Below are 56,429 nucleotides of genomic sequence, written 5' to 3'. Positions count from 1 at the left end.
GCTGGCCGTGCTGCACCTGAAGGACGAACTGCTGCATCGTGGCGTCAACGAAGGGTTCTCCGGCGGTGAGAAGAAGCGCAACGAGATCTTCCAGCTGGCCGTGCTGGAACCCAGGCTGGCGATCCTGGACGAGACCGATTCCGGCCTGGACATCGATGCGCTGAAGAGCGTGGCCGACGGCGTCAACGCACTGCGCAGCCCGGAACGCTCGTTCCTGGTCATCACCCATTACCAGCGCCTGCTGGAATACATCAAGCCGGATTTCGTGCACGTGCTGGCAGACGGCCGCATCGTGCAGTCCGGTGGACCAGAGCTGGCGCTGCAGCTGGAAGAGCACGGTTATGATTTCCTGAAAAACCGCGTGGTGCCGGAGGCAGCGGTCTGATGAGCGCATTGCTGGATTCATTGGCCGCCACGTTCTGCGGCAGCGACACGCGCCGCGACGTGCTGGACGCCGCGCTGCGCGACGGCCTGCCGGGCCCACGCAGCGAAGCGTGGAAGTACACCTCGCTGCGCCAGCTGGAACGTCGCAGCTTCGCCGCCGCTCCGCTGGCCCCGCCGGCGCTGGATGTCGCCTTGCTCGATGACATTCCCGCCCCGCGCCTGGTGTTCGTCAACGGTCGCCTGCACGATGGCCTGAGCGACACCCACGGCCTGCCGGCCGGCGTGCAGCTGGAACCGCTGTCGGCCGCGTTGGCCGCCGACGAAGCAGGCGCGCGCGTGCTGGCCCGCCGCTATGAGCGCAGCGATGAGATCTTCGCCCGCCTCAACGCCGCACTGGCCGATGAAGGCGTGGTGCTGCGCGTGGACGAAGGCGTGCAGGTGGACGTGCCGCTGCAGCTGGTGTTCGCCAGCGTGGCCACCGGCAGCGACCTGGCCTGGCACCATCGCTCGCTGATCGAGCTCCGTGCCGGGGCCAGCCTGGGCATCGTCGAACACCACCTGCAGGCCGGCGATGCCGCCCACCTGGACAACAGCGTGGTGCATGTCCACCTTGCGCGCGAGGCGGTGCTCAAGCACGCCCGCCTGCAGGCCGGCAGCACCCGCCAGACCAGCTTCCTGCGCACCGATGCAGTGCTGGCGCGCGATGCGCAGTACCACCGCGTGGACCTGGAGCTGGGCGCCGCGCTCAGCCGCCACGAGCTCAACGTACGACTGGAAGGCGACAACGCACAGCTGACCGCCAATGGCGTGCTGCTGGGCACCGGCCGCCGCCACGTGGACACCCGCCTGGGCATCGAGCACATCGCGCGTGACACCCGCTGCGAGCTGCTGTGGCGCGGCATAGCCGCCAACCGCAGTCGCGTGGTCTTCCACGGTGGCATCCATATCCGCGAAGGGGCCGACGGCACCGACGCCAACCTGTCCAACAAGAACCTGCTGCTGTCGGCCGACGCCGAGATCGATACCCAGCCCACGCTGGTGATCGACGCCGAAGAGGTCAAGGCCGCGCACGGCGCCACCGTCGGCCAGCTCGATGCCAATGCGCTGTTCTACCTGCGCTCGCGCGGGTTGCCGCAGGAGCAGGCACAGGCCCTGTTGAGCGCTGCGTTCTGCCATGAGCCGCTGAAGATCCTCCCGGACGCGCTGCGCGAACAGCTGGGCCGCCGGCTGGACCGCGCCCTGTCCGAGGCAGGCGTGGCATGAACCTGTCCACGCCGCGCCCGCAGGCCGAAACCGGCGCCGCCCCGGACTGGGACCGCGTGCGGCAGGATTTCCCGCTGCTGATGCGCGAGGTGCACGGCAAGCCGCTGGTCTACTTCGACAACGCCAACACCGGCCAGAAGCCGGTGCAGGTGATCGGTGCGGTGGACGAGTTCTACCGCCGCTACAACGCCAACGTCAGCCGTGCGGTGCATGCACTGGGCACCGAGGCCACCGATGCCTACGAAGGCGCGCGCAACAAGCTGGCGCGCTTCCTCAACGTGCGCGCCAGCGAGCTGGTGCTGTGCAGCGGCACCACCTTCGCACTGAACCTGGTGGCGTATTCCTGGGCGCTGCCGCGGCTGAAGGCCGGCGATGTCATCCTGGTGTCGCGGATGGAGCACCACGCCAACATCGTGCCGTGGCAGCTGGTGGCCGAACGCACCGGCGCCACCGTGCGCGTGGCCGAGATCCGCCCGGATGGATCGCTGGACCTGGACGCCCTGCGCCGCGCCATGACCGCCGAGGTCAAGCTGTTGGCCGTTGCGCACGTCTCCAACGTGCTGGGCACGGTCAACCCGGTGCGCGAGATCTGCCGCGAGGCCCGCAAGCGCGGCATCGTCACCGTGGTCGACGGCTCGCAGGCGGTGCCGCACCGGAAGGTCGACGTGGCCGCGATCGGCTGTGATTTCTATGCCATCACCGGCCACAAGATGTGCGGGCCGACCGGCACCGGCGCGCTGTGGGCACGCCGCGAGCACCTGGATGCCATGCCGCCGTTCCTCGGCGGCGGCGAGATGATCAAGGAAGTCAGCTTCGACGGCACCGTGTTCAACGATGCCCCGCACAAGTTCGAAGCCGGCACGCCGAACATCGCCGGCTTCATCGGCCTGGGCGTGGCGGTGGATTACCTGGAATCGCTGGGCCTGGCCCACGTGGAAGCCCGCGAAGCCGAACTGCTGGCACATTTCACCGAAGAACTGCAGAAGGTCGACGGCCTGCGCATCTTTGGTACCGCTCCGGACAAGGCGGCCGTGGTGTCCTTCCTGGTGGACGGTGCACATGCCCACGACCTGGCCACCCTGCTGGACCTGGAAGGCGTGGCGATCCGTTCGGGCCAGCATTGCGCGCATCCGCTGCTGCAGTACTACGGCGTTGCCGCGACCTGCCGCGCGTCGTTGGCGTTCTACAACACGCACGAAGAAATCGAACGCTTCATCATGGCCCTGAACAAGGTCCGCAAGCTGCTCGGTTGAGGCAGACAGCGCCACGCCCGCCGTGGCCGTCGGAATCCAATGCCTGCGTGGCCCCTGCTGATTGGGCGGCAGCGGAAAGCGCGGGCCGACACGTCGTCGAACGTCATCACCGAAGCCCTCGCCCCGGCCTGGCGCGCTTGGCTGATGCGCTCACCGCTGCACGGCGGGATGCTGTGCGGGCCATCCGGCGTTCCGGGAGTTGTAACGATGATCCGTCCACTTGCCCTGCTGCTGCTGCTGTGGTCTCCCTTGGCGGCACTCGCCGCATCGTGTGAGCAGTCCTTTCAGAGGAAGGTGCTCCAGACCCGCGCGGCGGGTCGGACTGTGCTTTTCACCTTTCCCTCCGCACCGGGGCCGGCAGCAGCGGATCGGCGCGAGAGCGAGCACCTGGACTGGGTCCGCGCCAATACCCCGTGGAATGCCAGGCAGATCCTTGTGAACCACGACGATATCCTGCGCGACGCCTTGACCCGGACTCCACCGGGCAGCGCATCGCGGCCGTCACTTGAGAAATCCATCCGCAATGACGAACGCATCCTGTCCGGCGCGATCGGCCGCTTCCGTGCGCCCAGCTGCATGGACCAGGTCGCGTTCCGGGAGTTTCTGCAGCTCGTCGACCTGAGGAAGAGCCCGCAGGAGTTCCTTGCTTACGTCCACAGCCAGGGCATGGCCAAGGTGATGATCGCCGATTTCGATGACAAGCCAGACGGCGTGATCGGGGTAAGTCCTTCGCCGCGCCTGCTTGCCGAACAGGCACGTCTGCAGGCGGAGGGCTGGACCTATCATGCCCATCTGCACAACCACCCTTTCATGTTCAACAGCTCGACCGGAGACATGGGCCCCATTGCGCCCAGCGCGCCGGACATCGGAAGCTACAAGGCCGGCAATCCCGACGTCGCGTGGATCACCAATGGCGTGGAAGTCTTCGAGGTCAAACGCGCCGAGTACCAGCAACTGGAATGAACCCAGTCTGTTACCGGCTCGCTGGCGGATTTACACTGGGACGCATGACCACGCTGACCTTCCGTGCCGCCACGCCGGCCGACATCCCCGCCCTCATCGAACTTGTCACCTCGGCCTACCGCGGTGATGCCAGCCGCGCCGGGTGGACCACCGAAGCCGACATACTGGATGGGGCACGCATCGACGCCGAAGGGCTGCAGGCGGACATCGCGCGCCCGCGCTCCACCATCCTGCTCGCCGAACGCGCGGGTCGGCTGGTGGCCTGCGCCCACGTCGCCGACGGCGGTGAGCATGGCTACTTCGGCATGTTCGCCGTGGCGCCCAGCGAGCAGGGCAGTGGCCTGGGCAAGCAGGTCATTGCCGAAGCAGAGGCGCATGGCGTGCGCGAATGGGGCCTGGCCAGCATGCTGATGACCGTGATCGACATCCGCGAGGAGCTGATCGCCTTCTACGAGCGCCGTGGCTATCGCCGCACCGGCATCAAGAAGCCCTTCCCGTATGGTGACGAGCGGTTTGGCATTCCCAAGCGCGATGACCTGCAGTTCGAGATCCTGGAAAAACACCTGCAGGAGCCGGCGCGATGAGTGCTGCCTGGACCTTCGTCTGCGCCAGCACCGACCTGCTGCCGGGCGAGATGAAAAGCGTGTTCGACGAGGTCACCGGTACGCCGATCGTAGTGTTCAACCTGGACGGCGAGCTGTATGCGCTGGAAGACCAGTGCACCCATGAAGAGTTCGAACTGTCCTCCGGTGAGTTCAATACCGCAGAGGGCAGCATCGAATGCGTCCTGCATGGCGCCCGATTCGATGTGCGCGACGGGCGCGCCCTGTGCGCACCCGCCTACAGCCCTGCGCCGAAGTTCCCGGTGAAACGCGAACACGACGCGGTGTGGACGCGGGACGACCGCGATTAGGCACGGCCGGGGGGCGGTGGCGGCGCCGTGGTATGTGCCGTACCCGCGGCGGCGGCACCCTGCTCGTGCAACCACTGGGCAAGGTAGAGATCCAGCACGGGCAGCCCTACGCACGTCATCAACGCGGGCCGCGCCAACACGGCGCCGTTGCCGAGCGTGCGGTCGTGCAGGCTGCGTATCCTGAACAAGCCGCCGAGATCGGACAGGCGCAGGTTCTGCCGCGAGAAGTAGAGCGGCAGGCTCTGCGAGTTGCGATGGCACACGCTGGCCACGTCGTCGCAGATCACGGAGCCTCGCGCCAGCACCGCTTCGATGAAGGACACCGGCAGCTCGTCACCGCCAAGGTGCAGCACGGCTACGTCCGGGTGCAACCGGTCGACGGGCACGATGGGACTTCCGGCGTTGGTGGCGGTGATGACCAGATCGACGTGCCCCGGATCATCGTCGCCGCTACGCACATCCAGCCCGGTGCGGGCTGCTGCTGCGGCAGCGAAAGCCTGTGCGCTCGGCGGACGGCGGCTGCACACGTGGATCCGGTTGATCCGATGGGCGTGGTGCGCGTGGAGGTCATCAACTACGCAATCGGCGATCGGCCCCGCGCCGTACAGGCAGATGGACAACCGCTCCCTGTGGGCGAGCAGCAGGTCGACAGCGATCGAGGCGTAAGCTCCCGTCCTGCGGGCGGACACGGCCGTGCCGTCGAACTGGGCCAGCGGGGTCATGGTCAGTTTGTCGTACAGGATCAGTTGCGACTGCGCACGCGGCAGGCCCAGGGCGTGGTTGCAGGCATTGGAGCCGACGATCTTGACCGCGCAGTACCTGGCATTCGCACTCACCAGGGCATTCAATTTCCAGTTCAGCCGCTGGTTGCCCGGGCAGGATTCAGCGGCGGAACGACCCAGCAGCACCGCCAGCTCGTCATCGTGAGGCTGCAACACCACCTTGTCGCCGTAAGCGATGCCTTCGCCCATGTCGGCCATGGCACGACGGGCCAGCCTGCCGATGGTGCGGGGATCCAGGCCGGCAGCGGACCCGCTGGCGGATTCAGGGACTGTCGAGATGTCCCCTCTGTGAAGTGGAAACTGCATGCGGATGGACCGTTCACGCCGGAATTGGCTTGGGAGAGGCTAGATGCCCTCGCCCTGCAGATTCCTTGACGTAATGCCCTGTGCTGCGGGGATGCGCCGTATCAGTACGGTGTTTCAAGGTTTTCCTGACCGGAGCCGTGCCCCGACGCTCAACTGACTGCAATGGCACATGCGAATGGTTCGCGTTACTGCTACGATTTGTAACGCTATGTAACTGGACCCACGCTGCGTGAATGCTGGCCTGCCCTCTCCTGCCGCATCCTCCTCCCTTCCTGGTCAAGGGAAATGGCTGGCGTGGGCGGTGTTCATGGTGCTGCTGCTTTGGCAACCCGCCAGCTCCGGCCCAACCCCGGTGCACGCCGGTGGACACAGCGCCACGCCCCGTTCCGGCAACCCGGCGCCAGATCAGGGATTGCCTTTCGAACAGGCCTTGGCAACCGCCGAAGTGGAATCCGAGCCCGGGCGCAGCAAACCATCCGGCAGCAGTCCGAACGCGGCTACTGCCCTGCTGCAAAGCCCGCCACGCAACGCGCAGGTGCCCGGTGAGGCGCTGGCCTTCCATGCGCAACCGCCCCGTCGCCCGCTGGGCCAGGCGCCTCCGGCCCTGACCTGACGGCCGTCGCCCTGCGGCGCCGGCAATGCTCTCTTTCGCACGCCGCCGGCCGATGGCCACGCGTTGCCCAGTCATCGCCTGGCGGGTAGCTACCCGCCATCACTGAATTCCTGCCCATGACCCCGATCAAAAGCCGCAAGCACGCTTCGGCGTTCCGTCCCCTGCCGCTGGCCACCGCCAGCCTCGCTGCGGGCCTCGGCCTGGCCGCCCTGCCCTCGCTGGCCTACGCCGAAGGCAACGACGGCGCCCGCACGCTGGACAAGGTGGACGTGCATGCAACCCGCGGCTACAAAGCCGACAAAGTCGCCTCGCCGAAGTTCACCCAGTCGCTGCAGGACACCCCGCAGACCATCCAGGTGATCACCGCGGACCTGTTCAACCAGCAGGGCGCCACCACCCTGACCGAAGCGCTGCGCAACAGCCCGGGCGTCGGCACCTTCTTCGTCGGCGAGAACGGCAACACCGCCACCGGTGATGCGCTGTACATGCGGGGCTTCGACACCTCCAGCAGCCTGTTCGTCGATGGCGTGCGTGACCTGGGCTCCATCTCGCGCGATGTGTTCAACACCGAACAGGTGGAGATCACCAAGGGCCCTGCCGGCACCGACAACGGACGCTCGGCGCCCACCGGTGCGATCAACATGGTCAGCAAGCAGGCCACGTTGCACGATGAAGTGTCCGGCACTGCCAGCCTGGGCAGCGACCAGCAGCGCCGCGCCACGGCCGACTGGAACCAGGCGCTGGGGGCCACCAGTGCGCTGCGCCTGAACGCCATGTGGCAGGACAGCGACCAGCCCGGCCGCGACCACGTCAACCAGTCCCGCTGGGGCATCGCGCCGTCACTGGCGTTCGGCCTGGGCACCGACACCCGCTACGTCCTCAACCTGCTTTACGTGGACCAGGACAACGTACCCGATGGCGGCGTTCCCACCCTCGGCCTGCCCGGCTGGATCCCGCAGCCCACCCTGGAAGCGCTGGCCGGCAACCCGGTGGATCCGGAGAACTTCTACGGCACGCGCGCCGACCATGACGATGTCACCGCGAAGATGGCAACTTTCCGCATCGAACATGACTTCAACGATGCCGTGCGCCTGACCAATACCGCGCGCTGGGGCCGCACGGACCAGGACTACCTGCTCACTGCGTTCATGGGCACCGGTACCCGCGGCAGCAACGGCGCGCCCACCGGCAACATCCGTTACACCGACCGCAACGATCTGTCCACGTATACCATCGCGCGCAGCCTGCCCACGCTGAAGGACCAGCGCAATACCCTGCTGACCGACCAGCTCAACCTGCGCGCCGACTTCGCCACCGGCGCCATCGCCCACAACCTGAGCACCGGGCTGGAGTTCACCCGCGAAGAGATGGACAGCTTCGGCCAGGCCGTCACCGGCGGCAGCAGCTGGCCGGCCGCGAACCTGTACACCCCGGACTGGAACGTCGGCGGCCTGACCTGGGCGCACAACGGCGCCGATGCGCATGGCCGGACCACCACCTGGTCGGCCTACGTGTTCGACACCCTGCACCTGGCCGAAAGCCTGCTGCTGACCGCCGGCGTGCGCGCCGACCACTACGACACCCGCTACGCCAGTTCGGTGGTCTGCGGCGGCCGTGCGGGTCCAGCGTGCGGCACCCATCCAGTCGGCACGGTACTGCAGACGCCGACCCTGGAAGCATCGGACACGCTGCTGAACTGGAAGCTCGGCGTGCTGTACAAGGCCGGCGATACGGCCAGCGTCTACGCCAACTACGCGCTGTCGCAGCAGCCGCCGGGCGGCAGCAATTTCGCCCTCAGCAGTTCGGCCAGCAGCCTGGACAACCCGCGCCTGGATCCGCAGGAAGCAAAGACCTTCGAAGTCGGCAGCAAGTGGGCCTTCCTCGATGACGCGCTGGCACTGAACCTGGCGATCTTCCAGACCGACGTGGAGAACGAGATCAATACCCAGGTGCTGGACGATGCCGGCAACCCGACCCAGACCGGCAGCAAGCGGGTCAAAGGCGTGGAGCTGTCCGCGGTGGGCCGTATCACCGACAACTGGTCATTGTCAGCCGGTTACAGCCACCTGGATACCGAGGTCAAGGAAGGCGCCAACGTGGCCGCAGACGGTACCAGGAACCTGACCTACACCCCCGACGACGCCTTCACTGCGTGGAGCACCTATCAGCTGCCGTTCGGGCTGACGCTGGGCGGCGGCGTGCGCTACAGCAGCGCCATGCACCGTGGCACCGATGGCGCGGTCGGCACGCCCTCCTTCACCAAGTCGTACACCGTGTATGACGCCGTGCTTTCGTACGCGGTGAACGAAGCGCTGGTGCTGCGCTTGAACGCGTACAACGTGTTCGACAAGCAGTACGAGGCTGCCATCAACAAGAGCGGCTACCGTTACACCCCGGGTACCCCGCGTACGTTCCTGCTCAGCGCGGATTTCCGTTTCTGAGCCGACGGCGCGGGAAGCCGGATGCTTCCCGCGCCCTCTCCCTTATCGGACGAACATCATGCTGCTGCATATTCCCAACGTGCTCACCGCCGAGGAACTCGGCCAGCTGCAGGGGCCGCTGGACCAGGCCGAGTGGACCGACGGCCGCGAGACCGTCGGCCGGCAGGGTGCACAGGTCAAGCGCAACCAGCAGCTGCCCGATGGCTCGCCGCTGAAAGCGCAGTTGGGCGAGAAGGTGCTGGCGGCCCTGCAGCGCAACCCGCTGTTCTTCGCCGCCGCACTGCCGTTGAAGATCCTGCCGCCACGCTTCAACCGTTACCAGGGTGGCGGTACCTATGGCTTCCATGTCGATGGCGCGGTGATGGCCCATGGCGCGCAGGGGCACCTGCGTTCGGACGTGTCCTGCACCCTGTTCCTGTCAGCACCGGAAGCCTACGACGGGGGCGAGCTGGTCATCAGCGATACCTACGGCGAGCACGAGGTGAAGCTGCCGGCCGGCGACCTGATCCTGTATCCCTCCAGCAGCCTGCACCAGGTCAACCCGGTGACCCGCGGTGCACGCATCGCCTCGTTCTTCTGGGTACAGAGCATGGTCCGCGACGACAGCCAGCGCCGCCTGCTGTGGGAGATGGACACCTCCATCGAGCGGCTGCGGCAAAGCCAGGCCGATGCCGCCGCCGTGCTGCAGCTGAGTGGGGTGTACCACAACCTGTTGCGCCGCTGGAGCGAGGTCTGACCCGCCGCTGCGCCGCTTGTTGAAGCTTTCGCAAACCGTTCTCATTTGCAACGGCGAACGACTCTCACTACAATCACGCCCTGTGCACGCCGCGCTCCGCCGGCGGCCACTTTTCCGGGGCCCACCTTGCGTCATCCGCACCGCCACCATCAGCTCGGCGCCGCCATGCGCGGCCAGCGTCCTGCGCTGGCCAGCCTGCTGGCATGGGTAGCGATGCTGGCGATGCTGCTGGGCTCGCTGCCGCTGCTCGCACCGAGCGCCGACCCGAATGCGCCGTCGGCGCTGCTGCAGGCGCCGCTGCCGGTGGAAGACCGCGGCGGTGGCGAGCTGCCGCTGTACGAACAGGCACCGGCCAAGCTGCGCCGTGCATCACTGGCCGACGAAGCCCCTGCGGCGCAGAGCACGCCAGACCGGACCGGTGCCATCGCCGTGCTGGGCTGGACCGTGCTGGCGCGCACGCCCAGCGACGCAGCTGAGCGTTCCCACGACTGGCGCCATGCCAGCGCGCAACCGCCACGCGCCGATGCGCCCGGACGCCGCCAGCAACGCGGCCAAGCGCCCCCGCTGGCCTGATCCACCTTCCGCGTGGGCCCTGCGCTGATCGACTTCACCCTGGCCCTGCGTGACCGTGCGCAGCGCCCCCGGGGCGTGCGCGTCGATCGCTTCTGTCGCATTCGTCACCTGTCGGCCCGGACCGGGCCCTTCGCACCGCACCGCGCCTCCGGCGTCGGCCGCGGCGCTTTCCAGCACCCTTTGGAGTTACTGCCATGGCCCAGCGCCATCGTCTGCGTTCGCCCGCTTCCCGCACCGTCCTGTTCAGCGCCCTGCTGTGCGCCCTGGCCGCCCCGGCCTTCGCCGAAGTCGCCGCGCCGCGCACCCTGGACCAGGTGGTGGTCACCGCGTCCGGCTTCGAACAGAAGATCACCGATGCGCCGGCCAGCATCTCGGTCATCACCCGCGAAGAACTGGCTACGCGCCCGTACATGACCCTGCTCGATGCGGTGCGTGACCTGGAAGGCGTGGACGTGGGCGAGACCCGCGACAAGACCGGCCAAGGCTCGGTTTCCATGCGTGGCATGGGCTCGGATTACACCCTGTTGCTGATCAACGGCCGCCGCCAGAACAACCACGGCGACATCTACCCGAACAACTTCGGCGGCAACCAGTTCAACCACATCCCGCCGCTGGATGCGATCGAGCGCATCGAAGTGATCCGCGGCCCCGCCTCCACCCTGTACGGCGCCGATGCGATGGGCGGTGTGATCAACGTGATCACCAAGCGCGCGCTGGACAGCTGGCACGGTTCGGCCACCATCGGCCGCACCTTCGAAACCGATGACCAGTTCGGCGATGACAGCACCGTCGATGCCTTCATCACCGGCCCGCTGCTGCCGGGCGTGCTGAACCTCAGCGCGCGTGCCAGCTGGTATGACCGCAAGGCGTCCAACCCGGTGTATTCGCCGTCCACCGATCCGGCCGGCGTGGAGCACACCCGCCCGCTGGGCTTCGGTGCCGGCGGCAAGACCGTGGACAACACCAACAAGTCCGGCGGCGTCAGCCTGGAGTGGAATGCCACCGATGCCCAGCGCATCACCCTGGACTTCGATACCTCGCGCCAGGAATACGACAACTCGATCAAGATCAACGACGCCGGCGTGGAGGAGTACCCGGTCGGCACCGTCGATGGCATCGCCTCGATCTGGCGCGGCAACTCCACCACCTGCATCACCCGCCGCAACTGCACGCGCGCCGATCCGCGCGTCGGCTACAGCGCCAGCCAGGAGTTCACCCGCGATGCGTGGGCACTGACCCACGAAGGCGACTGGAGCTTCGGCCGCAGCCTGGTGTCGCTGGCCCACGTGGCCACCAACAACGATGGCCGCACCATGCCGTTCACCGTGGACGAGCGCCGCCAGCTGCTGCAGATGCTCAACGGCACCGGGGCTTATGTCGGCCAGACCGAGGCGCAGCGCCGCGCCGCCGCCGAAGCCGCCTTCCTGCCGCGTCCCAAGCGCACGCTGGAAAGCGCGCAGTACACCCTGGATGCCAAGCTGGACATCCCGTTCCAGGCTGCCGGCGAACACATCGCCGTGGTCGGCGCGCAGGTGATCCGCGGTGAGCTGACCGACGGGGTGTTCGGCATGGAAAGCGGCAATCCCGGCCAGGTCCAGGACCACAACATGTACTCGCTGTTCGCCGAGGACACCTGGAACATCACTGCACCGTTCGCGCTCACCTACGGCCTGCGTTTCGATGACCATGAAGTGTTCGGCAACCACCTCAGCCCGCGCCTGTACGGTGTGTACACGCTCAACGAAGCGTGGACGGTCAAGGGCGGCGTCAGCACTGGATTCAAGACCCCAAAGACCACCCAGCTGTACGACGGGGTGACCGGCTTCGGTGGCCAGGGCACGTCGCCCATGTACGGCAACCCGGACCTGCAGCCGGAAACCAGCACCAGCACCGAACTGGCGGTGTACTGGCAGCACCCGCAGGGCCACAGCGCCAACGCCACCGTGTTCCACAACAAGTTCGACGACAAGATCGCCTCGCAGCCGTGCGGCCCCGGTTTCGCGCTGGCCTGCAGCAGCAGCGGCGAGTACGCCGAACTGGGCTATGCCAGCAGCTCGCGCACGGTGAACATCGACGAGGTGGTGATCCAGGGCGCGGAAGTGGCCGGCCGTTGGGAGATCAGCGAACGCTTCGCGCTGCGCGCCAACTACACCTATACCGACAGCGAACAGAAGAGCGGCGCGGAGAAGGGCCTGCCGCTGGGCAACAGTGCCAAGCACATGGCCAACGCCACCTTCGACTGGCAGGCCAGCGAGCGCTTGAACGTGTTCCTGACCGGTGAAATGCGCTCCAAGCGCTACCGCGGGGTCAGCGCCATCACCAGCCAGCCGCTGTACTACAAGGATTACACCGTGCTGCACCTGGGCGCGTCCTACCAGGCGACCGAATGGCTGACCGTCAATGCGCGCATCAACAATCTGCTGGACCGCGATTTCACTACCTACCAGGCCACCTTCACCGACCTGGATGGCAACGGTGCCTATGCCGATGGCGGCAACGAAGTGCTGTTCGAGGATGACTACAACAACAAGGACAAGGCCCGCAGCGTGTGGGTGAGCCTGAACGTCTCGTTCTGACGGGCTGGGTAGTGCCGGCCGCTGGCCGTCATTACCCCTCCAATTGCGAACAATTCTCATCAATGCTGTAATGCCCCCTCTCCCTGAGCCCTGCCCATCTGCGTGAGCCGTTCCGTCTCTTCTACCGTGCAGCAACAACAAAGCCGCGGTTTCTGGCTGCGCACGCTGCATCAATGGCACTGGATCAGCTCGGCCGTCTGCCTGATCGGCATGCTGCTGTTCGCCGCTACCGGCATCACGCTGAACCACGCGGCGAAAATCGAAGCGACCCCGCAGGTGGACAACCGCCAGCTGGACCTGCCGGCCGCGGTGCTGGCACAGCTGGGCACGCGCGCCGACGGCAACGCGCCGTTGCCGCGTCCCGCGCGCCAGTGGCTGGATGCAGAACTGGACATTTCCATCGGCGGCCGCGCCGCGGAGTGGTCGCCGCAAGAGATCTACCTGTCGCTGCCGCGTCCCGGCGGCGATGCGTGGCTGAGCATCGACCGCGAAAGCGGCGCGGTGGAGTTCGAATCCACCTCGCGCGGGGCGGTGTCCTACCTCAACGACCTGCACAAGGGGCGCAATGCCGGCCCGGCGTGGGGCTGGTTCCTGGATGTGTTCGCCGTGGCCTGCCTGGTCTTCTGCATCACCGGCCTGTTCCTGTTGCACCTGCATGCGCGGCAGCGGCGCATGACCTGGCCGCTGGTCGGCCTGGGCCTGATGATCCCGCTGCTGATCGCCCTGTTGTTGATCCACTGACCTTCCCTGCCCTTTCCTGCTGGAGCCGCCCATGCGCGTCACCCTCACCATCGCCCTCAGCGGTTTGCTGGCTACTTCGCCGGCTTATGCGACCACGCTGGACATCAACGTCGAAGTCCCCAAGCTCAACGTCGCCGAGTACCACCGCCCGTACGTGGCGATCTGGCTGGAAGGGGCCGACCAGAAGGTCGCCGCCAACCTGTCGGTCTGGTACCAGCAGACCGGAAACAGCGAAGGCCATGGCACCAAGTGGCTGCCGGACCTGCGCCAGTGGTGGCGCAAGAGCGGCCGCACGCTGGAGGTGCCGGTGGACGGGGTGACCGGCCCGACCCGCCCGGTCGGCACCCACGCGCTGTCATTCAACGACCGCCAGCCCGCGCTGAAGGACCTCGCGCCGGGCAACTACACCCTGGTGGTGGAAGCGGCGCGCGAAGTCGGCGGCCGTGAACTGGTCAAGGTGCCTTTCAGCTGGCCGGCAAAGTCCGCGCAGAACGGTTCGGCACAAGGCAGCACCGAACTGGGCAAGGTCACCCTCGCCATCAAACCCTGAGCTGTTCCAGCATGGGTCCGTACCTTCTTTCTCCTGGAGTCATACCCCGATGAAGCGCACGCTCGTCCTTGCCGCCGCCCTGGCTGCTGCCCTTCCGTTCTCCGCCCTGGCCCACAAGGCCTGGCTGCTGCCGTCGCAGACGGTGATCGCCGGTACCAACCCGTGGATCACCGTGGACGGTGCGGTATCCAACGACCTGTTCTACTTCAACCACGTGCCGCTGCGCCTGGAATCGGTTGTGGTCACCGCACCGGACGGCAGCAGCGTGCAGCCGCAGAACAGTGCCACCGGCAAGTTCCGCAGCGTGTTCGACATCGAGCTGAAGCAGGCCGGCACCTACCGCATCGCCTCGGTCAACGACGGCCTGTTCGCCACCTATGAGTTGAATGGCGAGCGCAAGCGCTGGCGCGGCAACGCGGCCAGCTTCGGCGAACTGCCGAAGGAGGCGAAGAACGTGCAGGTATCCGAATCGGTCGGCCGCGTGGAAACCTTCGTCACCAATGGCGCGCCGAATGCCACCGCGCTCAAGCCGACCAACAAGGGCATCGAGCTGATCGCGGTGGGCCACCCGAACGATCTGTTCGCCGGCGAAGAAGCGACCTTCCGCGTGCTGGTGGATGGCAAGCCAACCGCCGGCCTGGAGTTCGAGATCGTGCGTGGCGCCACGCGTTACCGCAACGCGCAGGAAGAGATCAAGGTCACCAGCGATGCCAAGGGCGAGATCAAGGTGAGCTGGCCGGAAGCCGGCATGTACTGGCTGGAAACCGGCACCGAAGACAACAAGACCTCGGTGAAGCAGGCTGAAAAGCGTAGGCTGAGCTACGTGGCGACGCTGGAAGTGCTGCCGCAGTAATGACCCCGGAGCCGGGCCTGGCCCGGCTCCACTGGCACCCCAAGCACTTGCTGATGACCAACCCGCAACTCGATATCGCACGCCTCGGCGGCACCACCATGGGCACTTCATGGTCGGTCTCACTGACGGTGCCGCGCAGCCGCGGCCTGCATCCGCTGCACGCCGGCATCCAGGCCCAGCTGGACCGTGTCGTGGCGCAGATGAGCACCTGGGAACCGACGTCGGACCTGAGCCGCTACAACCGCGCCGCCGCAGGCAGCTGGCATCCACTGCCGCTGCAGACCCGCCAGGTGCTGGCCGCTGCGCAGGACGTTGCGGCAGCCAGCGACGGCGCTTTCGATCCCACGCTCGGCCCCTTGGTGGCACTGTGGGGTTTCGGTGCGCATGCCGCCGCGCGGAGCCGCCCGGACCCGCAGATACTCGCAGCAACCCGCGCCCGCTGCGGCTGGCAGAGACTGCAGTGGCAGGGCGATGCGCTGCTGCAGCCCGGCGGGTTGGAACTGGATCTCTCGGCGATTGCCAAAGGCTTCGGGGTGGATGAAGTGGTGCGCTGGCTGCACGACCAGCAGATCGGCGCCGCATTGGTGGAAGTAGGCGGCGAACTGCACGGGTACGGCCGCAAGCCCGACGGCCAGCCATGGCGCGTGCTGGTGGAATCCGCCCCGGAAGAAGACGTGCGTACACCCACCCCGCCGCGCGTGTTGGCACTGGACGGCAAGGGGATCGCCACCTCCGGCGACCGCTGGCACCACTACCAGCAGGACGGCGAACCGATCAGCCACAGCGTGGATCCGCGCAGCGGCCTGCCGGTACAGCGCGCGGCCGCAGCGGTGACCGTGGTCGCCGACAATGCCATGCACGCCGATGCGTGGGCGACCGCACTGACCGTGCTCGGCCGCGATGCCGGGCTGGAACTGGCGACCCGCCTGCAGTTGGCGGCGCGCTTCCTGGAACGCAGCAGCGAAGGTCCGGTGGAAACGCTCAGCCCTGCCTTCCAGGCGCTGCTGCCATGAGCCCGCGCCCGTCGCGCGCGCGGGTCGGAAACCTGCTGGTGATGCTGGCCTTGGCCATCGTGGCCTGGCTGCTGCTGCGCCTGCACCTGGACGAAAGCGGGTGGGAGCTTGCCCCGCGCCGCGCCGCGCTGTGGACCGCGATCGCCGCCGTCGGCGGTTACGCCGCGCTGTGTGCCCTGCTGTGGTGGCAGACCCGGCCACGCCGCGAGCGGACCGATCCGGCGCAGCGGCCGATCCTGCTGGTGTGGGCCAGCCAGACCGGCTTTGCCGCGCAGTTGGCCGAACGCAGTGCCGAGGCCCTGCGCGGTGCCGGCCTGGCAGTGCGCGTGCGCAGCATCGAGCAGCTGGATGCCGCCCTGCTGGCGGACAGCGAACGCGCGTTGTTCATCGCCAGCACGACCGGCGAAGGCGACCCGCCCGACCACGCCGCGCCATTCCTGCGCCGGCTGATGACCGCAACGCCGTCGCTGGGCCACCTGCATTACGGCGTGCTGGCGCTGGGCGACCACAGCTACGCGCACTACTGTGCGTTCGGCCATCAGCTGGACGACTGGCTGCGCCGGCATGGCGCGCATGCGCTGTTCGACACGGTGGAGGTAGACAACGCCGACCCGGCCAGCCTGCGCCACTGGCAGCAACTGCTGGGCCAGCTGGGCGGCGATGCCAGCGACCAGCCGGACTGGAGTCCGGTGGAGTACCAGACGTGGACGCTGCTGCGGCGCGAACATCTCAATCCCGGCAGCGCAGGTGGCCCGGTGCACTGGCTGCGGCTGCAGCCGCAGCCGGGGCCGGGGCCGGCAGGCAGCGAGGTGCAGTGGCAGGCCGGCGACATCGCCGAGATCGGCCCGCAGCACGCCCCGGGCGTGGTGCAGGCATGGCTGCAACGGCACCAGCTGCAGGGCGACACCCTGCTGGCCGATGGGCAGACCCTGCACGCGCGGCTGTCACGTTCGCAGCTGCCCGGGGTCACCGCCGGCGGCGACCTGCAGACCCTGCTGGCGATGCTGCAACCCCTCCCACACCGCGAATACTCCATTGCCTCAGCCATGCACGACGGCGCAGTGGAACTGCTGCTGCGGCGGCAACTGCGCGCCGACGGCACGCCGGGCATCGGCAGTGGTTGGCTGTGTGACATCGCACCGGTCGGCGGCCCGATCGACCTTCGCCTGCGCCGCAACCCCAATTTCCACGGCGTGGACAGCACGCGGCCGTTGATCCTGATCGGCAACGGTACCGGCATCGCCGGGCTGCGCGCGCACCTGCACGAACGCGAAGCGGCCGGAGCCAGCCGCAACTGGCTGCTGTTCGGCGAGCGTAATGCCGCGCACGATTTCCACTTCGGCGACGAACTGGTGCAGATGCAGCAGCGCGGCATGCTGGAGCGCCTGGATGCGGTGTTCAGCCGCGACGGCGGCGCCCATCGTTACGTGCAGGATCGTCTGTTGGCAGAAGCCGGGCGGCTGCGCCAGTGGGTCGAGGAAGGCGCCGCGATCCTGGTCTGCGGCAGCCTGCAGGGCATGGCGCCGGCGGTGGATGCGGTGATCGAACAGGTGCTGGGCGCCGAAGGAAAAGAGGCGCTGGTGCTGGCCGGACGCTACCGCCGCGACGTGTACTGAAGCGCGCGCTACCGCTCCGCCGGACCCAGCCGGATCGCCAGCAGCTCACCGCCGCCGTGCAGTGCATGCCGGCGACGCTCGCCGGCAGCCAGCCAGGCCGTGTCACCCTGCTGCATCGGCGGCAGATCAACGTCGGCGTCGGCGTCGAAGCGGGCCTGTCCGGCCAGCAGGTGGATGGCCCAGGCCACGTCCGGTTCGGTGAAAAAATACATCGGCCCTACGATGGGCCGGTGCAGCACCTGCGCAGCCAGCGTGTCGCGCCGCCACATCAGGTTGAAATCGTGGGTGGTGCCGTCCACCAGTTCGCCGTGCAGTGCCTGTTCGCCGGCGAACCGTACGCGACCATGCGGCGGCAGCACCTCTTCGACCCGGCCATCATCGAAGCGCAGGCGCACCCCGTTTCCGTGCAGCAGCACCAGCTCGCGATCCACGCCCGGGAAACTGGAAAATGCTGCGTCTGATTCGATTTCGGCGATTGAAAGACGCAGGGCCCAGTCTTCGCCGACGCTCGGCAGGCGCAGGATTTCGCGCGTCCAGCCCAGCCCATTGCGCCAGCGTTCGCGACGGTAATCGACGCTGGGGATGACCTGGCTGGGGTGCTGCAGGATGTCGGTCGCGTTCATGCGCCCATTGTGCCGTGCCGTCCCCGCGTTGACGACGCGTCGTGCCGTCAGCGCTTGGCCAGGCTGCCGCCGCAGTCGGCGTCCAGCAGCTGGGAGCGCTTCAGCCAGTCCTGGTCGGGGTAGTACGCAAACACCATCGTGCCGCCGCTGAGTGCATCGATCAGCGGCTTGGCAACAGTCAACCGCACGGCAGGACAGCCGAGGCTGCGGCCCAGCCGGCCCTGCAACCGTGCGGCGGAGGGATTCACGTAGGGCGCGCCGTGGATCACGATCGCCCGCTCCCGCGCATGGTCGTTGAACCCCGGCTCCAGTCCGTCCAGGCGCAACGAATAGCCGTTGCCTCCGACGTAGGTTTCCTGCGCGGTGAACGCCCCGATGCTGGACATGAAGCTGCCCTCGCGATTGGAGAAATGCTCGGTGCGGTCGGCGCCGCTGTTGCGCCCATGCGCCACCCACTCTTCAAACAGCAGGCGCTGGCGGCGCAGGTCGAATACCCACAGGCGCTGCTGGGTGGAGGGACGCGAATAGTCGATCACGCCCAGCCGCTCCGGCACCACGCCCAATTCGGGCCGGCGCAGCGCGCAGCGCATCGCACTGGCTGCCAGTTGCAGCACTTTTCGGTCCGCGTTGGGCGCAACCCGGGCCAGGATCGCGCCAAGGTCAGGGCCGGACACCGCAGCCGGCGGCGGCTGCGCACTGGCGGGCAGGCTGCAGGCGGTCAACAGGCCGAGGGCAGCCAGCCAACGGGGGCGTGGCGGTTTCATCTGGGCGGGTTCAACAGGTCCATTCAGACCCTACAGAGTGGACCCGGCCGGCTCGGATTCCAACACCGGCTGCATGCCCGGTTCAGCTGCACTTGGGCGTACCGCCGGCAGCGAGGTCACCAGCAGGGTGGTGCCCGGCACCAGCGCGGCGTACAGCTGGCGGGCGAAATCCGGCGGCAGCGCCATCGGCAGCGACGGCGTGGCCAGCAGGTCCGGGGTGGCCTGGGCGTCGGACTGTCCCAGCAACGGATAGGCGGTCCAGCGGTGCAGGCGCTGATGCGCATCCAGCGGGCTGGGCTGGTCGGTATGACCTTCGCCCATCACGAACAGCGTGGTGCCGTCGAAGGCGGGCAAGGCCGAAGCCACCAACGGGGATTCACCGATCAATACGCCATCGCGCAGCACGTAGACCCGCTGGTCATGCAAACTCACCAGCACGCCGACCTGCCCTGCCGGGGCGCCCTGTTCGTTCCAGTAGGCCGCCGTTTCCGCACTGGCCGGGACTTCCGGCAAGGACTGGCCGCGGCTGCTGACCGGGGCCAGCACGGCCGGGTAGGCCAGGGTCATCGGCGAGCTCTTGGCGTCGGCTACCACCACCGTATCGCCGCGCTGGGTGGCGCTGAACAGCTTCTGCGCGAAGGCCTGCGGCAGCCGCACGCAGCCGTGCGAGGCCGGGTGCCCGGGCAGCGCGCCACCATGCAGGGCGATGCCATCCCAGGTCAGCCGCTGCATGTAGGGCATCGGCGCGCTGTTGTAGAGGTTGGAGCGGTGGTCCTTGTCCTTCTGCAGGATGGTGAACACCCCGGTCGGCGTCTCGTGGCCGGCCTTTCCCGAACTGATGGTGCTCAGGCCGATGGCGATGCCGTTGCGGTACACGTAGGCGCGCTGTTCTTCCAAACTGACCACCAGCACGATGGGACCCGAGGGGGATATCTCCGGATGCCAGAGGTATTCACCAGGCTTGAGGTCGGTGGGCCCGCGCACGGCCGGTTCGGCCGATGCATTGGCGGCAGCTGCCGGGGTGGGCACCTGCGCCCGCAGCGGCAGAGGAGCGATAAGCGCAAGCGCCGTGGCGATCATCAGGGAACACTGCAGCAGTCGCATCAGCGCGCTCATCCAGTCCGTAGCAAGGCCCCACGCTAACGTGTCGGGGGCGCAAAAAAAAGAAGGCCCGGCGACACAGCCATGTGTCGTACCGGGCCCTGACAACGTCCTTGTCGGCCTCCCGCCGCCCCGCGCATCCTGCGATGGGGGCAGCGTGCTCCGTGCACGGAGGCCGCGATCATCCCTGGTTGTTTATCCCAGCCCCTTCCACAGGTCTGTGATGCCACCATCCTGGTGTGGTTGACGCCTCCCTGCGCCGGTCGCTGCCACCACGTCCCGTGGCCGGCCCGGGTCCGCTTCCTGCGAACCGCGACAATTCCCCTGTATCAGCGCCTTGGCACGGAACGCACCGGTACCGGTCCGGGTACCGGATCCACCCGGGACATCGTGTCCCCGGTCGTTATCCGCTGTCGATTCCGTTCGACGATGGCTTTCCCTATGCCCTTCACCTGCGTCAAGTCCTCGACGCGTTTGAAGGGCCCGTGCTGCTGCCTGTGCTCGACGATAGCGGCCGCCCGGCTGGGCCCCACCATCGTCAATCCCTGCTGCAGTGCAGAAGCATCTGCCCGGTTGATGTCGACCGGCGCGGCCGCAAAGGCCTGCGTGATCCCCATCGCCAGAAGCAGTGCCCGCAACACGATCCACCAAGGCACGACGTCGTTCTCCTTGTGATCCGAACCTGTCCCGACCGGCATTCCCGTCGGTAAAGACACTGTCCGTCACCACATGTACACAGACTATCGGTCCGTGACATTTCTAACAGCCAGCTAAATACCCGACGCCGTGTAGGAAATTTCCTACCCCCGCTGCTGTGAAAAGACGGGCCGACTCCGTCAGCCGCCCCTATGGCGCACAGTCGGGCATTTCCCGCACGCGTAGAATGGGCGGATCAGTCATTCCAATTCGGAGCTCCAGATGGACAGCGCCAAGCTCGGCCACTATGTCAATCAGAAATGGGACGAGGAAATCGTCCCGCAGCTGGTCGATTACATCCGCATCCCCAACAAGTCGCCGATGTTCGACGCCAACTGGGTGCAGAACGGCTACATGGAGCAGGCCGTTGTCCTGATGGAAACCTGGGCCAAAGCCCAGGACATCCCCGGCCTGAAGGTCGACGTGGTCCGCCTCGAGGGCCGCACCCCGCTGATTTTCCTGGAAATCCCGGCGAGTGGCAGCGAGACCGGCGACGACACCGTGCTGCTGTATGGCCATCTGGACAAGCAGCCGGAAATGACCGGCTGGGACGATGATCTGGGCCCGTGGATCCCGGTGCTGCGCGATGACAAGCTGTACGGCCGCGGCGGCGCCGATGACGGTTACGCCATCTTCGGCTCGCTGGCCGCAGTGCTGGCGCTGCAGGCCCAGGGCCTGCCGCATGCGCGCTGCGTGATCCTGATCGAAGCCTGCGAAGAATCCGGCAGCTACGACCTGCCCGCCTATGTCGACCACCTGGCCGACCGCATCGGCAAGCCGTCGCTGGTCGTTTGCCTGGATTCGGGCTGCGCCAACTATGACCAGCTGTGGTGCACCACCTCGCTGCGCGGCCTGACCGGCGGCAACTTCTCGGTCAAGGTGCTCAACGAAGGCGTGCACTCCGGTGACGCGTCCGGCGTGGTGCCGTCCAGCTTCCGCCTGCTGCGCCAGCTGCTGTCGCGCATCGAGGACCAGGACACCGGCCGCATCCTGATCGACGGCATGCAGGTGGAGATTCCCGCCGAACGCCTTGAGCAGGCCAAGCGCGCCGCCGAGGTCGTCGATACCGCCATCTTCGACAAGTTCCCGCTGGTGGACGGCCTGGTGCCGATGAGCGAAGACCTGACCGAACTGGTGCTCAACCGCACCTGGCGCCCCGCGCTGTCGGTGACCGGCATCGGCGGCATGCCGTCGCTGGAATCGGCCGGCAACGTGCTGCGTCCGCATACCGCGGTGAAGCTGTCGCTGCGCCTGCCGCCCACCGCCGACGGCAAGGCCTGCGGCGAACTGCTGAAGGAAGCCCTGCTGCGCGACCCGCCGAACGGTGCCGAAGTGACGCTGGACCTGGAGAAGGCCTCCAGCGGTTGGAATGCACCGGCGATGTCGCCGTGGCTGACCCAGGCGATCGACGATGCCAGCCGTATGTTCTTCGACAAGCCGGCCATGTACATGGGCGAAGGTGGCTCCATTCCGTTCATGGGCATGCTCGGCGAGAAGTTCCCCGGCGCACAGTTCATGATCACCGGCGTGCTCGGCCCGCACTCCAATGCACACGGTCCGAATGAGTTCCTGCACATCCCGATGGGCAAGAAGGTGACCGCCTGCGTGTCCAAGGTGATCAGCGAACACCACGCCGCCAGCCTGCGTGGGGAGACCAGCGGTTCGCCGGTCGCCGCCGACAGCGGAACCCGCCACGGCGGCCACGGCTGCTGCTGAACTGGGTAAAGTGAGCGACGCCGCCGGCCCTGTCCGGCGGCGTCCCTCATCGCAAAGGATTCCCTGTCCATGAATGGTCTGTTCGGCAGCACCAGCTGGCTCTACATCATCCTGGTCGGCTTCGTGGTCGGCCTGCTCGGCCGCTTCGTCATGCCCGGCAACAACCGCATGGGCTGCCTGCTGACCATCGTGCTGGGCATCGTCGGCGCACTGCTGGCCGGCTGGTTCGGGCAGTACATGGGCTGGTATGCCGCCGGCGAACCGGCTGGTTTCCTCGGCGCGGTACTGGGCGCGGTCGCGGTCCTGGCCCTGCTCCGCCTGGTCAGCGGCGGCCGTCGCTGATTCTTTTCTTTCCCTGATGTCGGCGCCTGCGGGCGCCCGGACGCTGCCTGCATGAACGATCCCGCTTCCCATCCCGAACGCGCCGCGCAGCGCCTGCAGTGGGCACGCGCACAGTTGGGCGATGACCAGGCGATGCTGGACCGCGCGTCGGTGGATGCGGGCATGCGCAGTTACTGGCGCGCCACCAGCCGGGGTGGCAGCCACATCGTGATGGATTCCCCGCCCGGCCTGGAAGACGTGCGGCCGTGGTTGCGCATGCGCGCCCTGCTGCAGGCGCACGGTCTGCGCGTGCCGACCGTGCTGGCCGAAGACATCGAGACCGGGCTCCTTCTGCTGGAAGACCTGGGCGGGCCGACCCTGGCCAAGGTCATCGACGCCGACAGCGCCGATGCCTGGTTCGAACGCGCGATGGACCAGCTGCTCAGCCTGCAGCAGATGCCGGTGCCGGACGACTTCGGCCGCTTCGGCGAGGCGCTGCTGCAACGCGATGCGGGGCTGTTCGACGACTGGTTCCTGCAGCGCCATCTGGGCATCACCCTGGATGGCGACGACCGCCTGCGCCTGCAGGCCGCGCAGCAGTTGCTGATGGACAACGCACTGGGCCAGGCCCAGGTGATGACCCACCGCGATTTCATGCCGCGCAACCTGATGCCGGTGGCCGATGGGCCGGCGGTACTGGATTTCCAGGACCTCGTGCGTGGCCCCATTGCGTACGACCCGGTCAGCCTGTTCAAGGACGCATTCCTGAGCTGGCCGTTGGCGCGCGTGGATGGCTGGCTGGCGCGCTACCACCAGCGCGCGCTGGCGGCTGGCCTGCCGGTGCCGGCGCTTGCGGTATTCCTGCGCGATGCCGACTGGCTGGGCATCCAGCGCCACCTGAAGTGCCTGGGCATCTTCAGCCGCCTGCGCTACCGCGATGGCAAGGGCCATTACCTGGACGATGCGCCGCGCTTCATCGCCTACCTGGATGAAGTACTGCCGCGCTATCCGGAACTGGCCGGGCTGCGACACGTGCTTGATGCGCGGATCAAGCCGGCGATGGCCGCCCAGGGCGAACCGGTGCTGGCCCGATGAAGGCGCTGATTTTCGCCGCCGGCCTCGGCGAGCGGATGCGCCCGCTCACCCTGCACACCCCCAAACCGCTGCTGCCGGTAGCCGGCAAACCGTTGATCGTGTGGCACCTGGAACGGCTGGCCGCACTTGGCGTCCGCGATGTGGTGGTGAATGTTTCCTGGCTCGCCGAAGCCTTCGCGCCGACCCTGGGCGATGGCCGCCAGTGGGGCGTGCAGCTGCATTTCGTCAACGAAGGCGACACCCCGCTGGAAACCGGCGGTGGCATCCTCAATGCCCTGCCCGTGCTCGGTGATGCGCCGTTCCTGGTGGTCAACGGCGATATCTGGACCGACTTCGATTTCGCTGCCCTGCCACGCGAACCGGCGGGCGAGGCGCACCTGGTGATGGTGGACAACCCGGCCCAGCACCCGCAAGGCGATTACCGCCTGGATGCCGCAGGCCTGCTGCACCACGATCGCGCCGGGGCCTGCCTGACCTATGCCGGCATCGGCGTGTACCGGCCGTCGATCGTCGCCGACTGGCGGCAGGTGATCGGCACCGCAGCGGGAAGCGAACGCACGCCGCCGCGGTTCAGCGTGGTGCCGCTGCAGAAGCACTTCATGGCGCAGGGATCGGTCACGGGGCAGCATCATCGCGGACGCTGGACGGACGTGGGGACGGTGGATCGGCTGCGTTTGCTGGATCTGGAGCTGGGTCGGTCGAACGGGTGAGACCCCCTCGCGGGTGGCTGGTCTTAGAGCTGCAATTCGGGTTGGCGCCGGGCGGTGGGGCTGGTCGGGGGACGGCAAAAACCGCATCCATGCGGGCCTCGTTTCGCGCCATCCATGGCGCTCAACGCCCCCGCCCAGCCCCACCGCCCGACCCCCTGACAGGTTCCGGGCGCCGCCCGCCGCGTATGAAAAAAGAGAAAAGCGGTAGCGCCGACCCATGGTCGGCGAGCGCAGCGGGCCGTTGGCGGGAACATTCCGCCGACCATGGGTCGGCGCTACCGAAGGTCCCATGGCCCCCATGGACCTTTCGAAGGTGGGGCGGGGTGGGTTCGCGGGGGCGTTGAGCGCCATGGATGGCGCGAAACGAGGCCCGCAGGATGCGGTTGTTGCCGTCCCCCGCGAACCCACCCCGCCCCGCCAACGCGCAGCCCCACCGCTTTTGACGTTGTACGGCCTACGACCAAGGTCGGGGCGTTCGCGCCGCTGCTGGCGCTCTATGCTCGATCCCATGACTTTGTCTGGGAGGGCTGTGTCATGGACTACGAAGAAACCTACCGCCGTTCGATCGACGAGCCGGAGGAATTCTGGGGCGAAGAAGCCAATCGCATCTATTGGCACAAGAAGCCACAGCAGGTGCTGGACTACAGCAATCCGCCATTCCGGCGGTGGTACGTCGGCGGGGAAACCAACCTCTGCTACAACGCCGTCGACCGTCACCTGGCCGAACGCCCCGACCAGCTCGCGCTGGTGGCCGTGTCCACCGAAACCGGTACCACGCGCGAAATCACCTACCGCCAGCTGTACCGCGAAGTGAACGACTTCGCCGCCGTGCTGAAGCGGCTGGAGGTCGGTCATGGGGATCGTGTGGTCATCTACATGCCGAACATGGCCGAGGCGGTGTTCGCCATGCTGGCCTGCGCCCGGATCGGCGCCGTGCACTCGGTGGTGTTCGGCGGCTTTGCAGCCCACAATCTGGCCCTGCGCATCGACGATGCGCGGCCGAAGCTGTTGATCGCCGCCGACGCCGGCATGCGTGGGGGCAAGCTCATTCCCTACAAGGGCATGGTCGATGCGGCCTGCGCCGAGGCGCAGAATCCACCACCGCACGTGCTGATCGTGTCGCGCGGGCTGGACCCGGCCGAACCGCGCCAGGCCGGGCGCGACGTGGACTACGCCACCCTGCGTGCCGAAGTCGGCGAAGTCGACGTGCCCGTCCAATGGCTGGAGTCCAGCGAGCCGAGCTACCTGCTGTATACCTCCGGCACCACCGGCAAGCCGAAAGGCGTGCAGCGCGATGTCGGCGGCTATGCGGTGGCGATGGCCCAGTCGATGCAGACCGTGTTCGATTGCCAGCCGGGCCAGGTGATGTTCTCCACCTCCGATGTCGGCTGGGCGGTGGGGCACTCCTACAACGTGTATGGACCGCTGATCGGCGGCTGCACGTCGCTGTTGTACGAAGGCCTGCCGACCCACCCGGACCCGGGCATCTGGTGGGCGCTGTGCGAGCAGTACAACGTGCGCACCCTGTTCTCTTCGCCGACCGCGATCCGCGTGCTGAAAAAGCACGACGTCGACTTCATCCGCCGGCATGACCTGAAAGCGCTGAAGTACATCTTCCTGGCCGGCGAGCCGCTGGACGAGCCCACCGCGCACTGGGCCAGCGAAGCGCTGGGCAAGCCGATCATCGACAACTACTGGCAGACCGAAACCGGCTGGCCAGCCCTCACCCTGCTGCCGGGACTGGACATGAAACCGGTGCGCTTCGGCTCTCCCGGCTTCCCCAACCTGGGTTACCGGATGAAGGTGATCGATGAGAACACCGGGGGGGAGGTCGCGCCCGGGCAGAAGGGCGTGCTGGTGATGACCCCGCCGCTGCCGCCGGGCTGCATGAGCACCGTATGGAACGACGATGCGCGCTTCCTGCAGAGCTACTTCAGCCACTTCAAGGAACTGCTTTACAGCTCGCTGGACTGGGCCATCCGCGATGAGGATGGCTACACGTTCATCCTCGGCCGCACCGACGATGTCATCAACGTGGCAGGACACCGGTTGGGCACGCGCGAGATCGAAGAGGCCATTTCCGGTCATCCGCGGGTGGCCGAAGCAGCGGTGATCGGGGTCAAGGACGAACTGAAGGGGCAGGTGCCGCTGGTGTTCGTGACCCTCAAGCAGGGCCTCAACGGCGAAGACCCGGCCCCGGTGGTGGCGGAAATGATGGCGGCGGTGACCGCCTCGCTGGGGGCGGTCGCCCGGCCTGCGCACATCCACGTGGTCAATGCGTTGCCGAAAACCCGCTCCGGCAAGCTGTTGCGGCGTTCGCTGCAGGCACTGGCCGAGCAGCGCGATCCCGGCGATCTGTCGACCCTGGATGATCCGGCGGCACTTGATGAGATCCGGCGCGCGCTGGGACGCTGAACAGTGCGGTGGGGCCGGTGCCGAGGCGGCCCCGGACGCCCGCAGGCGGACGTGCTGCACTGCAGCTCCGCCGGCGCGGCGACTGCGCTAAGCTCGGCCTGTCATCGCGCTGCCACACGGCGCTCCGCCTGGGGGAAACAGGCGGGGTTGCCGCAGCCGGTGGTAATGGGAGTCCAGACAGGGGGGAACGCACATGGCACTGCTGCACGCCAAGACGGCCGCTGGCCGTCAGGAAATCGATGATCGCGCACGGCGGCTGCCTGCCGCGCTGCGATCGATCCTTTTGATGGTTGACGGCCAACGCGATGATGATGCACTGCGTGCATTGCTGCCGGGGCTGCGTGCGCCGCCCGACGCGCTGGAACAACTGCTGGCACAGGGCCTGATTGAAAAGGTCGGCGGCACGGCTGCGCCGGCACGCTCCCCGGCGCTGACCGAAGGCCGCGGCCAGGACCCGGAGCTGTATCGACGTCTCTACGACCTGATGAGTGAATCGGTGCGCCGTCACCTCGGCCTCAAAGGCTATTTCATGCAGTTGAAGATAGAGCGTTGCACCGACGCGGCAGCACTCGAACAGCTGCTGCCGGACCTGGTCGCGGCCATCGGCAAGGCACGCAGCACCGCACTGGCCAACCGCTGGCTGGAGGAAACGCGGCAACAGCTCGAGCCCGCGGTGCTCGGCTAGCGCGTGTGGTTCGGATGCGCATGCGTGTAAGGTTGGATCGAACTGAGACCTTTCGGCCAACGTGCCGACACCCGGGTCGGCTAAAGTGAGGCCCCCGGATCGTCCAGGTTCCATTGTGCAGATCGCCTCCGCTTCCGAGCCTGCCACCGCCATGAAGGATGACAACGGCACCCCCGGCTGGGATGCCATCAGCCAGGCGCTGTGCGCCGCGCATCCCGGTCAGGTGCCGCGTCACTTCGGTACGGCCTTGCCGTGGACCCTCGGCGGCAAGGACCCGCTGGATGGGGTCAGTGTGTACTGGAGTGGACAGGGTCGCCCCCACTGGCATTACGTCAGCTATGGCCTGTCCGAGCTGTTCGACAAGGAAAGCGACGACGTCGAAGTCAGTGGTTTCGGCTTCGAGCTGACCTTCCGCCTGGCCGCTGCGGAAGGCAGCACCGAGGCGGACGCGCCCCCTACCTGGCCGATGAGCCTGCTGCAGAATCTCGCACGCTACGTGTTCCAGACCGGCAACGTGCTGGAGGCGGGACACCATCTGGACGCCAACGGTCCGATCGCCGCCGGTCACGCCACGGCGCTGCGCCACCTCGCCTTCGTCGACGATCCGCAGCTGCCCTCGCGCGAGACCCCCAATGGGCGCCTGCAGTTCCTGCAGGCGGTGGGGCTGACCGATGGCGAACATGGCGCGATCCTGGCCTGGTCCACCGAGGGAGTGTTGAAGGCGCTGGAACCGACCATGCCCTTGTGGATCACAGACCTCGACCGCGCCTGCGCGCTGTCCGATGCCGAGGTGGCCGCCCGCATCGCCGCCGGGACGCAGGCACAGGGGGCCGCCACCGGTCTGTTGCTGGTGGAGATGCTGGAATGGGAGGACGCAGGTGATCCCGGCGGCACCGCCCTGGTGCTCGGCGCGGGGCAGGTCGAGCGCCTGCGGGAGCTGCTGGAGGTTCGCCTGGCCGCTGGCCTGCCGCTGGAGATCGTCGGCCCGCAGCAACGCTGGGTGTTTGAACCGGGCGAGCAGGACAGCGTGCAGGGCGATGACCTGCAACGGACCTGCGTGCTCACTCCCGATGCGTGGGAGCGCCTGCGCCATGCGCTCAGGCCCGTGGCGGGCGTGGTGCGGATATCCCAGGCGCTTTCGATCGATATCCGGCGCACGTGCCTGCGCGACAGCCAAGGCAGACCCCTGCGCTTCATCGGCTGAGAGGATTACCCGGTCCTGCTGCATCGCCCGAGGGCCTCAGCCACATTGGCGATGTCCAATGTCAGTGCGGCCATCATCCGGGCGCGTCTGACACAGGAACCCAACTCCATGAAGCGTTCAGCAGGTACGAGTGCCTTTTCAATGCTCCTTACGGTGGCGGCGGCAATGGGTGGGGGGCTGGCGCCTTGGGACGCACATGCCCACGGCGCCCCTGCTTCGCCGATCGCCCGACAATATCTCTGCTTCAAGGAGCGCGGTTACGACTGGCCCGCCGACGGCAGCAAAATACCAAGCGCGGATTGTCGGCAGGCTTATCGCGAAGTCATGGATGCCTGGCCGTTCCAGCAGTGGAACGAGGTATCAGCGAATCCGCAGGACAAGGGCGACACCCTGGAGAAGGTCAAGGCAGCCGTTCCCGACGGACTGCTCTGCGCCGGTGGCGACGTGCGCAAGCGCGGTCTCGACCAGGCCTCGCAGGCGTGGAGGGCACAGCCGGTCACGACCGATGCGCAGGGCCAACTGGAGGTGGTGTGGGATCTCACCCAAGCGCACAATCCGTCGTGGATGAGGGTATTCCTGTCCAAGCCGTCCTATGACGGCAGCCGGGCGCTGCGCTGGGACGACCTGGAGGAAATCTACAACGAAGCGGCTCCGCCACCCGTACCCGGGACGCCTTTGCCCACTTACACCTTCAACGTGCCCATTCCTGCGGACAGGGCGGGTCGCGCGGTGCTGTATCACTACTGGCAGCGGGACGACAGCGGCAACGAAGGCTTCTTCAGTTGTACCGACATCGATATCCAGCGTTGATGCACACCCACGCGCGGCCACTGCCCGCGCGTGGACTGCAGTCCCGGCTCAGGCCAGGCCTTCCGCCTTCAGTACGGCCTGAACGCCTGCATCGGCATCCATGCGCGTCTTGTACGCGGCAAGATGCTCCAGGCCGGACAGGTCGACCTTCGCTGCGGCGGCCCAGCGCAGGGTGATATAGAAGTAGGGATCGGCGAAGCTGCGGAATCCGGCCAGCCACGGCTTGTCGGCCAGCTGTGCGTCGGCCTGTTCGAAGAGGCCGCGCAGGCGCTTGTGCGCGGCCGCAGCCAGTGCTGCCTTCTGCCCTTCATCAGCCAGGAACTTGCCTGGGGCGAACAGCGGCGAGAACGCCGGGTGCACGTCGGAATTGACAAAGGAAAGCCAACGGGCCGCTTCAGCGCGTTGGCGCGGGCTGCCATCGCCTGCCAGGCCTGCCTGCGGATGGGTATCGGCGATATAGCCCATGATCGCCGCGTTCTGGGTGAGCACGAAATCGCCATCGACCAGCGCGGGCACCGAACCGACCGGGTTGATCTTCAGGAACGCCGGGCTCTTCAGGGTTTCACGATCCAGCAGTTCAACCTCGAACGGCTGGCCGGTCCATTGCAAGGCGATGTGGTCGGCAGTGGAACAGGCACCGGGCTTGCTGTACAGCTTCATGGGAACTCCGCGCGGGATAGGTGGCAACAGACCAACACTATCGCGGAGCCCGCAGCGCCCGGCAATCACGCGCAGGCACAACAGTGCGTTACGACTGCCGCGGCTTGAGGCTCTGCACCTTGTAGAAGGTGTGGTCGCCGATGGTCGCGACCTGGTAAGCGTTGCGCCAGCTCGGGCTGGCAATGGACAGCGCCGCGAAGTGGCTGGCCCCGGGCACGATTTCCTTGCGCTCGCTGACCGGCAGGGCCCAGTTGCGTTCAGCATCGAAGGCAACGGTCATCGCTTCGCGCCAAGCGGCGTCATTGGCCAACTGGGTGCCCGGCGCCACGATGGTCGGAGCAAATTGCTTGCGCGCCGTTACCACCTGGCACATCGAGTCACCCCACAGGCCGCTGTCGCGGCGTCGCAGGGCCACCTCGGCGACGGCCTGCTGGCCACGCACCGTCTGGTCGCGGGCTTCAAGGTAAACGGTCGTGCTCAGGCACAACGAATCAGCGGCCGGCTGCGGCAACAACTGCGACAGCCAGAGAATCCAGGCCAGTTTCATATAACTCCTTGCTCCGTATGGGCCGGACCTGGCGGTTCCGCCGGCAGTGTGGCCGGCAGAGGCGGAGGTACGGCTTGGCGTCATGGGGAGGCGACCATCGGGGTCACCCCGTGGGCGGCCACGAAACGTGATCGACGATCGATCAGGTGGGCCGCACCTGCTCACCGGAACTGGGTGGTGAGCGGGAAAGTTGGCGCAAGGTAAGGGGGTATTTCGCAACGCATCCTGAATCAAACGAGTTGACATTCAGGTTCGGGGCAGGGTCGGAAAGCCGATCCCGCTGCCCCTATTCAGCTTTTTCAGAGGGCAGCGGCGACGCGGCTGCCCTGGTCAATCGCGCGCTTGGCATCGAGTTCCGCAGCGACGTCGGCACCGCCGATCAGCTGCGCGGAGATGCCGGCCGCGGCGAGTTCCGCATGCAGGGAACGGTTGGATTCCTGGCCTGCGCAGATCACCACGTGATCGACATCCAACAACTGCTCCACCCCCTCCACGCGGATATGCAGACCGGCATCGTCCACGCCCAGGTACTCCACGCCACCCAGCTGCGTCACGCCCTTGGCTTTCAACGTAGCGCGGTGGATCCAGCCGGTGGTCTTGCCGAGCCTCGCGCCCGGACGTCCGGCGCTGCGCTGCAGCAGCCAGAGCTTGCGTGGCGAAGGGACGATGACCGGACGGGCAAGGGCGCCGCGCGCTTCGAAACTCGGATCAACGCCCCATTCGGCCATCCAGCTCGCCGTGTCCAGCGACGGCGACGGACCGGCATGGCTCAGGAACTCGCCGACATCGAAACCGATGCCACCGGCGCCGATGATCGCCGCACGCGGCCCCACCGTGACCCGGCCCAGCAGCACGTCCAGGTAGTCCACCACCTTGGCATGTCCGGCGCCGGGGAAATCGACCTTGCGCGGCAGGATGCCGGTCGCCAGCACCACCTCGTCGAAGCCGGCAAGCGTGTCGACAGACACCCGCGTGCCCAGCCGCAGCTGCACGCCGGTTTCCTCCAGCTTGTGGCGGAAGTAGCGCAGGGTTTCGTGGAATTCTTCCTTGCCCGGGATCCGCTTGGCAACGTTGAACTGGCCGCCGATCTCATCGTTGGCGTCAAACAGGCTTACATGGTGGCCGCGTTCGGCAGCGACGGTCGCACAGGCCAGGCCGGCCGGTCCTGCACCGACCACCGCGATGCGCCGCGGCGATGTGGTGGGCCGATAGACCAGCTCGGTTTCATGCGCCGCGCGTGGATTGACCAGGCAGCTGGCCAGCTTGTTCTCGAACACGTGGTCCAGGCAGGCCTGGTTGCAGGCGATGCAGGTGTTGATGCGCTCGGGGCGGCCGGCGCGTGCCTTGTTGGCCCACTGCGGATCGGCCAGCAAGGGGCGCGCCAGCGACACCATGTCGGCGCCGCCGCTGGCCAGGATGCGCTCGGCCACGTCGGGCATGTTGATCCGGTTGGTCGCCACCAGCGGCACCCCGACGTGGGGCTTCAGCTTGGCGGTAACCCCGGCGAACGCCGCGCGCGGGACCGAGGTGGCGATGGTCGGAATGCGCGCCTCGTGCCAGCCGATGCCGGTATTGATGAGCGTTGCGCCAGCTGCTTCGATGGCCTGTGCCTGGGCGACGATTTCCTGCCAGTTGCTGCCATCGCTGACCAGGTCCACCAGTGACAGCCGGTAGATGATGATGAAGTCCGGGCCGCATGCTTCACGGATCCGACGCACGATTTCCACTGCGAACCGCATGCGCTGTGCAGCATCACCACCCCACTGGTCGGTGCGGGTGTTGGTGCGCGGGGCGACGAACTCGTTGATCAGGTAGCCCTCCGAGCCCATCACTTCCACACCGTCATAGCCCGCATCGCGGGCCAGCCGCGCGCTGCGCGCGTAATCGGCGATGTGCCGGTCCACGCCGCGGCTGGACAGGGCGCGCGGGGTGAACGGATTGATCGGGGCCTTCAGCTTGGATGGCGCAACGGACAACGGGTGGTAGGCATACCGCCCCGCATGCAGCAGCTGCAGGCAGATCTTCGCGCCGTGCTGGTGGGCGGCCGCAGTGAGCTGGCGATGCGGACCGACTTCCCATGGCCAGCTGAGTTTGCCGCCGAATGGCTTCAGCCAGCCGACCACGTTAGGCGCGAAGCCACCGGTGACGATCAGTCCGACACCGCCTTCGGCGCGTTCGGCAAAGTAGGCGGCAAGGCGCGGGAAATCGCGGGCGCGGTCTTCCAGCCCGGTGTGCATGGAGCCCATCAGGATCCGGTTGCGCAACTGGGTGAAGCCCAGGTCGAGCGGAGTGAACAGGTGGGGGTAGGCGCTGTCGCTGGCTGGCGTCATCGTGGATACGCTTGCGTACGGAAGCGTCCAGCGTGCCGTGAATCCGCGTCCATCGCAAGACGCGCTGCGGTATTCCCCACGATGCAGCGAGGCCTTCGGGGGCGGGCGGGTCAGCCCGGGGGGACCGTCGCGTGCGCCGCGACCGGGGGCCTGCCGATGCCGAACCAGCCCAGGGTCATGCCGCACAGCGGCCCGATCAGCAGCGCGAAGGCCAGCGTGCCCGGTCCCACGTTGCCGCCCAGCAGCCAGCCGGCCAGCAAGGCGCTGCCTTCTATCAGGCTGCGCACCTGCCAGATCGGCCAGCCGCTGCGGGCATGCAGGCCCGTCATAAGTCCATCGCGCGGACCGGGCCCCAGGCGTGCGCCGATATACAGGCCGGTGGCTACGGCGATCAGCAGCAGTCCGGCAGCAAACAGTGGCAGCCGCAGCGAAAGGCCTTCCACCACAGGCAGCAGCCACAGTCCGAACTGCGCGGCGGGACCAATCAGCAGCACGTTGAGCACGGTGCCCAGGCCGGGCTTCTGACGCAGCGGCCACCACAGCAGCAGCACTACCGCGCCGATGGCATTGGTGGCCAGGCCGAAGGACAGCGGCGTATGCGCCGCGATGCCCTGCGACAGCACATCCCAGGGCGCCACGCCGATTCCCGCACGCACCATCAGGGCAATCCCCAGCCCGTACAGGCAAAGGCCGACAACCAATTGGGTGATGCGCAGCAGCAGGGAGGAGGGCATGGCGGCAGGGGCTCTAGGGTCTGTCGCCACGATAGGTCGGCAGAGGGGGGGCGAACAGGTACAGCACGCCGCAATTCGCGCCATACAGCGGTGCGCACAGCCTCGGCAGTGATTGCTTGATCGGCTCAGTGAATCTACTGCGTAGGCGTTACGCGCATGCACATCCATCGCCGCGTGGCCACGCAGGTGTGTGCCAGTAAATCCGTTTGAGCGTCGTTAACAGCATGCCACTGCCGTTCAGACTGGCCTGGCGTAGAAAGTTCCTCACCGCGCAGGCTGCGGGATGAACGCTTGACTTTCCGCCAAAGCAAAATGTTGCAGCGCGAGACTGAAGCCCGGTAAAACCCTTGCCACGCCTGACTGTTGCGGTTTTTCATGATCCTGTATAGGGTGCAACCGCCGGTCCGGTGGAGGCCCGGCGCCCGTTTTTCACATGTTACGGGACTGTTAACATGGCCTTCACTCCCCTGAGCATAATGTTCGCGGCGGTGGCGTGCTGAATCGGCTGTCGTAGTGCTGGCCCATGCCTCTACCGGTTTCATACCCCCGATATAGGAGCTGTACTCAATGAACAAGAAGATCCTTACCGCCGCGCTGCTGGGTGGTCTGGCTTTCGCCCAGGCTGCTTCGGCACAGGAGTTTGACGACCGCTGGTACCTGACCGGTTCGGCTGGTTTCAACTTCCAGGACAGCGACCGCACCACCAACGATGCTCCGTTCGTCAGCCTGGGCCTGGGCAAGTTCATCAGCCCGAACTGGTCGCTCGACGGTGAGCTGAACTACCAGAACCCGAACTTCGACGCCAACCAGGACCTGAACTGGTCGCAGTACGGCGCCTCGCTGGACCTGCGTCGCCACTTCGTGCAGGAAGGCCGCGGCTGGAACCCGTACCTGCTGTTCGGCCTGGGCTACCAGAAGTCGGAAGAAGAGTTCGCTGCTGTCGACGCCAATGGCCCGCGTGAGCGCAAGGACGGCAGCTTCGCCGCCAAGCTCGGTGCCGGTCTGCAGACCACCTTCGACAAGCGCGTTGCCGTGCGTGCCGAAGTGGCCTACCGCGCTGACTTCGACGACAAGAGCGTTGCCGCTCCGAGCGAAGACTGGTTCGGCGACGTGCTGGCTTCGGTCGGCGTCGTGATCCCGCTGGGACCGGCTCCGGTCGCTGCCGTGCCGGCTCCGGCTCCGGTTGCCCCGAGCTGCGCCGACCTGGATGACGACGGTGACGGCGTCAACAACTGCGACGACAAGTGCCCGGATTCGCAGCCTGGCCAGACCATCGGTCCGGACGGTTGCCCGGTGCCGGTCTCGATCGACCTGAAGGGTGTCAACTTCGACTTCGACAAGGCCAACCTGCGTCCCGACGCGGTTGCGATCCTGAGCGAAGCCTCGCAGATCCTGACCCGTTACCCGGACCTGAAGGTTGAAGTTGCTGGTCACACCGACTCGAAGGGTTCCGACGAGTACAACCAGAAGCTGTCCGAGCGTCGTGCTACCGCCGTGTACAACTACCTGACCTCCAACGGCGTTGCTGCTTCGCGCCTGCAGGGTCCGGTCGGTTACGGCGAGAGCCGCCCGATTGCTCCGAACACCAATGCTGATGGTTCGGACAACCCGGAAGGCCGTGCGAAGAACCGTCGTACCGAGCTGAACGTCCAGAACTGAGTTCTGACGCTTCACCGGTAAGACACACAGCAGGACCCGGCTTCGGCCGGGTCTTGTTGTTTGTGCGCTGTCGTTTTTACCGCTTATCCGAAAAAAACAAAAAAAACCAATGAGTTGCCGTATTCATTGAATGTAGGATCTTGAAAGCCGTTGTGTCGCTGTTAAACTCGCGCCACTACCCACTTTCTGGATGCTCCCTCATGCTGCGCACTGCATCGGCCGTCGTCCTGGCCCTGGCCCTGGTTCCCGCCGCCCACGCTGCCGTGGACTGCTCGGTCTCGGCCAGCAGCGCTCCGCTGCCGTTGCCGGCCACCGCGATCGCACCGGTGGCGAGCGAGCTGTTTACCCGCAACTCTCGGCTGGGCATGCCCGCCGGCGTGCTGACCACCAATTACGAACAGGCCCAGTCGCTGGACAGCGTGCTGCGTCGCCTGCGCATCGAAGGTTGCCAGAACGTGGCCAAGGCCATGCCGAGTGCACCGGCGGTGAGTCCGAATGACCCGGCCGCCTACAAGCCGCAGACCGCGTTCGACAACACGCCATGGCGCTTTGACATGAGCCAGAACGGCAAGCGCATGACCGCCGAGGAGTTCGATGCCTGGATGAAGGCGCGTGGCGTTCGCGTGGTCAAGGCCCGTCCGGTGCCGGCCACCGCCGTCGCGCCCGTTGCCCCGGTGGAAGCCTCTGCCGAGACCAAGCCGGCTGACAAGAAGTAAGTGAGGGCGGGGCAGGACATGCGGCCACGGCGCCCGCCTGCCAACCCACCTGCTCGTGCCCGCCCCGGTGGTGGGCGCGCAGCGCCTGCAGCAGGCGGGGGCGTTCGCCACGGACTGGCACGCGTGTTGTCCAAGGCGGGCCTGTGTTCGCGTACTGAAGCCGCGCGCTGGATTGCCGCCGGCCGCGTGAGCGTGGATGGGCGCACCATCCGTGATCCCGAATTCCCGATCCAGGCCGGCCGCCAGCAGGTGCGCGTGGATGGGCAGCCGCTGGATGCCGCGCCGCGCATCTACCTGATGCTCAACAAGCCGCGCGGCCTGGTTACCACCGTCCAGGACGAACAGGGCCGGGATACCGTCTACCGCTGTTTCGATGGGGCCGGCCTGCCGTGGTTGGCGCCGGTCGGACGCTTGGACAAAGCCAGCGAAGGCCTGCTGCTGTTCAGCAATGACCCGCAGTGGGCGGCCGCGCTGATGGATCCGGCCACCGGCCCGGACAAGACCTACCACGTGCAGGTGGATGGCATTCCAGAGGCGTCGATGCTCGCCGCATTCTGCGCTGGCATCGAGGACGAAGGAGAATTCCTGGCCGCGCGCGCGGTGAATCTGCTGCGTACCGGCGAAAAGACCTCGTGGCTGGAAGTGACGCTGGACGAAGGGCGCAACCGGCACATCCGTCGCCTGCTGGCCGCGTTCGACCTGCAGGTACTGCGGCTGGTCCGCATCGGCATCGGCGGGCTGCGGCTCGGCGAACTGCCCAAGGGCCAGTGGCGGATGCTGCAGATGGAAGACCGGCGGCAACTGGAGGCCGCTGCAGGACCGGGCTGAGACCCGCGGCCGACGCCTGGCGTCGGTCCCGCTCCGGGCGCAAGGGGGGCCCGGCTTTGCATTTACTGAAAGAGGTATCCCACCGTGTTGCGTTTCCTGACCTCTCCACTGCGCCTGACGCTGCTGCTGCCTTTGGCGGCCCTGGCCGCATGCAGCCACAAGAAAGAACTGGCCAAGGCCCCGCCACCGCCGCCGCAGGACATCATCGAAGTACGCATCCCCGAGCTGGACGGGCGCGGCAGCTACCGTTTCAACATGAGCGAAGGCGACAAGAAGATGTCCGCCGACGAATTCGACGCCTGGATGAAAGCCAACGGCATCCGCGTGGCCAAGGGTCGCTGACACAAAAAAGGGGACGGAGGGCATTAAGTCGTATCCAGCCGGTACAGGCTGGATACGACTTAATGCCCTCCGTCCCCTTTTTGTCAGATCACACCGAGTTCGCGGCCGATGCGGGTGAAGGCATCGATGGCGCGGTCCAGGTGCTCGCGCGTGTGCGCTGCGCTGATCTGGGTGCGGATGCGCGCCTGGCCCTTGGGCACCACCGGGAAGAAGAAGCCGATCGCGTAGATGCCTTCCTCCAGCAGGCGCTCGGCGAACTTCTGCGCCAGCGGTGCGTCGTACAGCATCACCGGGCTGATCGGGTGCACGCCGGGCTTCACGTCGAAACCGGCAGCCACCATCTTTTCGCGGAAGTAGGTGGTGTTGGCCACCAGCGTTTCGCGCAGGTCGTCGGCGGCGGCCAGCATTTCAAAGGCCTTGATGCCGGCGGCCACCACGTGCGGCGGCAGCGAGTTGGAGAACAGGTAGGGGCGCGAGCGCTGGCGCAACAGTTCGATCACTTCGGCCTTGGCCGTGGTGAATCCGCCCAGCGCCCCCCCCATCGCCTTGCCGAGCGTGCCGGTGATGATGTCGATCCCGTCCAGCACCCCCTTCACTTCGGCCGAGCCACGGCCGGTCTTGCCGAGGAAGCCGGTGGCATGGCATTCGTCGATATGGACGAGCGCGCCGTACTTCCGGGCCAGCGCCGTGATCTCGTCCAGCGGAGCGATGAAGCCGTCCATCGAGAACACACCGTCGGTGGTGATCAGCTTGGTCCGGCAACCGGCCGCATCGGCGGCCTGCAGCTGCGCTTCCAGATCGGCCATGTCGCAGTTGGCATAACGGAAGCGCTTGGCCTTGCACAGGCGCACCCCGTCGATGATCGAAGCGTGGTTGAGGCTGTCGGAAATGATCGCATCCTGCTCGCCCAGCAGCGGCTCGAACAGGCCGCCATTGGCGTCGAAGCAGGCCGCATACAGGATCGTGTCCTGCTTGCCGAAGAAGTCGGCAATCTGCGCTTCCAGCTGCTTGTGCAGGTCCTGGGTACCGCAGATGAAGCGCACCGACGCCATGCCAAAGCCGTGGCTGTCCAGCGCATCCTTGGCGGCCTGGATAAGGTCCGGGTGGTCGGCCAGGCCCAAATAGTTGTTGGCGCAGAAATTGAGCACCGTGCGGCCGTCTTCCAGGGTGATCTCCGCCGACTGCGGGCTGGTGATGATCCGCTCGGACTTGAACAGGCCCTGGGCGCGGATGGCGTCCAGTTCCTCGGCGTAATGGCGGGTCAGGTCAGGCGAGGATTCGGTCATGGTGGCAGCACGGCTCAACACGGGAAAACGACGATTTTACCCGCCCCGGCCATGGAAGGGCGGCAGGGCAGGGAGCACGAACGTGTTGCGTTGCAATATCAAACAGGTTAAAAAACCGTGAACCGGATGGATTCACGCAGCCGGTCCGCGCCACGCCCCATGTCCCTCCTCCCCGCCATCGCCCCCCGGAGACGCCCATGAAGCACGCCGTCCGCTGTCTTGCCGCTGCTGCTGTCCTGTCCCTCGCCTCGTTCGCCGCCAGCGCGCAGGAAGCTGAGTCGCCCTACAGCTGGAACGTCACCGCCGTGTCCGATTACGTCTTCCGTGGCGTGTCGCAGACCGACGAGGATCCGACCCTGCAGGCCGGCTTCACCTACACCAGCCCGGTCGGCCTGTATGCCGGCGTCTGGGGCTCCGGCGTCGACTTCGGGCCGGGCGACCCGAGTACCGAAGTGGACTTCCTGATCGGTTACGGCTTCGACGTCAGTGACAACGTCAACTTCGATGTGCTGTTCAACCGCTACACCTACCCGGGTGCCAGCGAGCTCAATTACAACGAGCTGATCACCAGCACCACCTTTGCCGAGCAGTACAAGCTCACCGTGGCCTACACCAATGACCTGTCCGGTTCGGATACCAAGAGCTGGTATTACGCCATCGGCGGTGAGTGGGCGCTGCCGCAGGATTTCACCCTGGCGGCCAACGTCGGACGCACCTCGCTTGAGACCGATTTCGGCAAGGACTACACCGATTTCAACATCGGCGTCAGCCGTCAGTTCGGCCTGTTCAACCTTGGCCTGGGCTTCCACGGCACCGATGGCGCCGGCCGCGACAACAACGGCTACCTGGCCGACAACCGCGTGGTGTTCACGGTAGCCATCGGCAAGTAACCAGCGCCCCGCGTGCGACCGTGCAGCGCACGTCATGCACAACGAAAAAGGCGCCCTTGCAGGCGCCTTTTTCAATCATGTGACCCTTTGTTCCCTCTGGTGGAGAGCCCCCTTGTTGTTCAAGGGGGCGCGCGGACAGGCGCGGGGATAAGGAAACATGCGGGAGAACTGATCGGACGCGCTTCGCGCGCTCGATCAGTTCCAGCTGAGGACCACCTTGCCAGCCTTGCCTTCTTCCATCAGGTCAAAGCCCTTCTGGAAGTCATCGATCGGCAGCTGGTGGGTCATCACCTTGCCGAGCGGGAAGCCGGACAACACCAGCTGGGTCATCTTGTACCAGGTCTCGTACATCTTGCGGCCGTAGATGCCCTGCACGGTCAGGCCCTTGAAGATGATCTTGTCCCAGTCGCAGCCGGCGCCGCGGGGCATGATGCCGAGCATGGCGATCTTGCCGCCGTGGTACATGCAGTCCAGCATGTCGTTGAACGCACGCGGATTGCCGCTCATTTCCAGGCCCACGTCGAAGCCCTCCATGTGCAGTTCCTTCATCACGTCCTTCAGCGACTGGTTGGCCACGTTCACCACGCGCGTGGCGCCCATGTCGGCGGCCAGCTTCAGGCGGAAATCATTGACGTCGGTGACCACCACGTTGCGCGCACCGATGTGCTTGCAGATGCCGGCGGCGATGATGCCGATCGGGCCGGCGCCGGTGATCAGCACGTCCTCGCCGATCACATTGAACTCCAGCGCGCAGTGCGCGGCATTGCCATAGGGATCGAAGAAGGCGGCCAGCTCGGACGGGATCTGGTCCGGGATCGGCCACAGGTTGGTGGCCGGCATCACCATGTATTCGGCGAAGGCGCCGTTCACGTTCACGCCGATGCCAACGGTGTTCGGGCACAGGTGCTGACGGCCGCCGCGGCAGTTGCGGCAGTGGCCGCAGACGATATGGCCCTCGGCCGAAACGCGCTGGCCGACCTCATAGCCGGTGACCGCACTGCCGAGCGCGGCGACGCGGCCGACGAACTCATGGCCGATGGTCAGGCCAGGCTTGATGGTGCGCTGGCTCCACTCATCCCACAGGTAGATGTGCAGGTCGGTGCCGCAGATGGCGGTCTTTTCCAGCTTGATCAGCACCTCGTTGGCGCCCGGCACCGGCACCGGCACTTCTTCCAGCCAGATGCCCTTGGCGGCTTCGCGCTTGACCAGCGCCTTCATCGTTTGTGCCATCTCGGTGGAACTCACAGGGGGAAAGATGGCGCGGATTATAAAGCCGCCAGCGCCCGCGCCATGTTGCAGCGCGGGTCAGCCGGCGTAATGCCGCCGACCATGGGTCGGCGCTACCAGGCCACCGTAGCCCCGCCACCCCGCCACCCCGCCACCCCGCAGCCTGTGAGCCAGGGGAGCATGACCCATGACCTCCGGGCATCCTGCCGGAGCCGGGCGGCGGGCTAGAATCGACGGTTCCATTACCCAAGGGCCGCTTCATGCGCTCGAACCTGCTTGCTTTCTCCATTGTCGCCAGCCTTGGCCTGGTCCAGCTCGCCCATGCCGCAGAAGGCATGTGGGTGCCACAGCAGTTGCCGGAAATCGCCGGTCCCCTGCAGAAGGCCGGCCTGAAGCTGTCGGCCGAGCAGCTGGCCGACCTGACCGGTGACCCGATGGGCGCGGTGGTCGCCCTCGGCGGCTGCACTGCCAGCTTCGTCTCCCCGCAGGGCCTGGTGGTCACCAACCACCACTGTGCCTACGGCGCCATCCAGCTGAACTCGACGGCCGAAAAGAACCTGATCAAGGACGGCTTCAACGCCCCGAAGACCAGCGACGAACTCAGCGCCGGCCCGAATGCCCGCGTGTACGTGCTGGACCAGATCACCGATGTGACCGCGCAGGCCAAGGCCGCCATCGCCGCGGCAGGCAAGGACCCGCTGGCCCGCACCCGCGCGCTGGATGCCTTCGACAAGTCGCAGGTGGCCGCCTGCGAGGCCGACGCCGGCTTCCGCTGCCGCCTGTACAGCTTCTCCGGCGGCAACACCTACCGGCTGTTCCGCAATCTGGAAATCAAGGACGTGCGGCTGGTCTACGCGCCTCCGGGCAGCGTCGGCAAGTTCGGCGGCGACATCGACAACTGGATGTGGCCGCGCCACACCGGCGACTTCTCCTTCTACCGCGCCTACGTGGGCAAGGACGGCAAGCCAGCCGCCTTCGCAGCCGACAACGTGCCCTACCAGCCCAAGCACTTCCTGAAGTTCGCCGACCAGCCGCTGGGGGCCGATGACTTCGTGATGGTGGCCGGCTACCCGGGCCGCACCAACCGCTACGCACTGGCTGGCGAATTCAACGAAACCGCCGACTGGACCTATCCGACCATCGCCCGCCACTACAACGCCGTGCTGAAGCTGATCGAAGATGCCGGCAAGGCCGACGCCGACGTCAAGGTGAAGTACGCCGCCACCGCGGCCAGCATGAACAACGTCGCCAAGAACTACGCCGGCCAGCTGGAAGGCTTCAAGCGCATCGATGCGGCCGGCCAGAAGCAGGCCGAAGAGGCGCAGGTGCTGGCCTGGTTGAAGCAGCAGGGCACCGCTGGCAAGCCGGCGCTGGCCGCGCACGCGCAGTTGCTCAAGCACCTGGAAACCGGCCGCAGCACGCGCGAGCGTGACCTGTTCGTCAGCCAGTTCAACAACACCTCTGCCGTGGGTTCGGCGATCACCCTGTACCGCACCGCGATCGAGCGCAGCAAGCCGGACGCCGAGCGCGAAGCCGGCTACCAGCAGCGCGACCTGCCGACCATCGAAGGCGGCATCCGCCAGATGGACCGCCGTTACGTGGCGAAGATGGACCAGCAGCTGCAACAGTACTGGCTGGAGCAGTATGTCGCCCTGCCGGCCGCGCAGCGCGACAACGCGGTGCTGAACCAGTGGCTGGCCGGCAGCGATGCCAACGCGGTCAAGGCACTGGTCGGCAAGTTGGGTGGCACCCGGCTGGGCAGCCTGGATGAGCGCCTGAAGTGGCTCACCGCCGACCGTGCCGCATTCGAAGCCAGCACCGATCCAGCCATCCAGTACGCGGTGGCGATGATGCCGGCGCTGCTGAAGCAGGAAGAGCAGAAGAAGGTCCGCGAAGGTGAGTCGCTCAGCGCGCGCCCGCTCTACCTGCAGGCCGTGGCGGACTACAAGAAGAGCCAGGGCGGGTTCGTCTATCCCGACGCCAACCTGTCGCTGCGCATCACCTTCGGCAACGTCATGGGCTACGGCAAGGACGGGGTGAACTACACCCCGTTCACCACGCTGGAAGGCATCGTGGCAAAGGAAACCGGCGAAGACCCGTTCGATTCGCCGAAGGCGCTGCTCGATGCGGTCAAGGCCAAGCGGTATGGCGGCTTGGAAGACAAGCGCGTCGGTTCGGTGCCGGTCAATTTCCTGTCCAACCTGGACATCACCGGCGGCAACTCCGGCTCGCCGGTGCTGGACGCGCACGGCAAGCTGGTCGGCCTGGCCTTCGATGGCAACTGGGAATCGGTCAGTTCCAACTGGGTGTTCGATCCGGTCATGACCCGCATGATCGCCGTGGACAGCCGCTACATGCAGTGGATCATGCAGGAAGTGGCGCCGGCGCCGCAGCTGCTGAAAGAACTGAACCTGGCGAAGTAAACGCTCACGGGGCGGATTCCCCATCGGATCCGCCCTGTTTTCCCACGGCGGGGCTTCAGGCGGAGCAGGTATGATGGCGCTCCGGCGTGGTTTCACAGGACGTGAACGAAACGCCGGACCTCCTCCCCCCAAGGACCCGTACCCCGCATGCGCATCCTGCTTGCCCGTCACGGCGAAACGCCGTGGAACGCCGAAGGCCGTTACCAGGGCCAGATCGATATCCCGTTGTCGCCGATCGGCGAATCCCAGGCGCAGGCGCTTGGCGAACGATTGAAGTCCGTGGACATCACCCGTGCGGTGGCCTCGCCGCTGTCACGCGCGCAGCGTACCGCGCAGCTGGCCCTCGGCGCCCGCGCCGACATGCTGCTGACCGAACCGGAGCTGCAGGAAATCGCCCACGGTGAGTGGGAAGGCCTGTTGGCCAGCGAGATCCATGAAAAAGACCCGTCGCGGCTGCGCGCCTGGCGCGAAGAGCCGGACACCGTGCTGATGCCGGGCGGCGAATCACTGCGCCTGGTGCTGGACCGCAGCTGGCGTGGCCTGGCACGTGCCGCCGAAGGTCTCGGCGAGGACGACACCCTGCTGGTGGTCGCCCACGATGCGGTGAACCGGGTCATCCTGTGCCGGATCCTCGGCCTGCCGATCAGCCGCCTGTGGAGCTTCCGCCAGGCACCGACCACGCTGAACCTTCTGGAAGGTCCGGACATCGAACAACTGGAAGTGGTGCGCATGAACGACTGCGCCCACCACACGCCGTTCTTCGGCGAAGCCAAGCACCGCGCCCTGTAACCGAAACCGATTGGACGTCCCACCGTGACTGCACTGCCCACTACGCTCAGCGACTGGCTGATGTTCATCGAACGCCAGCACCCGGCCACCATCGACATGGGACTGGAGCGCGTGCGCACCGTTGCCGCCGCCCTGCAGCTGGGCGCCCCTGCGCAGCGCACCATCACGGTGGGCGGCACCAACGGCAAGGGCTCCACGGTGGCTTTCGTCGAAGCGATCGCGCGTGCCGCCGGCTGGAAGGTCGGCGCCTATACCTCCCCGCACCTGCTGCGCTACAACGAGCGCGTGCGCATCAATGGCGAAGAAGCCAGCGACGAAGCACTGGTGGCGGCCTTCAGTGCGGTCGAAGCCGCGCGTGGCGATACCACGCTGACCTACTTTGAATACGGCACGCTGGCGGCCTTCTACCTGTTCGCGCAGGCCGGACTGGACCTGGCGGTGCTGGAAGTCGGGCTGGGGGGGCGCCTGGATGCGGTGAACCTGGTCGACACCGACGTGGCCGTCATCACCACCGTGGACATCGACCACGCCGACTGGCTGGGCGCTGACCGCGAAAGCATCGGCACCGAAAAGGCCGGCATCCTGCGTGGCTGGAAGCCGGCCGTGCTGGGTGAGATCGATCCACCGTCCAGCGTGCTGCGGCGGGCCTACCTGATTGGTGCCAACGCGATCCGCGCCGGCAGCGATTATTTCAACGAAACACTGGACGCGCAGACCTGGGCCTGGCGCGATGTCGCCGTGCGCCTTGAGTTGCCGATGCCTTCGCTGGCCGGCCCGGTGCAGCTGGCCAACGCCGGTGCGGCGATTGCCGCGCTGCGCTCGCTGGAGCCGCCGCCGGGCTGTTCGCTGCCACGCGCCGCCTACGCCGAAGGCATCGCCGCCGCGCGCATCGACGGCCGGCTGCAGCGCGTCGAGCGTAACGGGATCAACGTGCTGGTGGACGTGGGCCACAACCCGCAGGCGGCCACTGCGCTGGCCCGCGCGCTGCAGGCCGAACCGGTCAGCGGGCGCACGCTGGCGGTGTATGCCGGCCTGCAGGACAAGGATGCGGCCGGCGTGGTGCAGGCGCTGGGCGAGGCCGTGAGCGAATGGACGCTGGCCGGGCTGGAAGGCCCGCGCGGCCAGGACGCCGCCGCGCTGGCGGCCCGACTGGCCGGAACCGTTGCCGCGGATGCTTCCCGGGCCGATACGGTGGCCCACGCGCTGGCCCAGGTGCTGGCGCAGGCAGTGCAGGGAGACCGCGTACTGGTGTTCGGTTCCTTCCATACCGCCGCCGAAGCGCTGGCCTGGCTGCAGACCGCCACCTGAGCCGCGTTCAGCCGTTGCCGACGCTGCATCACGGCAGGACCGTATAATCATCGGCAGTTCCCACCTGTTGCCTGCCATCCGTGGATACGTCCCTGAAACAGCGTCTGATCGGTGCCATCGTCCTGGTGGCCCTTGCCGTGATCTTCCTGCCGATGCTGGTGACCGGCCCTGCCCGCAACAGCACCGCCGACAGCGTGCCGCTGGAGGTGCCCGGCGCGCCGGCCAATGCCCAGTTCGAAACACGCGAGTTGCCATTGGCCGCTCCCGCGGGGGGTGACAGTGGCCTGCGCGGCGCCGCGCCGCTGCAGGAACCTGCCGCCAACGCCGCCGCCACGGTGGATACCGGTCCGGCCGTGGCCGCCGGCAATTTCGCGGTCAGCTTCGGCGCCTATGCCAGCAAGGCCGATGCCGATGCGGTGATCGCCCACCTGAAGGGCGCGCAGCTGCCCGGTTTCAGCGAAGCCGCCACGATCAACGGCAAGCAGGCGTGGCGGGTCCGCGTCGGCCCCTTCGTTGACCGCGCACAGGCCGAATCGGCCCGGCTGCAGGCCGTGAAGATCCGCAGCGACGTGCGTGCCGAAGTAGTCACCCTGGATGCCAACGTCGATGGCGCCGCCGCGACCGCACAGGCGCCGGCCGCCACCACCACGCCGCTGGGCGGCAACCCGGTGCAGACCCAGGCGCTGCCGGAAACCGCGCCCCCGGCAGCGGCTGCCGCGCCGGCACCCAAGCCCGAACCGAAGCCGACCGCGACCCCCGCGCCGGACACCAAGGCGGTCGCCGCCAAGCCGGCGACGCCTGCGCCGGTGGCCAAGCCGGAAGTGAAGCCTGAGGTGAAGGCGCCGGCGGCCCCGGCCGCCAGCGGCGTGGGGTTTGCCGTGCAGCTGGGCGCGTTCGGCCAAGCTGCTGATGCCAACGCCCTGCGCGACAAAGCGCGCGCCGCCGGCTTCAGCGCCTTCGTCGACCAGGTCCGCACTGACAAAGGCGTGCTCAGCCGGGTCCGTGTCGGGCCGGTCGCCAACCGTGCCGAGGCCGACCAGCTGAAGGCGCAGGTCGCCGCCCGGGTCGGCGTGGCCGGCATGGTCAGACCGCACCCCTGATGCCCATTCCCGGCCAGGACGCCCAAGGAAACCCGCCCGCATGATCGACATCGTGCTGGCCTGCGTGATCGCCATCTCGACCCTGCTGGGGTTCGTGCGGGGCTTCGTTGGCATCGTGGTCGGCACGCTGTCCTGGCTGCTTGCCGGCTGGGCGGCGTTCCTGTTCGGCAATGACGTGGCGCACCTGTGGTCAGCGCCGGCACAGCCGGGCAACGGCCACCTGGTCGGCGGCTATGTGACGGTGTTCCTGGCCGTGCTGATCGCCGTCACCGTGCTGGGCATGCTGGTCCGCGCCGGGCTGCGCATGGCGCTGCTGGGCGGCGCCGACCGCATGCTCGGCGGCGCACTGGGCCTGGTGCGTGGCGGCTTCATCAGCGCGGTGCTGCTGCTGATGGCCACCTTCACCCCGCTCACCGCCGAACCGGCCTGGCAGCAGTCCCACCTGCGCGCGGTGCTGCAGCCGGTGGTGGGCTGGATGGATGCCCAGCTGCCGGATGTTTCACGGCCGATGCAGAACCTCGAGCGGATGGTGCCCAAGGGCCTGCCATCGTCGCTGGATGGGCTGGTACCGGCTGGCTTGCCCTTGCCGTCCAGCGGTTCGTCCCCATTTGCAGAAAGCCTGTTGGGAAAGCCGACCGCGACAGGCGATAATGGTGTCCTCGGCGAGGTGGTGGCGGGACGCGGATGGCCGCGTAACGTGGACCCGGCCAGGGGCGCGGCGAGCGAGTCCGCGAACGCCCCGGCACTGCCCGCGAACATCGAGTCGGCGCCCGAGCGTCCAGATCCTGCCGCTGTCCCGTAAGGCGGCTCCCCCGGCCAGGCACGGCCAACATCCCTGTAGATGGGCGCAGCCCAGCGGAGATTACGCAACATGTGTGGCATCGTCGGAATCGTCGGCAACCAGAACGTCGCCGGGCAGCTCTATGACGGCCTGACCGTCCTCCAGCATCGTGGCCAGGACGCGGCGGGCATCGCCACCGTCGACGGCACCCGCCTGCGTGTGCAGAAGGCCAACGGCCTGGTCCGCGACGTGTTCGACGCGCGCACCATGTCCACCCTGGAAGGCCGCGTCGGCATCGCCCACGTGCGCTATCCCACCGCCGGTTCCGAAGGCATGGACGAGGCCCAGCCGTTCTACGTCAATTCGCCCTATGGCATCGCGCTGGCGCACAACGGCAACCTGATCAACACCGAAGACCTGCGTCGCCAGGTGTTCGAACAGGACCGCCGCAACGTCAACACCGATTCGGACAGCGAAGTGCTGCTGAACGTGTTCGCCTACGAACTGGATGCACAGAAGCAGCTCAGCCCGGAAGCGGCGATCCGCGCGGTGTCCCACGTGCACCGTCGTTGCAAGGGCGGCTATGCGGTGGTCAGCGTGGTGCTGGGCCTGGGCCTGGTCGCCTTCCGCGATCCGCACGGCATCCGTCCGCTGGTGCTGGGCAAGCGCAGCCACGCCGAAGGCGATGAATACATCGTGGCCTCCGAATCGGCCGCGCTGGACGTGCTGGGCTTCCAGCGCATCCGCGATGTGCAGCCGGGCGAAGCGCTGGTGATCACCGCGCGCGGCGAACTGTTTTCGGAAATCTGCTCGGAGACCGCCGAACACACCCCGTGCATTTTCGAATACGTGTACTTCGCGCGGCCCGATTCGATGATCGACAACGTGTCGGTGCACAAGGCGCGCATGCGCATGGGCATCAAGCTGGGCGAGAAGATCCTGCGCCTGCGCCCGGACCACGACATCGACACCATCATCCCGATCCCGGACACCTCGCGCGATGCCGCGCTGGAGATCTCCAACACGCTCGGGGTGAAGTACCGCGAAGGCTTCATCAAGAACCGCTACATCGGCCGCACCTTCATCATGCCGGGGCAGGGCGAGCGGGTGAAATCCGTGCGCCGCAAGCTCAACCCGATCCACCTGGAGTTCCGCAACCGGGTGGTGCTGCTGGTGGATGACTCGATCGTGCGCGGCACCACCAGCCAGCAGATCGTGCAGATGGCGCGCGACGCCGGCGCCCGCAAGGTCTACCTGGCCAGCGCCGCCCCGCCGGTGCGTTACCCGAACATCTACGGCATCGACATGCCGGCCGCCGAAGAGCTGGTCGCGCACAACCGCAGCGTGGAAGAAATCGAAGCGCACCTCGGTTGCGACTGGCTGATCTACCAGGACATCGAAGACATGGAAGCGGCGGTGCGCGAAGGCAACCCGGCACTGCAGAACTTCGATTCCTCGTGCTTCAACGGGCATTACCCGACCGGCATCGAGCCGGGCTACTTCGAGCGCATCCAGCAACTGCGTTCGGACGACGCCAAGCACAAGCGCCGCGCCTGATCGTGAGCGCCACGGCCCCATGCGACGTCGATCGATCCGACGTCGCCGGTGACCTGCTGCGCGCCGCGCAGCAGTGCCTGGCCGAGGCCGACCCGCTGCGCAAGGTCGCGCTGACCCAGGCCCATGCTGCGGCCTTCCGCGCCGGTCGGCTGAAGCTGCCGGCCGATCCGCCGGCACCGGCGCCGATCCGCATGCCCGGGCGTCCGGCCACCCTGCAGCAGGTGCACCCGCGCGACGTGCCGCGACGCAAGCTGGGTGGGGCGGAAGGGCGCGCACGTTTCATCCATGCCATCGCGCATATCGAGCTCAACGCGATCGACCTGGCCTGGGACGCGGTGTACCGCTTCCGGGGTCTGCCGTCGGCCTTCTACGCTGACTGGGTCAGTTGCGCGGACGATGAATCGCGGCATTTCCTGATGTTGCGCGGACGGCTGCAGGCGCATGGCCACGACTATGCCGATTTTCCCGCCCACAACGGGCTGTGGGAGATGTGCGAGAAGACCGCCCATGACGGATTGGCGCGCATGGCCCTGGTGCCGCGCGTGCTTGAAGCGCGTGGCCTGGATGTCACCCCGGGGCTGATCGCGAAACTGCGTGGCTGCGGCGACGAAGAGACGGCCGACGTGCTGGAGATCATCCTGCGCGAAGAAGTCGCCCACGTGGCTGCGGGCAGCCGCTGGTACCGCTGGTACTGCGAACGTGCCGGCGTGGACCCGCGTGCCCGCTTCAAGGAACTGCTGGTCGACTACGCCGGGGGCTACCTGCATGGCCCGTTCAACATCCAAGCGCGCCTGCTGGCCGGTTTCGATGCCGATGAACTGGCCGAACTAATGGAACAGGCCGAGCGCGCCGGGTAGCGGGCCTCAGGCGTTGCGCAGTACGACGCGCTGGCCGTCGGCGGTGGGGCGGTTGATGTAGAACAGTCCCGGGCCGGGTCGATACGGCAGCTCGCTGACCCCGGCATCGGCGGTGTAGGTGAGTGCGGTGTCACCCAGCGCGTCGAAATTCCAGTGTGCCGACTGCATCAGGTAACGCTGTTTCAGCACTCGTTCCTGCGCCGGCTCCAGCGCTGTGCCGGCCATCAATGCAGCGGCGATCCCGCGCAGGTCCGTGGGCGATGTGCCGTCTATGCTGGCATCGGGTGCGTCCGTCCAGCGCACGCCCGCCGCCGCGGCACGCGCATGCATCAGGCGCAGCGCGATCAGCTGGTAACGCCAGTCGATCGGGCGCTTCAGCACCACCGCCGAATACACGAACAAGGTCGGCGTGGGCAGCGCGCTGCGGCTGCCTGCCTGGCGCTGGCGTACCCACTGGTGCCACGTGTCCACCCACACCGCATCGGCGCCCAGCCCCAGCTGCTGCTGCCAGCGGACGGCTTCGGCCAGTGCACGCTGGTGGCTTTCGGTGCGATGCAGCCAGTCTGCCGGGGGAAGGGAGAAGTCATCCAGCCCGTGTCGCCGCACCTGCTGGCTGCGTGGACGGGTGAGCAGCTTGGGGCCCTCTTCCGTCTGGTCGTAGCCGCCACCGATATTGGCGTGTACCCCGGGCAGCCTGATTTCTTCGTGGTCCGGTGCCACCGTGGTCAGGGCAAAGTGTTCGCGATGCTCGTCGCGCGCGCTCAGCTGCAGCACCTTGCCGGCGATCCCCGCAGGCAGGTGCAGGCGCGGCGCTTCATCGGCACGGCCGCCCCTGATCGCCACTACGGTATCGAACAGCCCGATGAAGCCGATCACCGGATGGGGCAGGGTGAACGCCGGATCCACGCGCAGGCCGGCTTCGCGCAGCAGTCCTTGCCAGTGCGGTGATCCCCAGGCCGCGATCTGGTTGGCGACATCACGTGCCGCCGCGGCACCGCGCGAGAACCCGAACAGATCCACCCGGATGCCTCGCAGCGGCTGCTGCCAGTGCCGTGCGAGCTGCGCCAGCGCAGCGGGAAGCTGGGCCTGCAGGGCGCGGTTGATCTTCGCGCGGACACCACTGGCGCCCACGCCGAAGGCCAGTCCGATCAGGTCATCAGCCTGGCCATCGCGGGTGCCGGTGCCTTCGGTATAGATCGCCACCGACGGGGCGGCGGCGCCCGCCACGCGCCCGTCGGCGTACAGCGCATGCAGCCTCGCCACGTTGGTCAGGCCGTTGTTGAAGCTGCTGGTGATGCGGCTGTGGTACGGCGAGGCGTCATCGGCCTGCCATATCGGTGGCAAGGCCTGCGGCGGACCGGGGTGGTCGCCGCCGGGACCGCGCCCGCGCGCCAGGTTACGTGCGTTGTTGCGCGTGCCGTCGAAGAACAGGCCGATCCGTAACAGGCCGCTATCGCGTGTGCTGCCGTCCCCTCGCACTGTGCTCATGGCCGCCCTCCCTTGCACGGACAGTAGCGCGGGGCCGGGTGCAAGGGAACCCTGCCAGGCCGGTGATGCCGCCCGCGCCGGACGCGCACATCCGCAGCGGAGACCCGGGGGGCTGGGCGACGATCCGGGTGCTGGTGATTGCCACCCAGGGGGCCATCAACGCCTATGGGGGCAACATGAAGGCAAAGGCCGAACTGGCCGTGGCCGAATCCAACGAGGGGTTCAAGAATGGCCGGACCAACATCCGCATGGAGCTTGCCGACTACCGCACGACCGGCTTCCCTGAGGGGCGCATGGGGGATGACCTGGGGAGGCTGCAGAACCCGGGCGACGGCCAGCTCGATGAGGTGCACGCCCTGCGCGATGCTGCCCGGGCCGATGTCGTGGTGATGCTGACCGATGGCAAGGATGCATGTGGCGTGGGCTATATCAACGCGCCGGCCTCGCATGCCTTCGCCGTTGTCGGCTGGCGCTGCGCCACCGGAAATTATTCCTTCGGCCACGAAGTCGGCCACGTGCTGGGCGCCAACCATGACCGTGCCAACGCCTCCGGCTCGCCTTATCCCTACGGACACGGCTACCAGTTCAGCCTGGGCAGCGGCGAGCGTTTCCGCACCATCATGTCCTACGACTGCCCGGGCGGCTGTACGCGCATCAATAGCTGGTCCAACCCGGACATCACCTACGGTGGCGCCCGCACCGGTGATGCGGCCACCGCGGACAACCAGCGGGTGCTGGTGCAGCGCAAGCACGTGGTCGCCGGATTCCGCTGAGCTTGCTGCGCCTTTGCTGGAAGGGTCGGGTCCCCGCGTCACGCCTCCGGGCGTGGCGCGCACAGCGCGGCCCCGCTGCGCCCCGGCGTTATCGGGCTGCCAGAGGCGGCGTTTCCTGATGGATCCGCGCCGGCGACCGCCGCGTAATGGCCTCATGCGCGGCGAAGTCCGCAGTGTCCGGAGTCGGATGCTGATTCGCCGTAGTGCCCACAGGAGGCCATCATGCTGCACTCCCGTCTTCTCCCCGGCCTGCTCCTGGCCGGTACATCGTTGGCATCTGCCGCCGCCCCGTCGCTGAGGCTGCAGGAGGCTGCCGCCTCTGCCCTGCATGCCGGGACACCGGCATTGATGCTCGAGATCGAGGGCCGGCCGGTCGCCGTGCGACGCGAACATTCCCGCGCATTGCCTACGGGGGACGTGGCATGGAGTGGCAGCTGGGACGCCACCGGACAGGCTGCGGGGGGCGAGCTCAGCCTGGTGCGATCCCCGGCGGGAATCACGGCGGTCGTGCATAGGGGCGAAGACCTGCTGCGCATCGTTCCGGTCGGTGGTGGCCGGCACCAGACCCTGCCGCTGGCCACCCGCCAAGTGCCGATGCATCCTCCGGGTGACATCCCGATGGGGCCGCTGGAGCCATCCGCCGTCGGCCCGGCAGGCACCGCGCCGACCAGCAGGGTCCGGCTGCTCGTGGTAGCCACGGCCGACGCGGTGGCCGGCTACCCCGGTGACCTGCGGGCACTGGCCGAACTGTCCATTGCCGAATCCAACCTCACCTACCAGCGCAGCGGCGTGGACATGGACGTGGAACTGGCGGGGTACGTGGTCACGCCTTATGAGGAAAGCGGCAACATGGAGCAGGACCTGAGGCGCCTGCGCTCGCCTGGTGACGGCTACATGGACGAGGTACACGCGCTGCGCGACCAGCACGCGGCCGATGTCGTTCTGCTGCTGATGAATCGTGCGTTCGCCTGCGGGCTCGCCGATCAGATCGGGGCGGACGCCGACGGTGCGTTCGTTGCCGTGCTGGAGCAATGCGCTGCGGGAGAGTATGTCCTTGCCCATGAAATCGGGCATCTGGCAGGCGCCCGGCACGACATCAAGCGCGATCCGGCAGCAGCCCCGTTCGCCTTCGGCCATGGGTACTGGTACCAGCCACCGCGTGCACTGGGATGGCGGACGGTGATGTCCTACGACTGCCCGACCGGCTGCCGGCGCATCCCCTACTGGTCCAGCCCGGACCTGTTGCACGAAGGCCAGGCCACCGGGAACCGCAACGAAGCGGATAACCGCCGTGTGCTGGAACTCACCCGCGCGAAGATCGCCGGCTTCCGCTGAGCAGGAGCATCACAGTGCCTGCAGCGACATCCCATCGGAGGTGACCCGCAGCACCGAACCCTGCTCATACCAGTCGCCCAGCACGATGCGCGTGCGTGCCTGGCCGCCTGCCATCAGCGAATGCACGGCGGGGCGGTGGGTATGGCCGTGGATCATCGTGTCCACGCCGAAGCGGATGAAGGTCGCATCGACCTCGGCCGGTGCCACGTCGGTGACGGTTTCGAACTGCGCGCGATCTCCCTGCTTCATTTCCGACTGGCGGCTCTGGCTGGCATCGCGTGCCTTCTGTGCGAACGCGATGCGCGCGGCCAGCGGCTGTGCCAGGAACTGGGCCTGGAACGCCGGATCGCGGGTCTGCGCACGGAACTGCTGGTAAGGCAGGTCATCGGTACACAGCAGGTCGCCATGCTGCAGCAGCACCGGGGTGCCATACAGGTCGATCACGCAGGGATCGGGCAGGATGCGCATGCCGGCGCGGGCGGCGTACTGCTCGCCCAGCAGGAAGTCGCGGTTGCCGCGGATGAAGTACACCGGCACGCCGGCATCGGACACCTCCTTCAGCGCCGCTGCCACCGCATCGGCCGCCGGTGAAGGCGTGTCGTCACCGATCCAGGCTTCGAACAGATCGCCCAGGATGTACAGCGCGTCCGCTTCAAGCGCTTCGCTGCGCAGGAAGGCAAGGAAGAGATCGGTGATGGCCGGACGGCTCGCGTCCAGGTGCAGGTCGGAAATGAACAGCGTGGTCATGCGCCTATTGTAGGCAAGACATCCGATGCGTGTGGGGATGGGGGATCACGCGCCCAACGGCAGCCAGCCCAGGCTGGCCCACGCCAGCAGCAGCGCGATACCGGTGGCGGCCAGCACATCGCTGGGGTAGTGCAGGCCCAGCACCACGCGCGATGCCGCCACGCCCAGCGTGAACGGCACCAGCAGCGGCGCCAGCCACGGGTAATAGAACAGGGCCACAGCAGTGAAGGAGACCGCATGCAGGGTGTGGCCGGAGGGGAAGCTGAACTCGTCCAGCGGGGCCACCCAGGCGCGGATGCGCAGGTCGGCCTTGTAGGGCCGCGGGCGCCGGGTCCAGCGCTTGAGCCCCTTGTACATCAACAGCGCGGCCAGGCCGGTGGCGGCCATGTGGGTACTGGCGCGCAGCCCTTCCATGCCATCCAGCAACACCAGCGCACCCATCAGCACGTACCAGAACACGCCATCACCCAGCCGGCTGATCACCGCGAACAGCGAGCGCATGCGACGGCGGCGGCAGTACAGGTTGGCACGGCGGCACCAGCGGGTTTCGCGGCCGATCAACAGGTCAAGCGGCGTGGTGCGCATGCAGCCTCCGGGCGTGGGCGAGTTCGGACAGCAGGGCATCGAATTCGGCTACCACCTGCTGTGGATGCAGGCGCTTCATGTCCCGCGCCGCCTGCTGGCCAAGGCTGGCGCGCAGCGTGTCATCGCCGGCAAAGCGCAGCGCGGCTTCGACGAACTGGTCGTCGGTATCCACCGCCGCGCCATTCTCGCCATCGCGCAGGTATTCGCGCGCGGCGCCGTAATCGAAGGCCACCGTGGCCAGTCCACTGGCCATCGCTTCAAGGGTCACGTTGCCGAACGTCTCGCTGCGGCTGGGAAACAGGAACAGGTCGCCACTGGCGAAATGGCGCGACAGCGCTTCGCCGCGCTGCACGCCGCAGAACAGGAAATCAGGATTGTCGTGGGCCAGTTTTTCGCGGGCCGGTCCATCGCCGACCAGCACGAAGCGGGCTTTGGGGCGCTGCTGCTGCAGCCGGCGGAAGGCCTTCACCGCAAGACCCAGGTTCTTTTCCGCGGCGATGCGCCCGACGTAGATCGCGGCAAAACCATTGCCCTCGATACCCCATTCTTCGCGCAGCGCCGGATCGCGCTTGGCCGGATCGAACTGTTGGCTGTCCACCGCGCGGGCCAGCAGCCGGACCCGTTCGAAGCCTTCGCCGGCGAGGAAATCCTGCAGTTCCCGGGTGGGCACCAGGGTGGCATCGGCCTGGTTGTGGAAGCGGCGCATCCAGCGCAGCGCCGCGGCCTGCAGCCATGCCACGCCGTAGTCAGGCAGGTATTCGTCGAAGCGGGTATGGAAGCCGGTGGCGACCGGGATGCCGAGCCGGCGCGCGCAGCGCAGGGCCGACCAGCCCAGCGGGCCTTCGGTTGCGATGTAGACCGCATCGGGGCGTCGGGCCTGCCACTGGCGGCCGAGCCGGACAGGCGCGGGCAGGCCGAAGCGCAGGCCGGGATAACGGGGCAGGGCGGCACCGGGAACCAGCAGCGTGCCGTCCCGCTGCTCGGCGTCGCCGTCGGCGTGCTGGCGCGGTCGCACCAGGTCGACCTCGTGCCCGGCCTGGCGCAGGCCCATCTCCAACCCCTGCACGGTCAGGGCCACGCCGTTCACTTCCGGAGGATAGGTCTCGGTGACGATCGCGTAGCGCATGGGGCTCTCCCGTTTGTGCGCATGCTCGTCGTTGGGCATGTCCCGGGCATGACCGGATTGCGACCGTCGCGTTACCGGGCGAGCGGGTGGGACCCCCTCGAGGGTGGCTTTGGAGCTGCATCTGGGGTGGGCCGGGCGGTGGGGCTGTGCGGGGGACGGCAAAAGCCGCTCCTGCGGGCCTCGTTTCGCGCCATCCATGGCGCGGGTACACGTCATCGCATTCGCGCTGCCGCTCCCACGCCTTGCTTCGCAAACCGCAGGCCCCGTCTCACCAGCACCCACACCCCGCCGCTTCGCGGCCGCCCCTGACTCAGGGGCTTCCTCCCCCAGATGGGCTACTGTCATCGGTAGCGCCGACCCATGGTCGGCGAGCGCAGCGGGCCGTTGGCGGGAGAGTCCGCCGACCATGGGTCGGGTCCGCGTCATCGCATTCGCGCTGCCGCTCCCACGCCTTGCTGCGCAAACCGCGGGCCCCGTCTCACCAGCACCCACACCCCGCCGCTTCGCGGCCGCCCCTGACTCAGGGGCTCCCTCCCCCAGATGGGCTACTGTCATCGGTAGCGCCGACCCATGGTCGGCGAGCGCAGCGGGCCGTTGGCGGGAGAGTCCGCCGACCATGGGTCGG

53 protein-coding genes (1 of these 53 running past the window's edge) are annotated in these 56,429 nt (G+C 67.2%); 38 read left to right on the top strand and 15 right to left on the bottom strand.

The window, feature by feature from the left end; translation table 11 throughout:
* The 6 genes in view from sufC to ACI2JH_RS10945 are tightly spaced (at most 44 nt apart) and all read left to right on the top strand, a layout consistent with a single transcriptional unit that may run on beyond the window.
* On the top strand, positions 1–385 hold the 3' portion of the coding sequence (gene sufC / locus ACI2JH_RS10970) for a Fe-S cluster assembly ATPase SufC (RefSeq protein WP_404736192.1). It extends 380 nt beyond the left edge of the window; only the last 385 of its 765 coding nucleotides appear in the window; its start codon lies off the left edge, out of view; its stop codon occupies positions 383–385.
* A complete protein-coding gene (gene sufD / locus ACI2JH_RS10965) occupies positions 385–1,647 on the top strand; it encodes a Fe-S cluster assembly protein SufD (protein WP_404736191.1) in 1,263 nt (420 codons plus the stop codon). The genes sufC and sufD overlap by 1 nt, the downstream gene beginning before the upstream one ends.
* The gene (locus tag ACI2JH_RS10960) at positions 1,644–2,900 is read left to right on the top strand and encodes a cysteine desulfurase (protein WP_404736190.1); all 1,257 of its coding nucleotides are present in this window, start codon (positions 1,644–1,646) and stop codon (positions 2,898–2,900) included. Before sufD ends, ACI2JH_RS10960 begins: the two co-directional genes overlap by 4 nt.
* 39 nt (positions 2,901–2,939) lie before the next feature.
* A complete protein-coding gene (locus ACI2JH_RS10955) occupies positions 2,940–3,863 on the top strand; it encodes a hypothetical protein (RefSeq protein WP_157825127.1) in 924 nt (307 codons plus the stop codon).
* A gap of 44 nt (positions 3,864–3,907) precedes the next feature.
* The gene (locus tag ACI2JH_RS10950) at positions 3,908–4,447 is read left to right on the top strand and encodes a GNAT family N-acetyltransferase (protein ID WP_404736189.1); all 540 of its coding nucleotides are present in this window, start codon (positions 3,908–3,910) and stop codon (positions 4,445–4,447) included.
* Positions 4,444–4,776 (top strand): non-heme iron oxygenase ferredoxin subunit, encoded by a 333-nt coding sequence (locus ACI2JH_RS10945; protein WP_042615118.1) that lies wholly within the window; start codon positions 4,444–4,446, stop codon positions 4,774–4,776. The genes ACI2JH_RS10950 and ACI2JH_RS10945 overlap by 4 nt, the downstream gene beginning before the upstream one ends.
* Here the strand turns inward: ACI2JH_RS10945 and ACI2JH_RS10940 are convergent.
* Positions 4,773–5,864 (bottom strand): hypothetical protein, encoded by a 1,092-nt coding sequence (locus tag ACI2JH_RS10940; RefSeq protein ID WP_404736188.1) that lies wholly within the window; start codon positions 5,862–5,864, stop codon positions 4,773–4,775. The genes ACI2JH_RS10945 and ACI2JH_RS10940 overlap by 4 nt on opposite strands.
* Before the next feature lie 307 nt (positions 5,865–6,171).
* Between ACI2JH_RS10940 and ACI2JH_RS10935 the strand changes: the two genes are divergently transcribed.
* The 10 genes from ACI2JH_RS10935 (at position 6,172) to ACI2JH_RS10890 (ending at position 17,576) form a co-directional block, all read left to right on the top strand.
* Positions 6,172–6,477: a hypothetical protein gene (locus ACI2JH_RS10935; protein ID WP_404736187.1), complete on the top strand. Its 306-nt coding sequence runs from the start codon at positions 6,172–6,174 to the stop codon at positions 6,475–6,477.
* A 116-nt stretch (positions 6,478–6,593) separates the two neighbouring features.
* Positions 6,594–8,918: a catecholate siderophore receptor Fiu gene (locus tag ACI2JH_RS10930; RefSeq protein WP_404736186.1), complete on the top strand. Its 2,325-nt coding sequence runs from the start codon at positions 6,594–6,596 to the stop codon at positions 8,916–8,918.
* Positions 8,919–8,976: 58 nt separating this feature from the next.
* A complete protein-coding gene (locus tag ACI2JH_RS10925; RefSeq protein ID WP_191770927.1) occupies positions 8,977–9,654 on the top strand; it encodes a Fe2+-dependent dioxygenase in 678 nt (225 codons plus the stop codon).
* 126 nt (positions 9,655–9,780) lie between these two features.
* Positions 9,781–10,227: a hypothetical protein gene (locus tag ACI2JH_RS10920; RefSeq protein WP_404736185.1), complete on the top strand. Its 447-nt coding sequence runs from the start codon at positions 9,781–9,783 to the stop codon at positions 10,225–10,227.
* Between the two features lie 194 nt (positions 10,228–10,421).
* Complete coding sequence (locus ACI2JH_RS10915) at positions 10,422–12,803, top strand: TonB-dependent receptor domain-containing protein (protein ID WP_404736184.1); 2,382 nt, start codon at positions 10,422–10,424, stop codon at positions 12,801–12,803.
* Between the two features lie 102 nt (positions 12,804–12,905).
* A complete protein-coding gene (locus ACI2JH_RS10910) occupies positions 12,906–13,544 on the top strand; it encodes a PepSY-associated TM helix domain-containing protein (RefSeq protein WP_404736183.1) in 639 nt (212 codons plus the stop codon).
* A gap of 31 nt (positions 13,545–13,575) precedes the next feature.
* Complete coding sequence (locus tag ACI2JH_RS10905; protein ID WP_101100804.1) at positions 13,576–14,094, top strand: DUF2271 domain-containing protein; 519 nt, start codon at positions 13,576–13,578, stop codon at positions 14,092–14,094.
* Between the two features lie 49 nt (positions 14,095–14,143).
* The gene (locus ACI2JH_RS10900; protein ID WP_101100805.1) at positions 14,144–14,947 is read left to right on the top strand and encodes a DUF4198 domain-containing protein; all 804 of its coding nucleotides are present in this window, start codon (positions 14,144–14,146) and stop codon (positions 14,945–14,947) included.
* Positions 14,948–15,000: 53 nt separating this feature from the next.
* Positions 15,001–15,960: an FAD:protein FMN transferase gene (locus tag ACI2JH_RS10895; protein ID WP_404736182.1), complete on the top strand. Its 960-nt coding sequence runs from the start codon at positions 15,001–15,003 to the stop codon at positions 15,958–15,960.
* Positions 15,957–17,576, top strand: coding sequence for a sulfite reductase subunit alpha (locus tag ACI2JH_RS10890; RefSeq protein WP_404736181.1), 1,620 nt, complete (start codon positions 15,957–15,959; stop codon positions 17,574–17,576). Before ACI2JH_RS10895 ends, ACI2JH_RS10890 begins: the two co-directional genes overlap by 4 nt.
* A gap of 8 nt (positions 17,577–17,584) precedes the next feature.
* On the opposite strand, the gene ACI2JH_RS10885 is transcribed toward ACI2JH_RS10890, so the two are convergent.
* From ACI2JH_RS10885 to ACI2JH_RS10870, 4 genes are all read right to left on the bottom strand, one after another.
* Positions 17,585–18,199 carry a HutD family protein gene (locus tag ACI2JH_RS10885; protein ID WP_404736180.1) on the bottom strand — a complete coding sequence of 205 codons (615 nt, stop codon included), beginning with the start codon at positions 18,197–18,199 and terminating at the stop codon, positions 17,585–17,587.
* A 47-nt stretch (positions 18,200–18,246) separates the two neighbouring features.
* Positions 18,247–18,963, bottom strand: a complete 717-nt coding sequence (locus ACI2JH_RS10880) for a murein L,D-transpeptidase catalytic domain family protein (protein ID WP_101100808.1) — start codon at positions 18,961–18,963, stop codon at positions 18,247–18,249.
* A 30-nt stretch (positions 18,964–18,993) separates the two neighbouring features.
* Positions 18,994–20,067 carry a L,D-transpeptidase gene (locus tag ACI2JH_RS10875; protein ID WP_404736179.1) on the bottom strand — a complete coding sequence of 358 codons (1,074 nt, stop codon included), beginning with the start codon at positions 20,065–20,067 and terminating at the stop codon, positions 18,994–18,996.
* A gap of 326 nt (positions 20,068–20,393) precedes the next feature.
* Complete coding sequence (locus ACI2JH_RS10870; RefSeq protein ID WP_349999963.1) at positions 20,394–20,780, bottom strand: helix-hairpin-helix domain-containing protein; 387 nt, start codon at positions 20,778–20,780, stop codon at positions 20,394–20,396.
* A 202-nt stretch (positions 20,781–20,982) separates the two neighbouring features.
* On the opposite strand from ACI2JH_RS10870, the gene ACI2JH_RS10865 reads away from it, so the two are divergent.
* From ACI2JH_RS10865 to ACI2JH_RS10830, 8 genes are all read left to right on the top strand, one after another.
* Positions 20,983–22,476, top strand: coding sequence for a M20 family metallopeptidase (locus ACI2JH_RS10865; protein ID WP_101100809.1), 1,494 nt, complete (start codon positions 20,983–20,985; stop codon positions 22,474–22,476).
* Positions 22,477–22,545: 69 nt separating this feature from the next.
* Positions 22,546–22,818, top strand: coding sequence for a GlsB/YeaQ/YmgE family stress response membrane protein (locus ACI2JH_RS10860; RefSeq protein ID WP_101100810.1), 273 nt, complete (start codon positions 22,546–22,548; stop codon positions 22,816–22,818).
* A 51-nt stretch (positions 22,819–22,869) separates the two neighbouring features.
* A complete protein-coding gene (locus ACI2JH_RS10855) occupies positions 22,870–23,892 on the top strand; it encodes an aminoglycoside phosphotransferase family protein (protein WP_404736178.1) in 1,023 nt (340 codons plus the stop codon).
* Positions 23,889–24,602, top strand: a complete 714-nt coding sequence (gene murU / locus ACI2JH_RS10850; RefSeq protein WP_319274859.1) for an N-acetylmuramate alpha-1-phosphate uridylyltransferase MurU — start codon at positions 23,889–23,891, stop codon at positions 24,600–24,602. Before ACI2JH_RS10855 ends, murU begins: the two co-directional genes overlap by 4 nt.
* A gap of 534 nt (positions 24,603–25,136) precedes the next feature.
* Positions 25,137–27,017 (top strand): propionate--CoA ligase, encoded by a 1,881-nt coding sequence (gene prpE, locus ACI2JH_RS10845; RefSeq protein WP_101098695.1) that lies wholly within the window; start codon positions 25,137–25,139, stop codon positions 27,015–27,017.
* Positions 27,018–27,210: 193 nt separating this feature from the next.
* Positions 27,211–27,702, top strand: a complete 492-nt coding sequence (locus ACI2JH_RS10840; RefSeq protein WP_042615051.1) for a hypothetical protein — start codon at positions 27,211–27,213, stop codon at positions 27,700–27,702.
* Between the two features lie 115 nt (positions 27,703–27,817).
* Complete coding sequence (locus ACI2JH_RS10835; protein WP_317450774.1) at positions 27,818–28,906, top strand: suppressor of fused domain protein; 1,089 nt, start codon at positions 27,818–27,820, stop codon at positions 28,904–28,906.
* 108 nt (positions 28,907–29,014) lie between these two features.
* The gene (locus tag ACI2JH_RS10830) at positions 29,015–29,716 is read left to right on the top strand and encodes a lytic polysaccharide monooxygenase (protein WP_404736177.1); all 702 of its coding nucleotides are present in this window, start codon (positions 29,015–29,017) and stop codon (positions 29,714–29,716) included.
* A 48-nt stretch (positions 29,717–29,764) separates the two neighbouring features.
* On the opposite strand, the gene ACI2JH_RS10825 is transcribed toward ACI2JH_RS10830, so the two are convergent.
* From ACI2JH_RS10825 to ACI2JH_RS10810, 4 genes are all read right to left on the bottom strand, one after another.
* Positions 29,765–30,376 (bottom strand): glutathione S-transferase N-terminal domain-containing protein, encoded by a 612-nt coding sequence (locus ACI2JH_RS10825; protein WP_101098697.1) that lies wholly within the window; start codon positions 30,374–30,376, stop codon positions 29,765–29,767.
* An 88-nt stretch (positions 30,377–30,464) separates the two neighbouring features.
* Positions 30,465–30,923 (bottom strand): cell wall hydrolase, encoded by a 459-nt coding sequence (locus tag ACI2JH_RS10820; RefSeq protein ID WP_042615053.1) that lies wholly within the window; start codon positions 30,921–30,923, stop codon positions 30,465–30,467.
* 299 nt (positions 30,924–31,222) lie between these two features.
* Entirely contained in the window at positions 31,223–33,253 is a 2,031-nt protein-coding gene (locus ACI2JH_RS10815; protein WP_182657602.1) for an NADPH-dependent 2,4-dienoyl-CoA reductase, read from the bottom strand.
* A 110-nt stretch (positions 33,254–33,363) separates the two neighbouring features.
* Positions 33,364–33,987 (bottom strand): YitT family protein, encoded by a 624-nt coding sequence (locus ACI2JH_RS10810; protein WP_404736176.1) that lies wholly within the window; start codon positions 33,985–33,987, stop codon positions 33,364–33,366.
* A gap of 567 nt (positions 33,988–34,554) precedes the next feature.
* Between ACI2JH_RS10810 and ACI2JH_RS10805 the strand changes: the two genes are divergently transcribed.
* From ACI2JH_RS10805 to ACI2JH_RS10790, 4 genes are all read left to right on the top strand, one after another.
* The gene (locus ACI2JH_RS10805) at positions 34,555–35,646 is read left to right on the top strand and encodes an OmpA family protein (protein ID WP_101098700.1); all 1,092 of its coding nucleotides are present in this window, start codon (positions 34,555–34,557) and stop codon (positions 35,644–35,646) included.
* Positions 35,647–35,846: 200 nt separating this feature from the next.
* Positions 35,847–36,362, top strand: coding sequence for a hypothetical protein (locus tag ACI2JH_RS10800; protein WP_042615057.1), 516 nt, complete (start codon positions 35,847–35,849; stop codon positions 36,360–36,362).
* Positions 36,363–36,380: 18 nt separating this feature from the next.
* Positions 36,381–37,190: a pseudouridine synthase gene (locus ACI2JH_RS10795; RefSeq protein ID WP_101098702.1), complete on the top strand. Its 810-nt coding sequence runs from the start codon at positions 36,381–36,383 to the stop codon at positions 37,188–37,190.
* 84 nt (positions 37,191–37,274) lie between these two features.
* The gene (locus tag ACI2JH_RS10790; protein ID WP_101098703.1) at positions 37,275–37,532 is read left to right on the top strand and encodes a hypothetical protein; all 258 of its coding nucleotides are present in this window, start codon (positions 37,275–37,277) and stop codon (positions 37,530–37,532) included.
* An 83-nt stretch (positions 37,533–37,615) separates the two neighbouring features.
* Here ACI2JH_RS10790 and kbl read toward each other — a convergent pair whose 3' ends face one another.
* Positions 37,616–38,818 carry a glycine C-acetyltransferase gene (gene kbl, locus ACI2JH_RS10785; RefSeq protein WP_182657608.1) on the bottom strand — a complete coding sequence of 401 codons (1,203 nt, stop codon included), beginning with the start codon at positions 38,816–38,818 and terminating at the stop codon, positions 37,616–37,618.
* Between the two features lie 197 nt (positions 38,819–39,015).
* Here kbl and ACI2JH_RS10780 point away from each other — a divergent pair, with 197 nt between their 5' ends.
* Positions 39,016–39,708 (top strand): TorF family putative porin, encoded by a 693-nt coding sequence (locus tag ACI2JH_RS10780; RefSeq protein ID WP_101098704.1) that lies wholly within the window; start codon positions 39,016–39,018, stop codon positions 39,706–39,708.
* 195 nt (positions 39,709–39,903) lie between these two features.
* Here the strand turns inward: ACI2JH_RS10780 and tdh are convergent, their stop codons facing one another.
* A complete protein-coding gene (gene tdh, locus ACI2JH_RS10775; protein WP_404736175.1) occupies positions 39,904–40,938 on the bottom strand; it encodes an L-threonine 3-dehydrogenase in 1,035 nt (344 codons plus the stop codon).
* A gap of 257 nt (positions 40,939–41,195) precedes the next feature.
* On the opposite strand from tdh, the gene ACI2JH_RS10770 reads away from it, so the two are divergent.
* The 7 genes from ACI2JH_RS10770 to ACI2JH_RS10740 all read left to right on the top strand — a co-directional run bounded on the left by ACI2JH_RS10770 (position 41,196) and on the right by ACI2JH_RS10740 (position 49,750).
* On the top strand, positions 41,196–43,358 hold the full coding sequence (locus tag ACI2JH_RS10770) for a S46 family peptidase (RefSeq protein WP_404736174.1): 2,163 nt from the start codon (positions 41,196–41,198) through the stop codon (positions 43,356–43,358).
* 147 nt (positions 43,359–43,505) lie between these two features.
* The gene (locus tag ACI2JH_RS10765; protein WP_101098707.1) at positions 43,506–44,147 is read left to right on the top strand and encodes a histidine phosphatase family protein; all 642 of its coding nucleotides are present in this window, start codon (positions 43,506–43,508) and stop codon (positions 44,145–44,147) included.
* A 24-nt stretch (positions 44,148–44,171) separates the two neighbouring features.
* Entirely contained in the window at positions 44,172–45,455 is a 1,284-nt protein-coding gene (gene folC, locus ACI2JH_RS10760; protein ID WP_404736173.1) for a bifunctional tetrahydrofolate synthase/dihydrofolate synthase, read from the top strand.
* An 80-nt stretch (positions 45,456–45,535) separates the two neighbouring features.
* A complete protein-coding gene (locus ACI2JH_RS10755; RefSeq protein ID WP_404736172.1) occupies positions 45,536–46,555 on the top strand; it encodes an SPOR domain-containing protein in 1,020 nt (339 codons plus the stop codon).
* 40 nt (positions 46,556–46,595) lie between these two features.
* Complete coding sequence (locus tag ACI2JH_RS10750; protein WP_101098710.1) at positions 46,596–47,357, top strand: CvpA family protein; 762 nt, start codon at positions 46,596–46,598, stop codon at positions 47,355–47,357.
* Positions 47,358–47,426: 69 nt separating this feature from the next.
* A complete protein-coding gene (gene purF / locus ACI2JH_RS10745) occupies positions 47,427–48,893 on the top strand; it encodes an amidophosphoribosyltransferase (RefSeq protein ID WP_101098711.1) in 1,467 nt (488 codons plus the stop codon).
* A 2-nt stretch (positions 48,894–48,895) separates the two neighbouring features.
* Positions 48,896–49,750: a ferritin-like domain-containing protein gene (locus ACI2JH_RS10740; protein WP_101098712.1), complete on the top strand. Its 855-nt coding sequence runs from the start codon at positions 48,896–48,898 to the stop codon at positions 49,748–49,750.
* A 6-nt stretch (positions 49,751–49,756) separates the two neighbouring features.
* Here the strand turns inward: ACI2JH_RS10740 and ACI2JH_RS10735 are convergent, their stop codons facing one another.
* Complete coding sequence (locus ACI2JH_RS10735) at positions 49,757–51,238, bottom strand: phospholipase effector Tle1 domain-containing protein (RefSeq protein WP_404736171.1); 1,482 nt, start codon at positions 51,236–51,238, stop codon at positions 49,757–49,759.
* A gap of 65 nt (positions 51,239–51,303) precedes the next feature.
* On the opposite strand from ACI2JH_RS10735, the gene ACI2JH_RS10730 reads away from it, so the two are divergent.
* Together ACI2JH_RS10730 and ACI2JH_RS10725 are read left to right on the top strand one after the other, a co-directional pair.
* Positions 51,304–52,011, top strand: a complete 708-nt coding sequence (locus ACI2JH_RS10730; RefSeq protein ID WP_404736170.1) for a M12 family metallo-peptidase — start codon at positions 51,304–51,306, stop codon at positions 52,009–52,011.
* A 222-nt stretch (positions 52,012–52,233) separates the two neighbouring features.
* Positions 52,234–53,346, top strand: a complete 1,113-nt coding sequence (locus ACI2JH_RS10725; protein ID WP_349999627.1) for a M12 family metallo-peptidase — start codon at positions 52,234–52,236, stop codon at positions 53,344–53,346.
* A gap of 9 nt (positions 53,347–53,355) precedes the next feature.
* On the opposite strand, the gene lpxH is transcribed toward ACI2JH_RS10725, so the two are convergent.
* From lpxH to ACI2JH_RS10710, 3 genes are read right to left on the bottom strand one after another with little or no spacing between them, the layout of a single operon-like run.
* Positions 53,356–54,093: a UDP-2,3-diacylglucosamine diphosphatase gene (gene lpxH, locus ACI2JH_RS10720; protein ID WP_404736169.1), complete on the bottom strand. Its 738-nt coding sequence runs from the start codon at positions 54,091–54,093 to the stop codon at positions 53,356–53,358.
* A 45-nt stretch (positions 54,094–54,138) separates the two neighbouring features.
* On the bottom strand, positions 54,139–54,678 hold the full coding sequence (locus ACI2JH_RS10715) for a phosphatase PAP2 family protein (RefSeq protein WP_101098717.1): 540 nt from the start codon (positions 54,676–54,678) through the stop codon (positions 54,139–54,141).
* Positions 54,659–55,804, bottom strand: coding sequence for a glycosyltransferase family 1 protein (locus ACI2JH_RS10710; RefSeq protein WP_101098718.1), 1,146 nt, complete (start codon positions 55,802–55,804; stop codon positions 54,659–54,661). The genes ACI2JH_RS10715 and ACI2JH_RS10710 overlap by 20 nt, the downstream gene beginning before the upstream one ends.
* Between the last annotated feature and the right edge of the window lie 625 nt (positions 55,805–56,429).

It is taken from the genome of Stenotrophomonas sp. NPDC078853 (genome assembly GCF_044901215.1).
Lineage (GTDB): Bacteria > Pseudomonadota > Gammaproteobacteria > Xanthomonadales > Xanthomonadaceae > Stenotrophomonas > Stenotrophomonas lacuserhaii.
Note: the sequence above shows the minus strand (reverse complement) of the source record. Positions and strands in the feature narration are given on the sequence as shown.

Bases quoted from the DNA above. Each gene is read 5' to 3' on its own strand.
- sufD (WP_404736191.1), top strand. From the start codon at position 385: ATGAGCGCATTGCTGGATTCATTGGCCGCCACGTTCTGCGGCAGCGAC.
- ACI2JH_RS10960 (WP_404736190.1), top strand. From the start codon at position 1,644: ATGAACCTGTCCACGCCGCGCCCGCAGGCCGAAACCGGCGCCGCCCCG.
- ACI2JH_RS10955 (WP_157825127.1), top strand. From the start codon at position 2,940: ATGCCTGCGTGGCCCCTGCTGATTGGGCGGCAGCGGAAAGCGCGGGCC.
- ACI2JH_RS10950 (WP_404736189.1), top strand. From the start codon at position 3,908: ATGACCACGCTGACCTTCCGTGCCGCCACGCCGGCCGACATCCCCGCC.
- ACI2JH_RS10945 (WP_042615118.1), top strand. From the start codon at position 4,444: ATGAGTGCTGCCTGGACCTTCGTCTGCGCCAGCACCGACCTGCTGCCG.
- ACI2JH_RS10940 (WP_404736188.1), bottom strand. From the start codon at position 5,864: ATGCAGTTTCCACTTCACAGAGGGGACATCTCGACAGTCCCTGAATCC.
- ACI2JH_RS10935 (WP_404736187.1), top strand. From the start codon at position 6,172: ATGGTGCTGCTGCTTTGGCAACCCGCCAGCTCCGGCCCAACCCCGGTG.
- ACI2JH_RS10930 (WP_404736186.1), top strand. From the start codon at position 6,594: ATGACCCCGATCAAAAGCCGCAAGCACGCTTCGGCGTTCCGTCCCCTG.
- ACI2JH_RS10925 (WP_191770927.1), top strand. From the start codon at position 8,977: ATGCTGCTGCATATTCCCAACGTGCTCACCGCCGAGGAACTCGGCCAG.
- ACI2JH_RS10915 (WP_404736184.1), top strand. From the start codon at position 10,422: ATGGCCCAGCGCCATCGTCTGCGTTCGCCCGCTTCCCGCACCGTCCTG.
- ACI2JH_RS10905 (WP_101100804.1), top strand. From the start codon at position 13,576: ATGCGCGTCACCCTCACCATCGCCCTCAGCGGTTTGCTGGCTACTTCG.
- ACI2JH_RS10900 (WP_101100805.1), top strand. From the start codon at position 14,144: ATGAAGCGCACGCTCGTCCTTGCCGCCGCCCTGGCTGCTGCCCTTCCG.
- ACI2JH_RS10895 (WP_404736182.1), top strand. From the start codon at position 15,001: ATGACCAACCCGCAACTCGATATCGCACGCCTCGGCGGCACCACCATG.
- ACI2JH_RS10890 (WP_404736181.1), top strand. From the start codon at position 15,957: ATGAGCCCGCGCCCGTCGCGCGCGCGGGTCGGAAACCTGCTGGTGATG.
- ACI2JH_RS10885 (WP_404736180.1), bottom strand. From the start codon at position 18,199: ATGAACGCGACCGACATCCTGCAGCACCCCAGCCAGGTCATCCCCAGC.
- ACI2JH_RS10880 (WP_101100808.1), bottom strand. From the start codon at position 18,963: ATGAAACCGCCACGCCCCCGTTGGCTGGCTGCCCTCGGCCTGTTGACC.
- ACI2JH_RS10875 (WP_404736179.1), bottom strand. From the start codon at position 20,067: ATGCGACTGCTGCAGTGTTCCCTGATGATCGCCACGGCGCTTGCGCTT.
- ACI2JH_RS10865 (WP_101100809.1), top strand. From the start codon at position 20,983: ATGGACAGCGCCAAGCTCGGCCACTATGTCAATCAGAAATGGGACGAG.
- ACI2JH_RS10860 (WP_101100810.1), top strand. From the start codon at position 22,546: ATGAATGGTCTGTTCGGCAGCACCAGCTGGCTCTACATCATCCTGGTC.
- ACI2JH_RS10855 (WP_404736178.1), top strand. From the start codon at position 22,870: ATGAACGATCCCGCTTCCCATCCCGAACGCGCCGCGCAGCGCCTGCAG.
- murU (WP_319274859.1), top strand. From the start codon at position 23,889: ATGAAGGCGCTGATTTTCGCCGCCGGCCTCGGCGAGCGGATGCGCCCG.
- prpE (WP_101098695.1), top strand. From the start codon at position 25,137: ATGGACTACGAAGAAACCTACCGCCGTTCGATCGACGAGCCGGAGGAA.
- ACI2JH_RS10840 (WP_042615051.1), top strand. From the start codon at position 27,211: ATGGCACTGCTGCACGCCAAGACGGCCGCTGGCCGTCAGGAAATCGAT.
- ACI2JH_RS10830 (WP_404736177.1), top strand. From the start codon at position 29,015: ATGAAGCGTTCAGCAGGTACGAGTGCCTTTTCAATGCTCCTTACGGTG.
- ACI2JH_RS10825 (WP_101098697.1), bottom strand. From the start codon at position 30,376: ATGAAGCTGTACAGCAAGCCCGGTGCCTGTTCCACTGCCGACCACATC.
- ACI2JH_RS10820 (WP_042615053.1), bottom strand. From the start codon at position 30,923: ATGAAACTGGCCTGGATTCTCTGGCTGTCGCAGTTGTTGCCGCAGCCG.
- ACI2JH_RS10815 (WP_182657602.1), bottom strand. From the start codon at position 33,253: ATGACGCCAGCCAGCGACAGCGCCTACCCCCACCTGTTCACTCCGCTC.
- ACI2JH_RS10810 (WP_404736176.1), bottom strand. From the start codon at position 33,987: ATGCCCTCCTCCCTGCTGCTGCGCATCACCCAATTGGTTGTCGGCCTT.
- ACI2JH_RS10805 (WP_101098700.1), top strand. From the start codon at position 34,555: ATGAACAAGAAGATCCTTACCGCCGCGCTGCTGGGTGGTCTGGCTTTC.
- ACI2JH_RS10800 (WP_042615057.1), top strand. From the start codon at position 35,847: ATGCTGCGCACTGCATCGGCCGTCGTCCTGGCCCTGGCCCTGGTTCCC.
- ACI2JH_RS10795 (WP_101098702.1), top strand. From the start codon at position 36,381: ATGCGGCCACGGCGCCCGCCTGCCAACCCACCTGCTCGTGCCCGCCCC.
- kbl (WP_182657608.1), bottom strand. From the start codon at position 38,818: ATGACCGAATCCTCGCCTGACCTGACCCGCCATTACGCCGAGGAACTG.
- ACI2JH_RS10780 (WP_101098704.1), top strand. From the start codon at position 39,016: ATGAAGCACGCCGTCCGCTGTCTTGCCGCTGCTGCTGTCCTGTCCCTC.
- tdh (WP_404736175.1), bottom strand. From the start codon at position 40,938: ATGGCACAAACGATGAAGGCGCTGGTCAAGCGCGAAGCCGCCAAGGGC.
- ACI2JH_RS10770 (WP_404736174.1), top strand. From the start codon at position 41,196: ATGCGCTCGAACCTGCTTGCTTTCTCCATTGTCGCCAGCCTTGGCCTG.
- ACI2JH_RS10765 (WP_101098707.1), top strand. From the start codon at position 43,506: ATGCGCATCCTGCTTGCCCGTCACGGCGAAACGCCGTGGAACGCCGAA.
- ACI2JH_RS10750 (WP_101098710.1), top strand. From the start codon at position 46,596: ATGATCGACATCGTGCTGGCCTGCGTGATCGCCATCTCGACCCTGCTG.
- purF (WP_101098711.1), top strand. From the start codon at position 47,427: ATGTGTGGCATCGTCGGAATCGTCGGCAACCAGAACGTCGCCGGGCAG.
- ACI2JH_RS10735 (WP_404736171.1), bottom strand. From the start codon at position 51,238: ATGAGCACAGTGCGAGGGGACGGCAGCACACGCGATAGCGGCCTGTTA.
- ACI2JH_RS10730 (WP_404736170.1), top strand. From the start codon at position 51,304: ATGCCGCCCGCGCCGGACGCGCACATCCGCAGCGGAGACCCGGGGGGC.
- ACI2JH_RS10725 (WP_349999627.1), top strand. From the start codon at position 52,234: ATGCTGCACTCCCGTCTTCTCCCCGGCCTGCTCCTGGCCGGTACATCG.
- lpxH (WP_404736169.1), bottom strand. From the start codon at position 54,093: ATGACCACGCTGTTCATTTCCGACCTGCACCTGGACGCGAGCCGTCCG.
- ACI2JH_RS10715 (WP_101098717.1), bottom strand. From the start codon at position 54,678: ATGCGCACCACGCCGCTTGACCTGTTGATCGGCCGCGAAACCCGCTGG.
- ACI2JH_RS10710 (WP_101098718.1), bottom strand. From the start codon at position 55,804: ATGCGCTACGCGATCGTCACCGAGACCTATCCTCCGGAAGTGAACGGC.